We start from the raw sequence: 56,199 nt of genomic DNA, 5'->3' as shown, positions 1-56,199 counted from the left end.
GACCACGTGCGCGAGCACTGATCCGCGCCGCCTACAGGCACAGGTGCCAGCGGCCCGCGCGCCCGGTGACGGTGGTGGCCGACAGGGGGCGCACGTCGAGGTTCCAGTACGAGGCGGGCGGCGCGTTCAGCGCGTAGACGAGGGCGGCCCGGATCACCGAGGGCTCGGCGACCGCCACGAGCCGGTCGCCGTCGCCACCGGGCCGGGTGTCGAGCCAGCCGCCGACCCGGGTGATGAGGGCCAGCAGCGATTCACCGCCGTGCGGGGCGGCACGGGGATCGCTGAGCCAGGCGTCCACGGCGGCGGGTTCCCGGGCCATCGCCTCGCCGACGGTCAGCCCGTGCCAGCGCCCCATGTCGCATTCGCGCAGGGCGAGTTGGACGAGGGGTGCGTATCCGAGGGCGTCTCCGGTGGCGCGGCTGCGCGGGGTGGGCGAGCAGTAGCGCAACTCGGCCGCCGCCAGCGGCAGCAGGCCGGGCGCGGCACGCAGCACCTCGTCCCATCCGGACTGGTCCAGCGGCCGGTCGTCCCCGAAGCGCCCCCCGAGCAGCGGAGAGCCGCGTGCGGCCGCGACGAACGTGACCCGAAGCGCCATGCGGTGATGGTGGGCCGGGACGGGAGGCCGGTCAAGGGGTGCTCGCGCGGGATGACCGAGGGTGGCAGGGGCCTCACCGAGCGCAGGCGGCCCCGGGCCGGCCCGAGCCCCGGCGGCAGGTGTCCCGGGCGGCCGGTTGCGGCCCGCGCCGGCCGCTGCCCACACTGGTGTCGTCGGTGCTCCGCCGATGGGCACCCGACGGTGGCGGCCCGCCGACGGCCGGTGCGGAACCGGTCCGCGTCGCGGTGGCCCGGTGGGCCCGAGGCCGAACGGCGGACCGACAGATGAGGAGGCCGCGGACATGCACGCAGACAAGGGTGACCGCCTCGTCCAGCACGGCCGGGTGGTCGGACAGCAGGACAAGGTCGCGGAGATCGTCGAAGTCATGGGCGACAAGGGCAGCCCCCCGTACCGGGTCCGGTTCGAGGACGGCCACGAGGCCGTCTGCTCGCCCGGCCCGGACGCGGAGATCCGCCCCCGCGAGACACGGCGCTAGCACCGCTGCCGGCCGGAGGGGAAGGCCCTCCGGCCGGCGCCCACGGCCCGGCGGCTCCGGCCGCCGGGTCCCGTACGCCCGCTCCCGCCCGCCGGGTGGTCAGCGCGGGGGGCCGGCCGGGCGGCCGTAGTGGTCGGCCGTCACGCGGGCCATCGCGCCGATACGGTCCTCCGCCAGGTCCCTCGCCGCGAAGAAGACGTGGCCGCGCACCTCCGGGTGGAGCCGGGCGCGGGCCAGGTGCCCGGAGAGTTCGGCGGGGTCCTGCCACCGCGCGTCCTGGGCCGGGTCGCCGGCCTTGTAGAGCGCCTCGCCGATGTAGAGGCGGGTGCGGCTGCCCCGCACGGCCCCCGCCCACCAGGCCAGCAGCGTGGCGTAGTCGGCGGCGGGCAGGCCGACGTGCCAGTAGAGCTGCGGAACGACGTAGTCGAGCCAGCCCTCGCGCACCCAGGTGAGGGTGTCCGCGTGCAGGTCGTCGTAGGTCTGCACGCCCGCGGTCGTGGCCGAGCCGCGCGGGTCCGTGGCGGCGTTGCGCCACACCCCGAAGGGGCTGACGCCGAAACGGGCGGCGGGCCGCACCGCCCGGACCCGCTCGGCCGTCTCCCGCACCAGCCGGTCGATGTTGGCCCGCCGCCAGTCGGCCCGGGTGGCGAAGCCCGCGCCGTGGGCCGCGTGGCTCGCGGCGTCGTCGAAGTCCTCGCCGGCCACCGGGTAGGGGTAGAAGTAGTCGTCGAAGTGGACGCCGTCCACCGGGTACCTCTCCACCGCGTCCATGATCGCGTCCTGCACGAAGGCCCGTACCTCGGGGAGCCCCGGGTCGTAGTGGAGCCGGCCGGCGTACGGCACCACCCACTCGGGGTGGCGGCGGGCGGGGTGGGAGGGCAGCAGCCGCGCCGGGTCCGCGTGCGGGGCGACCCGGTACGGGTTGAACCAGGCGTGCAGCTCCAGGCCGCGGGCGTGGGCCTCGGCGACGGCCGTGCCCAGCGGGTCCCAGCCGGGGTCGCGCCCCTGGGAGCCCGACAGGTAAGCGCTCCACGGCTCGTGCGGCGAGGGCCACAGCGCGTCGGCCGTGGGCCGCACCTGGAGGAAGACCGTGTTGAGCCCGTGACGGACCGCGTTGTCGAGGTGCCGCAGCAGTTCGGCGCGCTGCTCGCCCGCGCGCAGCCCGGCCCGGCTGGGCCAGTCCCGGTTGGCGACGGTGGCCAGCCACAGACCCCGCATCTCGGTGGCGGGGGCCCCTCCCCGGCGTTCCTGTTCGGCGAGGGCGGAGGAGGCGGCCGGTGCCGTGGTGAGCGCCGACAGCGCGGCCACGGTGAAGGCCCGGCGGGAGACACGGCCCATGGACGACCTCCAGACGCTGCGGACCGATCCGCGCGGTCACGGATCGGGTACGGCCTCCCAGCATGCCCGACCCGGGCGAGGGTTCCGTGGCGCTCCGGGGGTAACGTGCACGATCGGAGCAGGCGCCGGTGACCCCGGGGGCCTGCCGCCAGAGCGTGGACGAGCGAAAGGGACGATGTGACCGGCATCTCGGGAGATATCGCACGCGTCGGTGTGGTGGGCTGCGGCCAGATGGGAGCGGGCATCGCCGAGGTGTGCGCCCGCGCGGGCCTGGACGTCAAGGTCGCCGAGACCACCGGCGAAGCCCTGGAGATCGGCCGGACCCGGCTGTTCACCTCCCTCGCCAAGGCCGCCGAGCGCGGGAAGATCACCGAGGAGGAGCGGGACGCGGCGCAGGAGCGGCTCGGCTTCACCACCGACCTCGGCGAGTTCGCCGACCGTGACCTGGTGATCGAGGCCGTGGTCGAGAGCGAGCAGGTGAAGACGGAGATCTTCCAGGTGCTCGACCAGGTGGTGGTCCGCCCGGACGCGATCCTGGCCTCCAACACCTCCTCGATCCCGCTGGTCAGGCTGGCGGTCGCCACCTCGCGGGCGGACCACGTGATCGGCATCCACTTCTTCAACCCGGCCCCCGTGCAGCAGCTCGTCGAGCTGATCCCGGCCCTCACCACCTCCGAGGGCACGATCAGCCGGGCGCAGCTCTTCACGGAGAAGGTGCTCGGCAAGCACGCCATCCGCGCCCAGGACCGCTCCGGGTTCGTGGTCAACGCGCTGCTGATCCCGTACCTGCTCTCCGCGATCCGGATGTTCGAGTCGGGGATCGCCAGCCGGGAGGACATCGACAACGGCATGGAGATGGGCTGCGCCCACCCGATGGGGCCGCTGAAGCTCTCCGACCTGATCGGCCTGGACACCGTGGCCTCGGTCGCGCACTCCATGTACGAGGAGTTCAAGGAGCCGCTGTACGCCGCTCCCCCGCTGCTCCAGCGCATGGTCGACGCGGGCCGGCTGGGCCGCAAGAGCGGCTCCGGCTTCTACACCTACGGCTGAGACGCCCGCGTCGGGCCGGGACGCACGACAGCGCGGACCGGCCCCGGGCGGCTCTCCCGGCCGCTCCGCTCCCGGCCCCAGGACTTCCGGCCTCAGGAGGCCCGGTTCCGGTCCCGGCCGAGGCGCAGGTGGTGCAGGAGGAGCAGGGCGGCGGCCATGCCGGCGGCGGGGACCTCGCCCCGGGCCACCAGGTCCGGCACCAGTTTGAGCGGGACCCATTCCCGGCGGTCCGACTCGAAGTCGTCCACCGGATGTCCGACGTACTCCCCGCTGTCCGACCAGTAGACGTGGTGGCGGGCGTCGCTGAGGCCGTTGGAGGGCTCCACGCTCAGCAGGTGCCGCAGCGGACCGGGCCGCCAGCCGGTCTCCTCCTCCAGTTCCCGGGCCGCGGCGGCCCGCACCTCCTCGCCGTCCTCGACGACCCCGGCGGCCAGTTCCCACCCCCAGCTGTCCGTGATGAACCGGTGCCGCCACAGCAGGAGCACCTCGTCGGCCGCGTTCACCACGGTGGCGGCGGCCACCGCCCGCAGCCGGATGAGGAAGTGGTCGAGACGGCGGCCGTCGGGCAGCCCGACATCCGCGAGGTTGACGCTGAACCAGCGATTCGCGTACACCGTCTGCTCGTCTCGCATCGTCCACTGCACGGCCGCGCCGCCTTCCGTCGGGTAGGGGGCAATATCGCAGCCGGGCCGGGGCCCGCAGCAGGCGCACGGCACCCGCTCACGGGGCACCGCGGGCGCGGGGACACGCGGTCCCCGGCCGGTCACAGCGGAACGCGCAGCGCCCCGTCGATCAGCTCGGCCGCCTCCGCCGTACCGGCGCGGCCGCTGCGCACCAGGTGCGCGCGGACCGTGCGCAGCCTCTCGCGCAGCCGCCGGGACTCCATGCCCCGGGCCTGTTCGGCCATCCGCACGGCCGTGGCCACCGCCCTGTCGGCGTCCCCCTGGCGCAGGGCGACGGTGCTGAGCATGGCGAGCCGGTGCACCCGGCCGCGGTCGTGCGCCGGGTTGTCGACGGCCGCCGCCGCGTGCTCCTGCGCCGCCGCGAGTTCGCCCAGGCTGAGCAGGGCCTCCGCCACCTGGACGTTGACCAGTCCGGGCTGGACGTAGCCGGTCTCCTCGGGCTCGTGCCCGCGCAGGATGCGCCCGGCGGCCCGCTCGGCCCGCCGGATGCAGGCCAGGGCCCCGGCCGCGTCGCCGAGGCGCGCGTACGCCTTGGCCTGCATCGCGTACAGGTCGGAGGCGAGCGCCTGGGTGGTCTGCCCGCCGGCGGCGCGCAGCGCGGCCTCGGCGAAGGCGACGGCCTGCCGGTACTCCCGCAGGTACAGCGCCTGGTTGACGAGGAGCGCGATGACGTAGGCGCCCAGGGCCCGGTCGCCACTGGCCTTGGCGAGGCGCAGGGCCTGGTGGAAGTAGCGCTGGGCGAGGCCGTGCGCGTCGGAGTCGTACGCGCAGATGCCGGCCACCGCGACCAGGCCGCCGGTGGCCCGGTGGAGCCGGCGTCCGACGGCGTCGGGGTAGCCGCCGCGCAGCAGCGGGGCGGCCTCGGCGGTGAGGAAGCCGACGACGCGGTCGCGGGTCGCCATGCCGCCGGCCTTGCGGTACATCTGCTCGTAGTGGGCGCGGGCCGCGCGCAGCATCTCCAGGTCGGCCGGGGTGACCCGGTGCGGGCCGCTCCGGGAGACGTCCCCGTCCTCGGGCGGGTTCTCCCACTCCCAGACCGGCATCACGGCGGGGGTGCCGGCGAGCGCGGGGGCGCCGAGCAGGTGCGGGCGCCGCTGCCGGTCGGAGCGCCACAGGGCGGTGGCCCGGTCGACGAATCCGCCGAGCGGGCCGGTGTGCGCGGCGGCGGGCTCGCCTGGCCGGCCGAGGCCGACGTCGTCGAGGTCGACCGGGCGGTCCAGCCGGGCGGCGAGGACCTCGCAGATCAGGTCGGGGACCTGGCCGCGGGGGCGCTGGCCCTTCAGCCACCGGGCCACGGCGGTGTGCTCGTAGCGCAGGGCGAGGCCGCGCGCCCGCCCGGCCTGGTTGACGTGTGCGGCCAGCCCCGCGTGCGAGACGCCCGCCTCGTCGAGGAGCGCGTCGAGGAGAGTGTTGGGATGCATTCAGGCCCCCCGGGTGGCTCGGTGCCGTCAGCGTAGTGTGCCGCCCTTCACACGGGGTGTGAACGCGGTACGCGGATCCGTACCGTGTGCGCGCTGTCGCGCGGGGTGCCGGGCCGCTTGACTGGGCTGACTCGCAAGAGGCCGGCCGGGCCGCCGGCTCCCCCTCGTACAGCGGTGGCCCGCCTTCGGCCGCCCGCCCCGCGACCCGCCCGACACTCCTGGCGGGGCGGGCGGCCCCGCCGGCATCTCCCCTCCCCTCCCCCGTGCGGACTCCTCCGCGGGTGCGTCGCCGCGCTCCGGCCGGTTCGCGGCCGAACGCACGGTTCCCCGCGCCCCGAGGGGAGGATCCCCCAGGGGCGCGGGGAACCGTGTACCCCGGTGCCGCTCTCTCGCTAGGCGCGCAGCACCGCGCCCACCCGCTCGCCCGCGAGGGCCACCGCCGCGTCGCGCGCCGCGGACGCCTCGTCGACCGTCAGCGTGCGGTCGTCCGCGCGGAAGCGCAGCGCGTACGCCAGCGACCTGCGGCCCTCGCCGAGCTGCTCGGCGTTGTCGTAGACGTCGAACAGGCGGATGGACTCCAGCAGTTCGCCGGCGCCCTCGCGCAGCGCCGCCTCCACGTCCGCCGCGGGGACGTACGCGTCGACGACCAGGGCGACGTCCTGCGTGGCGACCGGGAAGGTGGAGATGCCCGGCGCCCGCGGGGTGTCGTCGCCGACCCGCTCCAGGACGTCGAGGTCCAGCTCCATCGCGCAGGTGCGGGCGGGCAGGCCGAGGCTCTTCACGACCCTCGGGTGCAGTTCGCCCGCGTGGCCGACGACGCGCTCGGCGCCGTCCTCGGTGACGACCAGTTCGGCGCAGCGGCCGGGGTGCCACGGGCCGTACTGGCCCTTGCGGACGGTGAGTTCCGCACCGGCCTCGCCGGCCACCGTACGGGCGGCCTCGACGGCGTCGGCCCAGTCGGCGGGGCGGCCCTTGCCCCACCAGCCGGCCTGTTCGCGGGCGCCGGCCAGGACCACGGCGACGTGCCGGGGCTGCTCGGGCAGGGCGGCGTCCAGCGCGGCCAGTTCCCCGGCGCCGGGGCGCCGGTCGACGGCCGGGTGGACGGCGGTCCGCCCCTGCTCGCGCGGGTGGAAGACCAGCCCGGTCTCGAAGAGCGCCAGGTCGTGCGAGCCGCGCCCGTCGTTGCGGCGCAGGGCGCCGAGCAGACCGGGCAGCAGCGAGGTGCGCAGCGCGGGCTCCTCGTCGCTGAGCGGGTTGGTCAGCCGCACCACGCGCCGGGCCGGGTCGTCGGCCTCCAGGCCGAGCTGGTCGAAGACCTGCTCGGAGAGGAACGGGTAGTTCGGCGCCTCCACGTAGCCGGCGCCGGCCAGGGCGCGGCCCACGCGGCGGTGCAGCCGCTGGCGGTGGGTGAGGCCGCGGCCCGCCGGGGGCCGGGGCAGGGTGGTGGGCAGGTTCTCGTAGCCCTCCAGCCGGATGACCTCTTCGGCCAGGTCGTTGGGGTCGGTGAGGTCGGGCCGCCAGGACGGGACGGTGACGATCAGCTCGTCCTGCCCGTACACGTCGCAGCCGACCTCCTGGAGGCGTCGCACGACGGTCTCGCGGCCGTAGGAGACGCCCGCGACCTTGTCCGGGTGGTCCGCCGGGATGGTGAGCGTGGTGGGGGCGCCCGGCGCGACGACCTCGGTGACACCGGCGTCGGCGGTGCCGCCCGCGAGCAGCACCAGCAGGTCGACGGTGCGCTGGGCGGCGGCCGCGGCGGCCTGCGGGTCGACTCCCCGCTCGAAGCGCCGGGACGCCTCGGAGGAGAGCTTGTGGCGGCGGGCGGTGCGCGCGATGGACACGGCGTCGAAGTGGGCGGCCTCGATGACCACGTCGCCGGTGGCCTTGGCCGGCTCGTCGTGGTCGCCGATCTCGGTGTCGGCGCCGCCCATGACGCCGGCCAGGCCGATCGGGCCGCGCTCGTCGGTGATCACCAGGTCCTCGGCGTCGAGGGTGCGGGTGACGCCGTCGAGGGTGGTGAGCTTCTCGCCGGGCTCGGCGCGGCGCACGCCGATGGTGCCCTGGACGAGGGAGCGGTCGTAGGCGTGCAGCGGCTGGCCGATCTCCATCATCACGTAGTTGGTGATGTCGACGGCGAGGGAGATCGGGCGCATGCCGACCTTCTGCAGCCGGCGCCGGAGCCAGATCGGGGAGCGCGCGTCGGGGTTCAGCCCGGTGACGGTGCGGGCGGTGAACCGGTCGCAGCCGGCCGGGTCGGATACCTGGACGGGGTGGCCGAAGGCGTTCGGGCCGGGGACGTCGATCAGGGCCGGGTCGCGCAGCGGCAGCCCGTAGGCGGTGGCGGCCTCGCGCGCCACGCCGCGGATCGACAGGCAGTAGCCGCGGTCCGGGGTGACGGCGATGTCCAGGACCTCGTCGACCAGTTCCAGCAGCTCGATGGCGTCCTTGCCGGTCTCGGTCTCCGGCGGCAGGACGATGATGCCCTCGGTGCCGTCGTCGCCCATGCCCAGCTCGTCGCTGGAGCAGATCATGCCGTGCGAGACCTTGCCGTAGGTCTTGCGGGCGGAGATGGCGAAGCCGCCGGGCAGCACGGCGCCGGGCAGGACGACGACGACCTTGTCGCCGACGGCGAAGTTGCGGGCGCCGCAGACGATCTCCTGCGGCTCGCCGGTGCCGTTGGCCCCGCCGACGTCGACGGTGCAGAAGCGGATCGGCTTGCGGAAGCCCTCCAGCTCCTCGATGGTCAGGACCCGGCCGACGACCAGCGGCCCCTTGAGGTCGGCGCCGAGGTGCTCGACCGTCTCGACCTCCAGACCGGCCGAAATCAGCTTGGCCTGCACGTCGCGGCCGGTCTCGGTGGCCGGCAGGTCGACGTACTCCCGCAGCCAGGAAAGCGGGACCCGCATCAGATCTCCATCCCGAACGGCCGGGTGAACCGGACGTCACCCTCGACCATGTCTCGCATGTCCTCGACGTTGTGGCGGAACATCAGCATCCGCTCGATGCCGAACCCGAAGGCGAAGCCGCTGTACTTCTCGGGGTCGACGCCGCAGGCGGTGAGCACCCGCGGGTTGACCATGCCGCAGCCGCCCAGCTCGATCCAGCCTTCGCTGGAGCAGGTGCGGCAGGGCCGGTCGGGGTTGCCGACGGAGGCGCCCTTGCAGACGTAGCAGAGCATGTCCATCTCGGCGGACGGCTCGGTGAAGGGGAAGAAGTTCGGCCGCAGCCGGGTCCTCATGCCCTCGCCGAACAGCGACTGGACCATGTGGTCCAGGGTGCCCTTGAGGTCCGCCATGGTCAGGCCCTCGTCGACGGCGAGCAGCTCGACCTGGTGGAAGACGGGGGTGTGGGTGGCGTCCAGCTCGTCGGTGCGGTACACGCGGCCGGGGCAGATCACGTAGACCGGCGGCTCGCGGTCGAGCAGGGAGCGGATCTGCACCGGCGAGGTGTGGGTGCGCAGCACGACGCCGGACTCGGTGCCCCCCTTCGGGCCGCGCACGAAGAACGTGTCGGCCTCGCCGCGGGCCGGGTGGTCCGGGCCGATGTTGAGGGCGTCGAAGTTGAACCACTCGGCCTCGGCCTCGGGGCCCTCGGCGACCTCGTAGCCCATGGCGACGAAGACGTCCTCGATGCGCTCCGAGAGCGTGGTGAGCGGGTGGCGGGCGCCGGCCGGGACGCGGTCGTAGGGCAGTGTGACGTCCACCGCCTCCTCGACCAGCACCCGGGCGTCACGCTCGGCCTCCAGTTCGGCCTGGCGGGCGGCGAGCGCCTTGTTGACGGCGCCGCGGGCCTGGCCGACGCGCTTGCCCGCCTCGGCCTTGGCCTGTGGGGGCAGGGCGCCGATCTCACGGTTGGCCAGCGCCAGCGGGGAGGTGCCGCCGGTGTGGGCGACCTTGGCCTCCTGGAGCGCGTCGAGGGAGTCCGCGGCGGCGAAGGCGGCGAGCGCCTCGTCCCGCATGCGCTCGATCTCTTCCGGTTTCAACGCCTCGACCTCGACAGGGTCGTACGACTTATTCGGTGCCGACATCTCTTCCCGTGCTTCCGATTGGCTGGCTGATGGTCCCCGTCACCGGCTCGTGGACGAAGCGTCTCCGTCAGCGGGACACAAAGGTGCCAGAGGCCGAGTCTAACGGGGCGGGGGAACGCGGACGCGCCCGTGGGGGCCGGAGCTCTCTCAGCCGAGGTACGCCGGCGTCGCCACGGGCAACGTAAAGCGGAACTCGGCCCCGCCGCCGGAGGCCCTGCCGACGGTGATGGTGCCGCCGTGGGCCTCGACGATGCCCTGGACGATGTAGAGCCCGAGGCCGGTGCCGCCGCGCTTGCTGCCCCGCCAGAAGCGGGTGAAGACGCGGTTCATGGACTCCTCCGGGATACCGGGCCCCTCGTCGCTCACGGTGACCGACGTGCCGGCGTCCTCTCCCTCGCGGGGGGACGCGGTGGGCGTGATGTCGATGGTGACGGTTCCCTCGCCGTGGCGCACCGCGTTTTCCAGCAGGTTGCTGAGCACCTGGTCGATCTTGTCGGGGTCGGCCCACAGGGCGGGCAGCGGCTGGGAGAGGCGGAGCAGGAAACGGTCGGCGGGCTGTCCGGCGGCGACGTACGCCTGGATGTGGCGGCCGACGGCGGCGCCGATGTCGACGGGCTGGCGGCGCACCTCCAGCCGGCCGGAGTCGATGCGGGAGATGTCGAGGAGTTCGGCGATGAGCCGGGTGACGCGGTCGGCGTCCGCGTCCACGGTCTCCAGCATCAGCCGCTTCTGGTCGTCGGTGAACCGCTCCCACTTGGCCAGCAGGGTCGCGGTGAAGCCCTTGACGGACGTGAGCGGGGAACGCAGTTCGTGGGCGACGGTGGCGATCAGCTCGGCGTGGCTGCGCTCGGTGCGGCGGCGGGCCTCGGTGTCGCGCAGGGCGACGACGACGCGGCGGACCGGGCCGGTGGGCTCGGCGCGCACGTACCGGGCGCTGACCAGGACCTCCCGGCCGCCGGGCAGGAGCAGGTTCCGCTCGGGCTGGCGGACGCGGATGGCGAGGCCGCCGTAGGGGTCGGTGAGCTGCCACCAGCGGCGCCCGTCGAGGTCCTCTAAGGGGAGGGCCTTCTCCAGGGGCTGTCCGAGGGCGTCGGCGGCGGCGACGGCGGTGATGCGGGCGGCGGCGGCGTTGAAGCAGACGACGTGCCCGTGCTCGTCGGCGACGACGAGCCCGTCGGGCAGGTCGTCGGGGTCGAGTCCGAGGCCGGTGGGGTCCGCCGGCCGGCGCGGCGCGGGAGGGCGCCCCGTCCGGCCCACTCCCGGTGCGCTGCTCGTGCCGACGCTCATCCCCGTACCCCACCTCTCAGCCGCGCAGGGCCCCGCGCCGGTCAGCCTACTAGCTCCCGGTGACGGAGCGGCACCCTCCGTCGGCGCGCTGTGCCCGCGCCGACGCGTAGAGACATACGGCGGCGGCGGTCGCCAGGTTCAGGCTCTCGGCCATCCCGTGGATGGGGACGCGGACGACGGCGTCGGCGAGGGCCCGGGTCTCGGCGGGCAGGCCCCACGCCTCGTTGCCGAAGACCCAGGCGGTGGGGCCGCCCATGGTGCCCCCGTCCAGTTCGGCGTCGAGGTCGTCCTCGCCGGCGCCGTCGGCGGCGAGGACCCGTACGCCGGTGTCCCGCAGCCGTTCCACGGCCTCCTCGACGGGGACGCCGACGGCGACGGGCAGGTGGAACAGGGAGCCGACGGAGGCGCGGACGGCCTTCGGGTTGTACAGGTCGACGGAGGCGTCGGTGAGGACGACGGCCTCGGCGCCGGCCGCGTCGGCGCAGCGCAGCACGGTGCCGGCGTTGCCGGGGTCGCGGACGTGGGCGAGCACGGCGACGAGGCGGGGGCGGGCGGCGAGGATGTCCTCGAAGGGGGTGTCGAGGAAGCGGCAGACGCCCACCAGGCCCTGCGGGGTGACGGTGGTGGAGATGTCCTCGATGACCTGCTCGGCGGCGAGGTGGACTCGGGCGCCGGCGTCGCGGGCGGCGCCGACCACGTCGGCGTGGCGGTCGGCGGCCTCGGCGGTGGTGAACAGTTCGACGAGGGTGGGGGCGCCCTCGCCGCGGTGGGCCGCCGCCTCCCGCACGGCCTGGGGTCCTTCGGCGAGGAAGAGCCGTTCCTTGCTGCGGGCGTTCCGCTTGGCCAGCCGCCGGGCGGCGGTGACGCGGGCCGAGCGGGGCGAGATCAGCTCGGGGGTGGCGGGGCGCATGTGTTCACCTTCATCAGCGACTCTCCGCCGCGACGGGGTCGGGCCACGACGGCGGTTCCGGGGTGCCGGCGGCGGGTCGCCGCCGACGCAGCAGGACCCGCAGGCTTCACCAGCCTGCGGGTCCTGCTGTCACGTCGGCTCGGTGCGAGCGCAGCGTCACGCGGCCTTCGGCGCGTTGACGTCGCTCGGCAGCGCCTTCTGCGCGACCTCGACGAGCGCGGCGAACGCGCCGGCGTCGTTGACGGCCAGCTCGGCCAGGATCTTGCGGTCCACCTCGATGTTGGCGGCCTTCAGACCCTGGATGAAGCGGTTGTACGTGATGCCGTTGGCGCGGGCCGCGGCGTTGATGCGCTGGATCCAGAGCTGGCGGAAGTCACCCTTGCGCTTCTTGCGGTCGTTGTAGTTGTAGACCAGCGAGTGGGTGACCTGCTCCTTGGCCTTGCGGTACAGGCGCGAACGCTGACCGCGGTAGCCGGAGGCCTGCTCGAGGATCGCCCGGCGCTTCTTGTGGGCGTTGACTGCCCGCTTGACGCGTGCCACTTGTTAACTCCTTGTAGCGGGGCCGCGGTGGTCCTGACGCGGCCCGGAATCGAATGGGTCCCGGTCCTGACGGACGGCGCGCGCGGTCGGCAGACCGGGCGCCGTCACGTCACTTGCCGAGAAGCTTCTTGATCTTCTTGGCGTCGCCCGGGGCCATCTCGGCGTTGCCGGTGAGGCGACGCGTCACACGGGACGACTTGTGCTCGAGCAGGTGGCGCTTGCCGGCGCGCTCACGCAGCACCTTGCCGGAGCCGGTGATCTTGAAGCGCTTGCTGGCACCGCTGTGCGTCTTGTTCTTCGGCATAGCGCCGTTCTCTCCTCGTCGGTGGCACTCCGGTGCCCGGCCGTGAGACCGGGCACGGTGGAGTGTCGCTCTTGTATCGGATACGACCGGCGGACTCGCGTCCCCCGGATCACGCCTCGGCCGGAGCCTCGGTCTCCGCCGGAGCCTCGGCATCGGCCTCGGACTCCGCGGCGTTCTGCGAGCGGCCGGGGTGGGCCTTCGCCTCCGCCTTGCGGGCCTCCTGCGCCTGGCGAGCCTCGGCCATCGCCTCGGTCTTCTTCTTGTGCGGACCGAGGACCATGATCATGTTGCGCCCGTCCTGCTTCGGGTTCGACTCCACGAAACCGAGGTCCTGGACGTCTTCCGCGAGCCGCTGCAGCAGCCGGTAGCCGAGCTCCGGCCGGGACTGCTCACGACCGCGGAACATGATCGTGATCTTGACCTTGTCGCCCTGCTTGAGGAACCGGACGACATGACCCTTCTTGGTGTCATAGTCGTGCGGATCGATCTTCGGCCGGAGCTTCATCTCCTTGATGACCGTGTGCGCCTGGTTCTTGCGCGCCTCACGGGCCTTCATGGCCGACTCGTACTTGAACTTCCCGTAGTCCATGAGCTTGCACACGGGCGGACGGGCGTTCGCCGCGACCTCGACGAGGTCGAGATCGTACTCCTGCGCAAGCTCCAGGGCCTTGGCAAGCGGGACAATCCCGACCTGCTCGCCGCTGGGACCGACAAGTCGCACCTCGGGAACGCGAATCCGGTCGTTGATGCGGGGCTCGGCGCTGATGGATCCTCCTCGGTAGCACCACGCGGCGGTCTGGCGGACGGCCGCGTTACGTCTGGGTTCTTAGACCTAACCGCGCCGACGCACGAAAAATGCCCCGGACGATCACAGGCGGGGCTCCTCGGACTACTACCGGAGCACCGCCGCGATGACCGCGGGGCGCGATTTCGGGTCGGTCGCCGCCACGAGGACGGAACCGCCTGACCGGTGACCCGCCGTCCCCAAGGACGGCCAGGTGGGAGTTCGGAGCCTCCACTTGTGGGTCGGGCCCGCACTGCCATGGGCGCGCGTGTCCGACCGGTCGTTACACAAGGTTAGCAGTTCGGGAACGCCCGCGCGAACCCGGTGGCTCCCCCGCCTCCTGCCGTCAAGGGGGCGGACACGGGGCCCTATCGTGTGCGGCATGAGTGAGACCCCGCCTGAGACGCCCGACTTCGATGCCATGACCCGCGACATCGCCGAGGTCCCCGCGGTCGAGGTGATCGTGACGGTCGCCGTCAACCTGATGAGCGCCGCGGCCGTGAAGCTCGGTCTGTCCGACGAGGGCGAGGCCCACAAGGACCTGGACGAGGCCCGCAAGCTGGTGCACGCGCTGGCCGGACTGCTCGACGCGAGCGCGACGGAGATCAGTTCCTTCCACGCCGCGCCGCTGCGCGACGGCCTGAAGTCGCTCCAGCTCGCCTTCCGCGAGGCGTCCCTGATCCCGGACGAGCCGGGCCAGGGACCGGGCGAGAAGTACACGGGCGCGGTCTACGGCTGACCCGCCCCCGGCCCGGTCCCGCCCCGGTTCCGGTCCTGGGATCGGGCCGCTTCCCGTACGTACAAGGGCTCGCCCGGCGGCGTCGCTCCGGCCGGCAGCACCGCCAGGTCGAGGCCGCGCACCAGGCGGGCCCGCAGCGTCTCGTCGGCCGCCATCCGCCCGGCGACGGCGCGGGCGGCCTCGGCGGGGGCGGCTGCCGGGTCGAGGACGAGCGCCAGGGTGCCGTCGGCCTGACCGGGGCCGAGGTGGGCGCGGAGCACGCCGGGCTCGGCGGCCACGGCCCGGCGCACGGCCTCGACGACGGCCGGGTCGGCGAGCGGATCGGTGCTCGTGCGTCCCTCGGCGAGGGCGATCAGGGCCTGGCCGGTCAGCTCGAACGGCACCGGTCCGGCGAGGTCCAGCACGACCGTGTCCGCCTTCTCGTGCGCGGCGGCCTGGAGCGCCTGGTGCAGCGGGACGGCGACCGGCCGGGCGGCGGGGTCCCAGCGGGCGAGGGAGTCGGTGGAGGTGAAGGCGGGCAGCGCGGTGCGTCCGCCGGCCTTCAGGGTGGGGACCGCCATGTCGCTGGTCTTCTCGCGGCGCAGCCCGTTCTCGTCCTCCTCCACCTCGCCGAGGACGGCGACGACGGGCACCAGCAGCCGACTGCCCTTGAGCGCGGTGAGGACCGGTTCCAGCGCGGCGCGGTCCTCGGCCCACGCCGCGAGCGCGGCGCTCAGCCGGGGGTCGGCGGAGCCGTCGTCGTCGGCGTACGGGGAGTCCGGGATGTTCTTGTCGGCCACGGTCCCGACCCTACCGAGGGGCCGGCCGGCCCTCCCGTCCGGGCCCGCCCGGCCCCGGTGCCGGAGCCGGGCGGACGGGGCCCGGTGGCCCGGCGGGCCCTGGCGGGCGTGATCCGCGGGGCGGGGCGCGGGCCGGGGTGGCCGGGCGCGGGCCGAGGTGATCGGGGTGCGGGCCGGGGTGGCCGAGGTGCGGGCCCGACGGCAGAGGTACCGGTCCGGGGTGGCCGGTCCGGGGTGGCCGGCCCTCACGGAATTCTCAGGTGGCGCTGACCGGCTTCTCATCCGGCACCTGGGCCACGCACAGGTTCCGGCCGCAGCATCGCCGCCATGGAACCCACCCGAGCCGGCCGGCGCCGCGGCACGCGGACGCGTCGGCGCCCCCGTGTCCTGCCGTCCGCCGCCCTCATCCTCGCCCTCGTCCTCGCCCTCCTGGGCGCCGCCGGGGCGGGCACGGCCGGTGTGGCGGGGCGGGTGCTGCCCGCCGCCCGGGCCGTATCGTCGGCGCCGAACCGGGCGGGCGGGGAGGTCGCGGTGGACGGTACGGCGAAGGCGGCTGCGGACCGGGACGCGCGGCTGGCGCGGGCCATGGCGTCGGTGCCGGTGCCGAAGGGCGCCGAGATGTCGGTGGCGGTGCTGGACCCCGCGTCCGGCAGCGGTGCCACCTACGGGGCGGGCCGCTTCGAGACGGCCAGCATCGTCAAGGTCGACATCCTGGCGGCGCTGCTGCTGCGGGCCCGGGACGAGGGACGCGCGCTGACCGCCGAGGAGAGGACGCGGGCCGCCGCGATGATCCAGCGCAGCGACAACGACGCGGCCTCCGCGCTGTGGCGGACGATCGGCGGCGCCGAGGGCCTCGACGCGGCGAACGCCCGCTTCGGACTGACCGGCACCTCGGCCGGCGCGAACGGCCTGTGGGGGCTCACCCGCACCACCGCCCGCGACCAGATCACCCTGCTGCGGCAGGTGTTCGTGGCGGAGGGCTCGCTGCTGGACGCGGACGCGCGGGCGTACGCAGGGGGACTGATGGGGCGGATCGCCGAAGGTCAGCGGTGGGGCGTGTCGGCGGCGGCCGACGGTTCGGCGTGGGCACTCAAGAACGGCTGGCTGCGGCGGAGCACGACGGGACTGTGGGTGGTCGACAGCGTCGGACGGGTGACGTCGGGCGGCCGTGAGGTGCTGGTGGCCGTGCTGACCCGGGGCGGGGCGACCGAGGAGGCGGGCATCTCGCTGGCGGAGGCGGCGGCGCGGGCGGCGGTGTCGACGGTGGGGTGAGCCGTGGGCTGCCGTGGGCTGCCGGGGACGGCGGGGATGGCGGGGGCCCGAGGGTGCCGCGGGGACGGGTGCCGGGCTCTCGCGGTGGCGTGGGTCCTGCGTGCCGGGCTCGCCCCGGGCCGTGCGGCGCGGGCGGGCTCGCTCCGGGAGCGTGCTGCGCGGGCGGCTCGTTCCGGGACGGTGGGTCAGAAGGGCTCGGGGCGGGTGCGGCGACCGCGCCAGAGGACGACGGCGGTGACGATCAGGACGCCGCCCGCGCTGCCGGCCAGCGGGGCCGCCCAGGCAGCGGGCCCGTCGTCAGACTCCCGGGCGTCCGGTCCGGTGCCGAAGAACTTGTCGCCGTGGGCCGTGGGGTCGACGCCCTCGGGTTTCAGGCGGGCCGCCGCCTCGACGGCCGCCGCGGGGTCCACGAGGCCGAAGCCCCGGGAGTCGTCCCGGCCGCCCGTGGGGGCATTGCGGGCGGTGTCCTCCAGGAGCCTCTTGACCTGGGCCGGGGTGAGGTCCGGGTGGGCCGCCTTGACCAGTGCGGCGGCGCCGGACACGAAGGCGGCGGCGGCACTGGTGCCCCAGCCCTCGTAGTACCGGTGGTCGGGGTCGGCGATGATCACGTCCACGCCGGGGGCGCTGACGGTGGCGTACCAGCGGCGGGTGGAGAACGGGGCGCGGGTGCCGTAGCGGTCGACGGCGGTGACCGCGATCACGCCCGGATAGGCGGCCGGGTAGGAGACGTGGTCGCCCTTCTCGCCGCCGTTGCCCGCCGAGGCGACGACGACCACCCCCTGGCGCAGCGCGTACTGGATGGCCTCGTCCTCGGACGCCTCGGGGTGGGCGGAGTCGGAGTCGTCGCCGAGGGAGAGGTTGATGACGTCGGCCCCGTTGTCGGCGGCCCAGCGGATGCCCTCGGCGAGCGCGTTGCCCCGGCTCTCGCGGGCCTTGGCGCGGGCGGGGTCGCCGTCCTCCAGGATCACCCGGACGGGCAGGATGCCGGCCTCGGGGGCGATGCCGAGGACGCCGTCGCCGTTGCCGGGCCCGTGGCCGTGACCGGCGATGATCCCGGCCATGGCGGTGCCGTGGCGGGCCCACGCCCGGTCGCCCTCGCTCGCGCCGAAGCCGACCAGGTCCTTGCCGGGCAGCACATTGCCCACGAGGTCGGGGTGGTCGGCCTCGACCCCGGTGTCCAGCACGGCGACGGTGACGTCGGCGCCCTTGGTGGTCCGCCAGACCTCCTGGGTGCGCAGGGCGTCCAGGCCCCACTGCTGGGCGCGGATGCCGTCGGCGTGGGCGGCGGGCGCCGGGACGAGGGCGAGGGCGGCGGCGAGGAACAGGCTCGGCACGGCCGTCCGGCGGGCTTTGGTGGTGTTCACGAGGGCTGCTCCGTGGGCGGGCCGACGTTCTTGCGCAGGGCGCGTTCGACGCGGTCGGCGAGACCCCGCGCCTCGTGTCCCAGCCCGGCCTGCGCGGGAGCCGAGTCGGCGCCGGACTCCAGCGCCCGCGCGGCGGGTTCGGGTGTGCCGACGGTGCGGCCGTCCGCCCAGCCGGAGACCGCGTAGACGACGACGGGGGCGTCGGTGAGCACCGAGACGGTCCACGTGGCCCGCTGCCGCGCGCCGAACCCCTCGGCGACGGTGCCCTTCTCCGCGTACGGCAGCGGCACCAGGTCGGTGCGCTCGGCGAGGCGCTCCTTGTCGAAGCGGGCCTTGAGCGCGGTCATGGCGGCGGCGTCGCCCCCGGTGAAGAGCAGGCCGACGGTGGTGACGTGGCTGCGGGTCGCGTCGGTGTAGGTGGCGCGCAGCAGGCGGCGGCAGCCGACGGGGGCAAGGACCTTGTCGAGCAGCGGGTCGAGGGCCTTCGCGCAGTCGCCGTCGGGGGCGACGGCGACCCGGGTCCAGGTGCGGTCGGCGCTGCCCGGTCCGGCGCCCGGGCCCCGCACGGTGGGCGGGAACAGTTCGTCGACCGGGACGCTGTGCCACAGCTCCGCCGCCTCGGTGAAGGCGCCGCGTTCGCCGCCGTCGCCCGGGTCCCCGGCGAGCCAGCTTCCGGTGACGGCGCCGGTGACGAGGCCCGTCCCGAGCACGAGGCAGACGGCGGCGGCGACCGCCTGCGGGCCGAGCCGGCCGCCGAGCGGGCGGGGACGGGCGGACTCGCCGTACCCCTCGGGCCGGCCGAAGGTCACGAACGGCCGTCCCCCGGGTGCGGGGTGGGCCGGGTGGGCCGGCCAGGACCGCGCCGGGGCGGGCGGGGAGACGTCGGGCCGGACGCGCCGCAGCCGCGTGGTCGTCTCCGACGGGCTCTCGGCAGGGCGGTGGCCCTGCCGGGCCGCGCCGGTCACGCCGATGGGGTACGGGGAGACGGTGCGGGGTGCCTCGGCCCGCGGGGCCGGGCTCCGCTGGGGTGCGGGCGCCTCGGTCGCGGTGCCGGTGGGGGTGGCCCGGTCCGTGGCGCGGTGGGCGGTGTGCGGGCGGGTGCCGTCGCCGGGGTAACGGGTCGCCGGGCGGGGCGGGGGCTGGGGTGCGGGGTCGTTTCGCCACGGGCCCCCGGGGCTCGGGGCCGCCGGGGACGCCGAGGGGCCGGGTGGCGGCGGGGTCGCCGGGCACGAGGCGGCCGGAGGCGCGCCGACGGGGGTGCCGGACGGCTCGCGGGGGGCGCCCCGGGGCGGGGTGCCCGGCGTGCCGTCGCCGTCGGCGCCGGGGCGCCCGACGGTCGGCGGGGCGTCGGGGAAGCGGGTCGAGGCGAGCGGCGGCGCGGGCTCCGCGGCCCGGGGTTCGGCGAGCCGGAACCGTGGGGGACGGGCGGGCGCGTCGGGCGTGCCGGGTGCGCCGGCGCGTGGTGCGGCGGAGGGGCGGCCGAGGGCCCGCGGCGGCGTGTCGGCACTGGTGCGGGGCTGCGGCGTGTCGGCGCCGTCGCGGCGTGGCGCGTCGACGGGTGACGGCGTGTCGGCGCCCTCGGGGCGTGCGGACGGCGTGTCGGCGCGCGACGGGGTGGGAGGGGCCGGCGGGGTGCCACCGGGGTGCGATGCCCGGGTGCCGGCACCGGGTGGGGCGCCACGCCGCGACGGCGCGTCGTCGGCCGCCGTGCGCGACGACGGCGTGTCGGGTTCTGCGGGCGGCGCGGGTCGCCCGGGGTCCGCGGAACGTACGGGTCGCGCACCGGTGCCCGGCGGCGTACCGACAGGGCGCGGTGACGACGTGTCGGTTCCCGGGAGCCCGCCACGCCGCGACGGCGCGTCGCCCGCACCGGGGCGTGACGACGGCGTGTCGGCACCCGACGCGCCGTCGGACCGTGGCGGATGCGGGTCGGCCCCCGTGCCCGCGCCGCGCCGCGCCGGCGTGTCTCCCGTCCCGGTGCGCGGCGGCGGCGTGTCGGCGTCGGCACGGCGCGTCGGCGCCGGGGTGCCGGTGGTGTCGGCCGGGCGGGGCGGGCCCGGCGGTACGGCGGGCGGGGCACAGGGGCGTGGGGGGTGAGGGGCGCGGCGCGCGTCCGTGCTCATGCACCCCCCGTTTCCTCGGGCCCGAGCCGATCCGTCCGGCGCGGGCCGGTCCTCTCCTGCCCTGGACCCGGCGGACAGGCCGTCCCGGGCACGCATACCCGCACGGGGGGAGCGCCATCCGGCGCGGAGCACACGCCCTGGTCACCAGGGCGGTTCCGCCGTGCGTGCGCGTCACTCTACGGCGTGTCCAGGCATGCGGGGGAACCAGTCCGGCCCGGCCGTGGCATTGGCCCGGAACATCCCCCTACCCTCGGGTAATCCGGTCTGGCAGGCTGCGTCCATGACTGCGCGCGCCGCCGACCGGGCCCGTTACGACCGGGCCACCGCCCATCTGGACGCCCCCGTGGCGATCGTGGACCTGGACGCCTTCGACGCCAACGCGGACGATCTGGTCCGCCGGGCCGGCGGGAAGCCGGTCCGGGTGGCCGGGAAGTCCGTGCGCTGCCGGGCCCTGCTCGAACGGGTCCTGGCCCGGGACGGGTTCGCGGGCGTCATGTCGTTCACGCTGGCCGAGTCGCTGTGGCTGGCCGGCTCCGGTTTCGACGACGTCCTGCTCGCCTACCCGTCGGCGGACCGCGCCGGGTTCGCCCGGCTGGCCGCCGATCCCCGGCTGGCCGCCGCCGTGACCGTGATGGTCGACGACCCGGCCCAGTTGGACCTGGTGGACGCGGCACGCGGCGAGGGCCGTGAAGTGGTGCGGGTCTGCCTGGAGTTGGACACGTCACTGCGGATGCTGGGCGGGCGGGTGCGGATGGGGGCGCGGCGTTCGCCGCTGCACTCCCCCGCCGAGGTGGCCGACCTGGCGCGCGCGGTGGCCCGCCGGCCCGGTTTCCGGGTCGTCGGAATCATGGCGTACGAGGGGCATGTGGCCGGGGTCGGGGACGCGGTGGCGGGGCGTCCGCTGCGGTCGCGGGCGATCCGGCTGTTGCAGGCCGCGGCCCGTCGTGAACTGGCCGAGCGGCGCGCCGCCGTGGTGCGGGCGGTGCGGGAGGTCGTGCCGGACCTGGAGTTCGTCAACGGCGGCGGGACCGGCAGTGTGCAGCACACCGCGGCGGAGGACGCGGTGACGGAGGTGGCGGCCGGGTCGGGGCTGTACGTGCCGCGTCTGTTCGACAACTACACGTCGTTCCGGGGCCGTCCGGCCGCCCTGTTCGCGCAGCCCGTGGTGCGGCGGCCCGGTGTCGGGGCGGTGACGGTGCTGGGCGGCGGCTACCCGGCCTCCGGTGCGGCCGGGCCCGACCGGCTGCCGGTGCCGTACTTGCCCGAGGGGCTGCGCTACGACCCCCGGGAGGGCGCCGGCGAGGTGCAGACGCCGCTGCTCGGCTCCGCCGCCGACGATCTGCTCATCGGCGACAAGGTGTGGTTCCGGCACGCCAAGGCCGGGGAGCTGTGCGAGCGGTTCGACGTGCTGCACCTGGTGGAGGGGGACGTGGTGACGGCGACGGTGCCGACGTACCGGGGCGAGGGGCACACCTTCCTCTGACCCCGGCCCGCCGGGCCCGGAGGCCGCGGGCCCGCGCCACCGCCCGCGCCGCGCCTCCTCGCCGTCACGCCCCCTCGCCGTCACGCCGTCACGGCTTCACGGCTTCACGGCTTCACGGCTTCACGGCTTCACGGCTTCACCCGGAGCGTCCGATCCCGCTCCCCACGCCGCCGCCCGTTCCCGCGTCGCCCGCCGGGCGGATGCCCTTGGTGATCAGGTCCATGTCGGTCAGCGGCGGCCCCTCCTCCCCCGCGTCGAAGACGTACCGCACGAGGATCGGGGACTCGGTGCCGACGGTGGACGGGAAGACCATCGACTGCACGTAGCCGCCGGGGCCCTCGGCCGTCGTGACCCGCCAGCGCACGTAGTACCCGGCGCGTCCGGCGACCGCGACCGGGCCGGAGCCGACCGTCTCGTGGGCCGTCATGCCGCCGAAGGGCTTGCTGTCGAGGGCGTCGTGGTCGTAGGCCGACTCGGCGGCCTCCTCGATGTCCTCGCGGGCCAGGACCTCCGGGGAGGTCTCTGCGGTGGCGGTCACGGTGCGGGAGAGGACGAGGCCGTGCCGGCACACGCCGCCGTCCGCCGGGCAGCGGTAGGTGCCGTCGGTGGTCATGACGACGTCGGCGCCGGAGACGTTGCGGGGCCGTACCCAGCCGTCGGGCAGCGGGAAGGTGATGCCGTTGAGCTGGTCCTCCACGACGGCCGGGCCGTCGGCCGGGGGCGCGGAGGAGACGGGTGCCGGGGACGTCGGGGTGCCGCTCGCCGGGTCGGCGGCCGGGGCCGACGGGGCGGGCGGATGGCGGGCGTCCGTGTCGGCGCCGTCGTCGTCGCGGAGGAGGACGGCGGCGCCGACCACCGCGGCGACGAGCACGGCAGCGGCCGTGGTCAGGGCGACCGCCCTGGCCCGCGCGGGCGCCGGGTGCCCGGGGCCCGCGCCGGTGTGCGGCGGCACGGTCGGCGGCTCGGGCGGGTAGGCGGCCGGGCCAGGCGGGTACGCGGCGGCCTCGGGGGCACGGCGGTGCTCGGTCCAGGCCGTCCCGTCCCACCAGCGCTCCTGGTGCGGGGCCGACGGGTCGGGGTACCAGCCGGGCGGAGGCGTCATGCTCATCCCGGCACTGTAGGGCGGGGGCCCGTACGGCTGTCACCCCCACCGGGGATTCCGCCGCCCACCGCTCGCCGCGCGGCACCCGCTCGCCGCGGGACGGCGCCGCCCCGCCCCGCAGCCGCTCCGGCACCCTGGCCGCGCGTCACGGCACCCGTCCCGGCGGGAGCCGGGTGAGGGAGAGCAGGCTGCGGGCCGGGCCCGTCGGACGGTGGCCCGTCGGCCACACCGCGCGCAGGTCGCGGGCGAGCGTGACGTCGGCCATCGGGACGCTGACCAGGCGGCGGGTGGCCAGTTCCTCGCCGACGGCGAGTTCGCTGAGGACCGTCGGGCCGGCGCCGCCGACGGCCGCCGCCTTGACGGCGGTGGTGGAGGACAGCTCGATCAGGGGGCGTGCCAGGCCGCCCAGGGCCGCGTCCAGCACCTGCCGGGTGCCCGAGCCCTCCTCGCGCAGGATCAGCGGCGTGGCGGCCAGTTCCGCCGCGGCGAGCGGCCGGCGGCGCCGGGCCCAGGGGTGGCGCGGCGCGGTGACCACGATCAGCCGGTCGTGGGCGATGACGGTGGAGTCCAGGCCCGGCGGCACGCCCACCCCCTCCACGAAGCCGAGGTCGGCCTCGTCGGTCAGCAGGCGTTCGGCCACCGCCGCCGAGTTGCCCGCGAGCAGCGAGACGGCCGTGTCGGGCAACTGGGTGCGCAGCGCCACCAGCCAGCCCGGCAGCAGGTACTCGGCGATGGTCATGCTGGCGGCGACCCGCAGCCGCGAGTCCCGGCGGTCCCGCAGCGCCTGCGCGCCCGCGTCGAAGGCCTCCGCCGCCTCCACGACCTGCCGCGACCAGTCCGTGACGAGGACCCCGGCGTCGGTCAGCCGGGAGCCCCGGGGCGAGCGGTCCACGAGGGCGACGCCCAGTTGCCGTTCCATGGAGCGGATGCGGCTGCTCGCGGCGGGCTGGGTGATGCCCAGTTCCCGGGCGGCTCCGCCGAGGCTGCCGAGCCGCGCCACGGCGAGCAGCAGTTCCATCGCCCCCAGGTCCGGCACCCGGTGCGCCAGAGAACCGGCGGCGTGCGGCGCCGCCTCACCCCGTACCTCCCTCTTGCCCATAACCCCAGCTTATGCCCCCATAGGGACGGGGTCCCTGGTCGGGGCGGGCCCGCGCGGAGACCGTGGAACCATGGTCACCGCAGCACAGACGCTCCCGCCCGGCACCTCCCGCGCCCCGCGCGTACCGGCCGTCCGCCACCTCGGCCCGAACTGGTACGCCTCCGTCATGGGCACCGCCATCGTCGGCACCGCGGGCGCCGGGCTCCCCTGGGAGGTCCCCGGGCTGCGCACGGTCTGCGCGGCGGTGTGGGCGCTGTCCCTGGCGATGCTGGTGGTGCTGCTGGCGGCCCGGACACTGCACTGGCGCCACCACCGCGACCAGGCCCGCGCCCATCTGCTCGACCCGGCGGCGGCCCCGTTCTACGGCTGCCTGTCGATGGCGCTGCTGGCGGTCGGCGGCGGCGCGGTCACCGTCGGCCGGGACTGGACGGGCGAGCGGGCGGCCGTCGCCCTGGACGTGGTGCTCTTCACCGCCGGTACGGTGATCGGACTGGCGGCGGCCGTCGCCGTGCCGTACCTGATGGCGGTGCGGCACCGGATCGAGCCGGGCCAGGCCACCCCGGTGTGGCTGCTGCCGCTCGTCGCGCCGATGGTGTCGGGGGCGCTCGGACCGCTGCTCGTGCCGCACCTGCCCGCGGGGCAGCCGCGCGCGACGCTGCTGCTCGCCTGCGTCGGGATGTTCGGGCTGAGCCTGCTGGCGACGCTGGTGATGCTGCCGGTGGTCTTCGGCCGGCTGGTGACCGGCGGGCCGCTGCCGCTCGCGCTCACCCCGACGCTCTTCCTGGTGCTCGGCCCGCTCGGGCAGTCCACGACGGCCGTCGGCAAGTTCGCCGAGACCGCCCCCGGGACGGTCCCGGAGCCGTACGCGACGGGCTTCGGCGTCCTCGCCGTGCTCTACGGGGTGCCGGTGATGGGGTTCGCCCTGATGTGGCTGGCCCTGGCCGCGGCGCACGTCGTGCGGGCCCGCCGGCGGGGCATGGGTTTCTCGATGACCTGGTGGGCGTTCACCTTCCCGGTGGGCACCTGCGTGACCGGCGCCGAGGCACTGGCCCGGCACACCGGACTCGCCGCCTACGAGGGGCTTGCAGTCCTGCTCTACGCGCTGCTCGTCACCGCGTGGGCGCTCGCCGCCGCGCACACCGCGCGGGGCCTGCTGACGGGCGCCCTGCTCGCGGCGCCCCGCCCGGCCCCGGCGGCCTGAGCCCCGGCCACCGCGCCGCACGGGTCCCGCCGGGGCCCGCTCAGCGCCGCCCGGGGCGGTCGCGCACCGCCTCGATGTGCTCGGCCACCGCGACGACGAGCACCCGGGTGTCCGGCACCGTCGCCCGCCAGCGGTGGCGGACCCCTCCGGTGAGGTAGAGGGTGTCGCCGCGCCCGAGCCGGTAGGCCCGGCCCTCGGCCTCGATCTCCACCGCGCCCTCGGCGACGTACATCAACTGGTCGTTGCGGTACTGCAGCTCGCGGCCCGCGTCGTGGTCGCCGGTGAACTCGGAGGCGTGCATCTGGTGGTGTCCGCGCACCAGGGAGCGGACCCGCGGCGCGAACTCGGGGTCGGGGTCCTCGGCGCGGACCACGTCGACGCTGCACGCGGGGTCGGCGGCGGCGAGCAGTTCGACCGCGGTGGTGCGCAGGGCGTCGGCCAGCTTCTCCAGGGAGTTCTGGCTGGGCCGGGCGCGGTCGTTCTCGACCTGGCTCAGGAAGGGCACGGACAGTCCGCTGCGCGCGGACACGACGGCGAGGGTGAGGTCGAGCGCGCGGCGCCGCCGGCGCACGGCCGCGCCCACCCGAAGGGGCTGGTCCTTGTGGTCGCCCATCGCTCCGGCTCCCTCCTCCGCGTCTCCCGTGGACCCGGTTTCCCGGTCTCTTCCGCGCCGTTCGTCCGGCACGGCCCCCATGAGGGCTTCCGAGCACCCTACGCATGTTCGGCACACCGTTTCACGCGGCCGTCGCGACGGCGTCACGGTCCGGCGGCGACGACCTCACGGTTCCCGCCACGGCGCGGAGCCCGTGGCGGCCGTACGGGGCTCTCACCGGTTCAAGGCGCCACGGCCCCCGGGTGTTCCCGTCAGGGCGACGGACCAGGGCGCGGGGGCGCGCGGTGGGGCGCCGTAGCGCTCCGTGGTTGTCCGGATGACGCCGTGCGCCCCCGGCCGGCAACGGCCCGAGGGCGGGCCCCGCGGCGCGGGGCCCGCCCTCGGGGACGGACGGTGTCTTCCGGTCGTCGCGCGCTACTGCGACGTCATCCGGCCGACCATGTCCGGGTGGTCCTTCAGCCAGGCGGTGACCGCCTCGGCCTCGTGGCCCTGGCCGTGCTTCTTGATCACGCTCTCCAGGCTGCCCAGCTCGTCCTCGCTCATCCGGAAGTTCTTGATCCACTCGGTGAGCTGCGGGTACTGCTCGGGGAACTTCTTGTTGGCGACGGTGCGGATGGTGTTGCCCTCGCCGAAGAGCTTCTTGTCGTCCTTGAGCTTGGTCAGCTCGTACTCGCTGTACGCCCAGTGCGGCGACCACAGGACGACCGCGACCGGCTTCTTCTTGGCGTAGGAGCGCTTCAGCTCGGCCAGCATCGCCGGGGTCGAGCCGTCGACGACCTTGTACTCCTTGTCCAGTCCGTAGCCGGGCAGGACCTTGTTGTGGAGCAGGCTCATCTGGCCGGTGCCGGCCTCGATACCGATGATCTTGCCGCCGAAGAGGTCGGCCTTGCCCTTGAGGTCCTCCAGGGACTTGACGTCCTTCACGTAGGAGGGGACGGCCACCTCCAGCGACGTGGGCTCGTACCAGGTGCCCAGGTCGGTGATGTTGTCCTTGCTCTTCTCCCAGTAGTTCTTCTGGGCGTGCGGCAGCCAGGCGTCGAAGTTGAGGTCCAGGTCGCCGCCGGCCAGGCCGGTGTAGACCGGGCCGACTTCCATCTGCCTGAGGTTCAGCTTGTAGCCGCGCTGCTCCAGGACGTTCTTCCACAGGTGGGTGACGGCGATGCACTCGTCCCACGGGAACCAGGCGACGTTCAGGGGCCGCTTGGCCTCGGCCGGGGCGGCCGTGGCCTCCGAGTCGATCGGCGCGAGCTTCTCGACCAGACCCGGGTTGTCCTTCAGCCAGGTACGCACGGCGTCCTGCTGACCGCCCTTGCCGGCCTTGTTGATCTCGGCCTCCAGGCCGGTGAGCTGCTCCTCGGTCATCGAGAAGTTCTTCAGCCAGCCGGCGACGACCGGGTCGTCGTCCGCGAAGCCCTGGCGGGCGACCGTGTGGACGCCGTCGCCCTCGCCCCAGACACCCTTGGGGTCCTCGAGCTTCTTCAGGTCGTAGTCGCTGTACGCCCAGTGCGGCGACCAGAGGGTGACGAGGACGGGCTCCTGCTTGGCGTAGGCGCGCTTCAGCTCGGCCAGCATGGCGGGCGTGGAGCTGTCGACGACGCGGTACTCCTTGTCGATGCCGTACTCGCCCATGACCTGGTTCTTCAGCAGGCTCATGATGCCGGCGCTGGACTCGATGCCGGTGATCCGGCCGCCGAAGACGTCGGCCTTGCCCTTGAGGTCCTCCAGCGAGTCGAAGTCCTTCATGTACGCCGGGACGGCGAGTTCCAGGGTGGTCTCGTCGTACCAGGCGCCGAAGTCCTCCAGGCGGTCGCCGTACTTCTTCCAGTACTGCTCGTGGGTGGTCGGCAGCCACGCGTCGGTCTGGAAGTCGACGTTGCCCTGGGCGAGGGAGGTGTAGAGCGGGCCGGCCTCGAACTGCTTGGCCTCGACCTCGTAGCCGCGCTGCTCCAGGATCTCCTTCCACAGAAAGGTGGAGGCGACGCCCTCGTCCCACGGGATGTAGCCGATGGTGACCTTCTTGCCCTGGCCGACGTTCTTGTCGCCGGCCACGGCGGCGGAACCGCCGTTGTTGCCGAAGACGCCCATGCCGCCCGCCACCAGGGCGAGGATCACGACGCCGACGACGGCGACCGCGGGGCGCGGCCGGTAGGACCAGATCTTGAGGCCCTGGAGGCTGCGGGCCTTCGCGGCGGCGCGGCGGCCGAGCGGGGAGACCTGGGTGCCCAGGGCGCTGGTCATGCGGTCGAGGTAGATCGCCAGGATGACGATGGCGACGCCGGCCTCGGAGCCGAGGCCCACGTTGAGCTGGCCGATGGCCTCGTTGACGTCGCCGCCGAGACCGCCGGTGCCGACCATGCCCGCGATGGCGGCCATGGACAGGCCGAGCATGATGACCTGGTTGACGCCCGCCATCACCGTGGGCAGGGCCAGCGGGAGCTGGACGCGCAGCAGGGTGTTGCGGGGCGTGGTGCCGAACGCCTCGGCCGCCTCGACCAGGTCCTTGTCGACCTGCCGGATGCCCAGCTCGGTCATGCGCACACCGGGGGCGAGCGCGAAGATCAGGGTGGCGACGATGCCCGCGGAGGCGCCGGTCCCGAAGAACAGGATCGCCGGGATGAGGTAGATCATCGCGGGCAGCGTCTGCATGAAGTCCAGCACCGGCCGGACCATGCCGCTGACCCGGTCGGAGCGCGCGGCCCAGATGCCGACGGGCACGGAGACGACCAGCGCGATGATGGTGGCGACCAGCACCAGGGCCAGGGTCACCATCGCGTTCTCCCACAGGTCCATCGAGTGGATGAACGCGAACCCGAGGAAGGTGAGCACACCGGCGACGGTGCCCCGCAGCCAGAAGGCGATCACCGCGAAGATGCCGATGAGCAGCAGCGGCTCGGGCGCCTGGAGGACGGCGTTGATGCCCTCGTAGGTGCCCGTGAAGACGGCCTTGAAGAAGTCGAAGAGCCAGGCGACGTGGTGCAGGAGCCAGTCCACGGCGTCGTTGACCCAGTTGCCGAGCGGGATCCTAGGCACGGGTCATCACCTTCTCGGTGCCCGTGTCACCCGGGGCGTCGCAGGCGACGGCGTCACCGTCCTCCTCGCCGAGGAAGCCGATCAGGCGCCTCGCCGGGACCACGCCGACCACCCGGCCGGAGTCGTCGACCACGGACACGGGGTGCGGCACGCGGGCGCTGATCGCGCACAGCTCCGTGAACGGCGTGTTCGGCCGCGCGGTCTCGCAACCGCACCGGGTCTCGCGGCCGCCGTCGATGGTGTCCATGACGGCACCCGCGGTGAGCACGCGGGAGCGGTCGACGTCCTGGATGAAGGAGGCGACGTAGTCGTTGGCCGGGCGGATGAGGATGTCCTGCGCGGTGCCTATCTGCACGATGCGGCCGTCCCGCATCACCGCGATGCGGTCGCCCAGGCGCATGGCCTCGTTGAGGTCGTGGGTGATGAACACGATCGTCTTCTTCAGGGTCTTCTGCAGCTCGATGAGCTGGTCCTGCATGTCGCGGCGGATCAGCGGGTCGAGGGCGCTGAAGGACTCGTCCATCAGCAGCAGGTCGGCGTCGGTGGCGAGGGCGCGGGCCAGGCCGACGCGCTGCTGCATGCCGCCGGACAGCTCGTCCGGCCAGGACTTCTCCCAGCCGGCCAGGCCACACAGGGCGAGCGCCTCGTCGGCGCGGCGCTCGCGCTCGGCGCGGGGCACGCCCTGCACTTCCAGTCCGTAGCCGGCGTTGTCGCGGACACTGCGGTGCGGGAAGAGCGCGAAGTGCTGGAAGACCATGCTGATCTTCCGGGAGCGGACCTCGCGCAGTCCCTGGTCACCGAGTTCGGTGAGGTCCTGGCCACCGAAGCGGACGTGCCCGGCGGTCGGCTCCAGCAGACCGTTGAGCATGCGCAGCAGCGTGGACTTGCCGGACCCGGACAGCCCCATGACCACGAAGATCTCGCCGGGCTCCACGGTGAAGGACGCGTCGATGACGGCGGCCGTGGTGCCGTCCGCCCGCAGTTCCTCCCGGTCGGCGCCCTGGCGCAGTCGTTCGACTGCCTGGTCCGGTCGTCTGCCGAACACCTTGTACAGATGTTCGGCTTCTAGCCTTGCTGACACGCTTACCTCTTGACTCGGGGGCAGGGACACGGGTTCCGAAGCCTCGCTCACAGTTGAACGGCTGAACCGGCTCCGGTCCGGCTGCGCGCCTGCCCTGATCCCTTTCGGCCAAACTCGAGAGTGAGCCACTTCACACGTCGTCCACGCTTCGCCCACAGGGTCTGCGGCATGATGCGACCCGTGACCGCTCGACTGATGCTCCTCGACACCGCCTCCCTCTACTTCCGCGCCTACTTCGGCGTGCCGGACTCCGTGAAGGCCCCGGACGGCATGCCGGTCAACGCCGTGCGCGGACTGCTCGACTTCATCGACCGGCTGGTCCGGGACCACCGGCCCGACGCGCTGGTGGCCTGCATGGACGCCGACTGGCGACCGCACTGGCGGGTGGAGCTGATCCCCTCCTACAAGGCGCACCGGGTCGCCGCCGAGCACCCGGAGGGCCCGGACACCGAGGAGGTGCCCGACACCCTCTCGCCGCAGGTCCCGGTGATCGAGGCCGTCCTCGACGCGGTCGGCATCGCCCGGGTCGGCGTGGCCGGATACGAGGCGGACGACGTCATCGGCACGTACACCGCGCGCGCGACGGGCCCGGTCGACATCGTCACCGGCGACCGCGACCTCTACCAGCTCGTCGACGACGCCCGCGGGGTGCGCGTCCTCTACCCGGTCAGGGGCGTCGGCACGCTCCAGACGACGGACGAGGCGTTCCTGCGCGAGAAGTACGGCGTCGACGGCCCCGGCTACGCCGACCTGGCACTGCTGCGCGGCGACCCGAGCGACGGCCTGCCGGGCGTGCCGGGCATCGGCGAGAAGACGGCCGCCAAGCTGCTGGCCGAGTTCGGCGACCTGGCCGGGATCCTGGCCGCCGCCGACGACCCGGCGTCCCCGCTCACGCCGACGCAGCGGCGGCGGCTGACGGAGGCCGGTCCCTACCTCGCGGTGGCCCCGAAGGTGGTGCGGGTCGCCGGGGACGTCCCGCTGCCGGACGTCCCCACCGAGCTGCCGCGCGCCCCGCGCGACCCGGAGCTGCTGGACGCGCTGGCGGCCCGCTGGGGGCTCGGCGGCTCGCTGCGACGACTGCTGGCGACGCTCGCCGCCTGAGCGGTACGGGCGGGCGACGTGCGCGTGCACCGGACGCGTCCCGGGCTCCGTGGTCCGCGCGGAACGGCGGGGAGCCGTCCGGTTAGGGGTGCTCCAGGCGGCGGGATGCTAGCTTAGGTTTACCTAACCCAGGCAACAGGGAGGCCGTCATGGCAGACCGTCCGGGCCGCAGGCCCCGCACGCCGCACACCGCGCGGGTCGTCCGCACCGAGCGGCTGACCCCTCTCATGCAGCGCGTGGTCATCGCCGTCGAAGGACCGGCCGGACTGGCGGCGGACACCTGCACCGACCACTACGTCAAGCTGCTCTTCGCCCCCGGCGGCGTGACCTACCCCGAGCCCTTCGACCTGGAGCGGATCCGGGAGGAGTTCCCCCGCCACGAGTGGCCGGTGACGCGGACGTACACGGTCCGCCACTGGGACGCCGAGAGCCGCGAGATGACCCTCGACTTCGTGATCCACGGCGACGCCGGACTGGCCGGGCCCTGGGCGAAGCACGTGCGGCCGGGCGAGACCGTCCGCTTCCTGGGCCCCGGCGGCGCCTACGCGCCCGACGCCGGCGCCGACTGGCACCTGCTCGCCGGCGACGAGAGCGCGCTGCCCGCGATCGCCCGCTCCCTGGAGACACTGCCGGCCGGGGTCCGCGCCTTCGCGTTCGTCGAGGTCGAGGGGCCCGAGGAGGAGCAGAAGATCGACTCCGACGTGGAGGTCGTCTGGCTGCACCGGGCGGGCCGGCCGGTGGGCCGGGCCCTGGTCGAGGCCGTGCGCGCGCTGGAGTTCCCGCGGGGCCGGGTGCACGCCTTCGTGCACGGCGAGGCGGGCTGCGTGAGGGAACTGCGCCGGTACCTCCGGGTCGAGCGCGAGATCCCCCGCGAGGACCTGTCGATCTCCGGGTACTGGCGGCTCGGCCACAACGAGGACGGCTGGCAGGCGTCCAAGCAGGAGTGGAACGCCCGCGTGGAGGCCGAGCAGGAGAACGCCCCCGCCGCCTAGGGTCGCTCGTTTGGATCAGGCCGGATCAGGGAGGGGGGTCCGGTGCCGTGCATCGCAGGGCGGAGGAGGGCGGCAGGGCGGGGCCCTGACAGCCGATGCCGACGCGGCGAGGCGCGGTGCCGGGCCCCGCGAGCCCGGCACCGCTCCTTACCCGGCGGCCCCCGTCTCGTACGCTGGCCGGCCATGAGACGACGCACCCCGCCCCCGCCCTCGCCCCTGCCGCAGCGCGACGGGGTGGACGCGGTACGGGTCCGGCTGCCGGCGGCCGGGACGTGGCCCACGGTCGGCGCGTACCTCGTGGAGCGGCTCTCCGGGGCGGGCCCCGGCGTGGTGGCCGGCCTGCTCGCCGAGGGCCGGGTGGTCGGGGCGGACGGGCGGGCCGTCGCGGCGGACACCCCGTACCGGGCCGGCCTGTACGTGTGGTTCCACCGCGACGTGGCGCCGGAGGTGCCGGTGCCATTCGGGGTGCGGGTCGTCCACCGCGACGAGCACATCGTCGTCGCCGACAAGCCGCACTTCCTGGCCACCACCCCGCGCGGCGGCCACGTCACCGAGACCGCCCTCGCCCGGCTGCGCCGGGAACTGGGACTGCCGTCGCTCGGCGCGGCCCACCGCCTGGACCGGCTCACCGCCGGGCTGGTGCTGTTCACCGTCCGCCCCGAGGAGCGCGGCGCGTACCAGACGCTCTTCCGCGACCGCCTGGTCCACAAGGAGTACGAGGCGGTCGCCCCCTACGATCCCGCGCTCGCCCTGCCGCGCACGGTACGGAGCCGGATCCTCAAGGAACGGGGAGTGCCGGCCGCCCGGGAGGTGCCCGGCGAGCCGAACGCCGTCACCCGCGTCGACCTGCTGGCGCACCGCGAGGAGCCGGCCGCCGGGACGGCGCTGGGCAGGTACCGGCTCCGGCCCGGCACCGGCCAGACGCACCAGTTGCGCGTGCACCTGAGCGCGCTCGGCGTGCCGATCCTCGGCGACCCGCTCTATCCGGAGGTGACCGCCCCCGTGCCGGCCGGCGACTTCCGGCGCCCGCTGCAACTGCTCGCGCGGGAGCTGGGGTTCACCGATCCGGTCACGGGCCGCGAGCACCTCTTCCGCAGCGCCCGCTCCCTCGCGTCCTGGTCGGCTTACGGAGAGTGGGCGGGGCCCGGTCCGGCGGGCGGCGGTCAGTAGCCGCGCCACCAGAGCTGGAGCCGCTGCCAGGCGCCCGGCGGGCGTCGCCCCTGCCCCGGCTCCCCCGTCCCCGTCGCGGCCCCCGCGGGGACGGCGGCGAGCGCGGGCCCGGCCCCGCGGGCCGGTCCGGGCGCCGGGGCCTCCGCCTCGGGGCAGGCCGGCCGGGAGCCGGTCTGCCGGACGGTGCGCTGCTGCGGGAGCGGGGTGTGGCCCGGCTGCTGCGTCACGGCCTGCGGCGGCCGGGGCTCGAAGTACACCGGCAGCTCCACCAGGTGCCGGGAGGCGATCGACGACCGGCGGCGCAGCTCCTCCTCGGCGCAGTCGAGCTGGAGGTCCGGCAGCCGCATCAGCAGCGCGTCCACCCCGCAGTCGGCGATGGCCCGCCCGATGTCCTGCCCGGGGCACTCGTGCGGCCCGCCGCCGAAGGCCAGGTGGGAGCGGTTGCCCTGCATCCCGGCGGTGAGGTCGGGGCGGATGCGCGGGTCGACGTTGCCGGGGGCGATACCGAAGAGCAGTCCGTCGCCCTCGCGGATGCGCCGGCCGCCCAGCTCGGTGTCCTGTTTGGCGAAGTAGCCGAGGACCGTGCTGAACGGCGGCTCGTCCCACAGGGACTGCTCGACCGCCTCGGGCACGGTCATCTGGCCCCCGCTGAGCTGGGCCCGGAACCCGGGGTCGGTGAGGACGACGCGCAGGACGTTGCCGATGAGGTTGACGGTGGCCTCGTAGGCGGCGAGCAGCACCACGCGCAGGTGCTCGCGGACCTCCTCGTCGCCGAGCCCGGCCGGGTGGGTGACGAGTCGCCCGGCGATGTCGTCCTCGGGCCGCGCGCGGCGCCGGGCGGTGAGCCGGCCGAGCGCGCCCATGACGACGGCGTGGCTGTCGATGGCGGTCTCGGTGCCCTTGAGCGTGTCGCGGGCGGCCTCGACCAGGCGGTCGCCGTACTCGTCGGGCATGCCGAGGAGTTCGCACATGACGCCCATCGGGAGGTGTTCGGCGAACTCGGCGACGAGGTCGGCGCGGCCCTCCTCGCAGAACCGGTTGACCAGCCGCTGGGTGTGCCGGGTGATGTGCCGGCGCAGGGTGCGGTGGTCGACGGAGGCCATGGCGGAGGTGACGGCGCCGCGCAGCCGCCGGTGCTCGGCGCCCTCGGCGTGGGAGCAGACGGGCCGGCGGGCGATGTGCGGCATGAGCGGGTGGTCGGGCTTGACCAGGCCGTCCCGCAGCGGCGACCAGAGGCGGCTGTCGCGGGAGAACAGCGCGGGCGAGCTGATCATCTGCAGGTTCTCGGCGTGGCCGAGCACCACCCACATCGGCACGTCGTCGTGGAGGAGTACGGGGGCCACCGGGCCGTGCTCCCGCCGGAGCCGTTCGTACAGCGCCGCCAGGTCGTCCGCCTCGGCGAGCCGGGCGGGGCCGCCCGCGCCGGGGCGGTGCGCGGGGCAGCCGGGCGGGGGCCCGGCCGGGGTGTCCGGGCCGGTCGGGAAGGGGCGTTCAGGCGTCACGGTGTCGCTCCGGGCGGGAAGGGGCTGTCGGGGGTGCCGGTGGCGGCTCAGGCGAGCGCGCCCTCGGCGGCGAGGGAGTGCAGGAAGCGCGTGAGGGTCAGCAGGACGTCGCGGCTGGAGGCCCGGCGGCGCACGTCGCAGTCGACGATGGGGATCTCGTCGGGCAGGTCGAGCGCGGCGCGCAGTTCCGCCACCGGGTGCCGGGGGGCGTCGGGGAAGGCGTTGACGGCCACGACGAAGGGCACGCCGCGTTCCTCCAGCCGTCCCATGACGTCGAAGCTGATCTCCAGCCGGCGGGTGTCGACCAGCACCACGGCGCCGAGCGCGCCCTCGAAGAGGCCGTTCCACAGGAACCAGAACCGCTCCTGGCCGGGGGTGCCGAAGAGGTACAGGACCAGTTCGTCGGTGATGCTGATGCGGCCGAAGTCCATGGCGACCGTGGTGGCGGTCTTGGAGGCGGACCCGTAGTCGTCGTCGACGCCGACGCCGGCCTGGGTCATGGTCTCCTCGGTGGTCAGCGGCCGGATCTCGCTGACCGACCCGACCATGGTGGTCTTCCCGACGCCGAACCCGCCCACGACGACGATCTTCACGGCGGCCTCCGCGGTGTGCGGGAGCCGGTCCTCCGTCCGCGGTCCCGGGAGGGCGTCAGAGCTTTTGCAGTCCATGCATCACCGCTTCGAGGAGGTTTCGGTCGGCGACCGTCCGGCGGACGATCGGGGCGCGGGCCTGCGCCAGTCCGGCCGCGAGCAGGTCGGTGAGGAGCACGGTCACCACGCTGAACGGCAGGCGCAGGTAGGCCGACAGTTCGGCGACGGAGAGCGGCGCGGCGCACAGCCGCAGCAGCGCCGCCTGTTCGGGGGTGGCGGAGGCCGGCGGGTCGGCGCGGGCCACGATGAGGGTGACCAGGTCGAGGTCGGCGCGTTCGCCGTCCGCGTCGCCGCCGATGACGAAGAGCCGCTCGGGGTTCTGGGGCTCGCCCTCCTCGGGCGCCGCCCCGCCCGTGTCCGGCGGGTCGGGGGCCCGCCGCCTGCGCTGGGGATCCGTCATACGGGCTGCCCGTCGCGGCGGGCGGGGCTGGTCAGGTGGGGGCCGATGCGGGCGACGAGGTCGGCCATGCGGTTGCTCATCCGGCCGGGTTCGCAGCGGACGTCGGAGAGCACCGCCAGATAGGCGTTGGGCCCGGCGGCCATCAGGTAGAAGTAGCCCCCGCCGATCTCGATGACGACGAGCTTCATCCGGCCGTCGCTGCTGGGGATCTCGTGGGCGACGGCGGCGGCGAGGCTCTGCAGGCCCGCGCAGGCGGCGGCGACCCGGTCGGCGGCGTCCGGGTCCCCCGAGTAGCGGGCGATGCGCAGGCCGTCGGCGGAGAGCACCACGATCATCTCGATGCCCGGGACCCCGTCGTAGAGGTCCTTCAGCATCCAGTCGAACTTGCCTTGCTGCTCGATCACTTGAGGTTCCCCTCGTCGTCTGCCGGAGCGTGGGCCGGCTCGTTGGCGGTCTGCTGCGCGTACAGGTCCGGGTGGCCCTTGAGGCCCTCCCAGAAGGCTTCGACCCACTGGCCGGGCGGCGGCTCCTCGGCCGGGGGCGCCTGCGGCGCGGGCCCGAGGGGGGCACCGGAGCGGGGGCGGACGGCGGCCTCGTGGGTCTCGGGCGCGGCGTCCTCCCGTTCGTGGACGGTCTGTTCGGCGAGGCGCCGGCCGAGCGGTGTCCTGACCCGGCTGCGTCGCTGGGGCAGGCCGCCGGCGGTCCACTCGGTGACCTCGGGGGCGTCGCCCTCGAGGGCGGTGGCCGGGACCCGGGGGCTGGTGGGGCGGCGCTTCTTGGGCCGGCGCCGGGGGCCCTCCAGGGCGTCGGGGCCGGGCTGCGGGACCGAGGTGGCGCCGATGCCGTGGGCGAGTCCGACACCGGGCTCGGTGGTCGTCATGGCGCCGGGCACGATGAGGATGGCCCGCACCCCGCCGTACGCGGAGGCCCGCAGGGAGACCTCCATGCCGTACGCGGCGCACAGGCGGCCGACGACGGCGAGGCCGAGGCGGGGGTGGACGCTGAGGTCCTGGAGGTCGGTGCCGCGCTTGGCGCGTTCCAGCATGCCCTCGATCCGGGCGCGGGACTCCTCGCTGAGGCTGACGCCGGCGTCCTCGATCTCGATGCAGACGCCGCTGTGCACCTCGGTCGCGGTGACGTGCACCTTGGAGTGCGGCGGCGAGTAGCGGGTGGCGTTGTCGAGGAGTTCGGCGGCGGCGTGGATGACCGGCTCGACGGCGGTGCCCGTGATGTTGACCTTGGCGATGGAGGCCAGGTTGATGCGGCGGTATTCGAGGATGCGGGACATGGCGCCGCGCAGCACGCTGTAGAGGGCGACGGGCCGGGGCCACTGGCGGCCGGGGCGTCCGCCGCCGAGGACCGAGACGGAGTCGGCGAGGCGGCCGATCAGGGCGGTGCCGTGGTCGAGGCGGAGCAGGTCGTCGAAGACCTCGGGGTTGCGCCCGTGGTCCTCCTCCATCTCGCGCAGTTCCTTGTTCTGCTGGTGGACGAGGGCCTGGACGCGGCGGGCGATGTCCACGAAGGAGCGTTCGGCGGACTCGCGCAGGGAGTCCGTGTGGTCGACGATGTCGCAGACCATGCCGATCAGCCGGCGCTGGGGCTCGCCCAGGTCGGCGTAGGACGGGTCGAGTTCGGCGAGGTGGAGCAGGACCTCGCGCGGTGTGCGGCCCCGGCGCATGGAGGTCAGCGCCGCCGGGATGATCTCGCCGCCGAGGCGGTCCATCTCCTCGGTGTGGGCGGCGATCCGCCGTTGCAGGAGCGCCGTGCGGCGGGCGTGTTCGGCGCGCAGGGCGCGCAGGGCGTTGCCCCGGCGCACCGCCACCGCCGCCACCGCGAGGACCAGGACGGTGGCGACGGCCCCGCACCAGCCGACCGCGGCCCTGGCCGGCTGGGCCACCAGGGCGACGGCGGCGCCGGTCACCGCGGCCATCAGCAGCGCGGGCGGCAACAGGACGTACGCCTGGGGAAGTTCACGGCGACCTGGAGGGGAATCGACACTCACCATGTAGGCCCTCTGAAATGGGTTCGGCGGGGAAGGGGGAGCTTGCGGCGGAGCGGGACGGGGAGTTGACGGGCCTTCGGCGCATAAGGAACAAGCGCGCGAATCCCTCTCAACTCGGTGCGCTGCGGGCGAGCCTAGTCCCGGCGGAACAAGGCCGGGTCATGTTCGGCAAGGCCCTGAAAGAGCGACGGCACGCGAGTAGTGTCGGGGACATTTGCACGCCGGGGCACCAGGCGAGCACCATCCGTGACGGCGCGGGGGCGTACGAACGCGTCTCACCGGAAGGGGTGAGAGCGCCGGTCCGCGTCCGGACGGACCGGCACGGGCGGCGCGCGCTCCGCGGGCGGCGCGCCCCGATCCGCCGGGCCCCCCTCCGCACGCCCGTCGGCGTCCGGGCACGCCCGCGCACCGGACCGCGGTCACGCTCCGTCCGCCGGGCACCGGGCACCGGGCACCGGGCACCGGGGGACCGTGCGGGGCCCCGCCACCCGGACGGCACCGTCCCCCTGCCCGGACACACCGCGGCCCGGCGGGAGGCGGCCCGCCCGGATCGTCCGGACGACCGCGCCCCACCGGGCCGTCACGCGTCGCGGTGGCTAGGGTCTTTCGTTTGCATCAGGCCGGATCAGGGAGGGGGTCCGGTGCCGTGCGTCGCAAGGCGGACGAGGGCGGCAGGGCGGAGCCCTGACAACCGACGACAACGCGGCGAGGCGCGGTGCCGGACCCCGCGAGCCCAGCGTGATCCCAACGAAAGGCCCTAGCTGTTCTGTCCCGGGAGGTTGTGGACGGGTGAGTCAGGTCTCGGCTGTGGGATCTTGAACAGGTGAGGGCCTTCCGGTTCGGTGTGGATTGCGACGTCTACACCTGACCGAAAGGCCCTCGTGCCCCACCGTAATGCACCCCTGACCGAGACCGGACGGCTGCGCCTGGCTTGCTGCGTGGTCGAGGACGGCTGGCCCCTGCGCCGGGCCGCCGAGCGCTTCCAGGTCTCGCCGACCACCGCCCAGCGCTGGGCCGGGCGCTACCGGCAGTTCGGCGAGGCCGGCATGTCCGACCGCTCCTCCCGCCCGCACGCAAGCCCGCGCCGCACCCCGACCCGCACCGAACGCCGGATCATCAAGGTCCGTCTCCTGCGCCGGTGGGGACCGGCCCGCATCGCCCACCTGCTGCGTCTGGTGCCCTCGACCGTGCACCGGGTACTGACCCGCTTCGGCCTGGCCCGCCTCACCCACCTGGACCGGGCCACCGGCCGGGTCATCCGCCGCTACGAACGCGAGCGGCCCGGCGAGCTGGTGCACGTGGACATCAAGAAGCTGGGCAACATCCCCGACGGCGGTGGCCACAAGATGCTGGGCCGGCAAGCGGGCCGCAGGAACCGCAAGAACGTCGGCTACAGCTACCTGCACACCGCCGTCGACGACCGCTCCCGCCTCGCCTACAGCGAGATCCACACCGACGAGAAGAAGGAGACCGCCACCGGCTTCTGGACCCGCGCCCACGCCTTCTTCACCGAGTGCGGGATCACCGTCGAGCGCGTGCTGACCGACAACGGCTCCTGCTACCGCTCACGCGACTGACGCGACGTGCTCACCGCGGCCGGGATCACCCACAAACGCACCCGGCCCTACCGCCCGCAGACCAACGGCAAGGTCGAACGCTTCAACCGCACCCTGCTCGACCATGGGCCTACGCCCGCCCCTACCGGTCCGAAGCCGAGCGCCGCGAAGCGTTCCCGCAGTGGCTGCACACCTACAATCACCACCGCGGACACACCGCACTCAACGGCCAACCACCCGCCAGCCGCGTCCCCAACCTCACAGGGCAATACACCTAGCCCACCGAGGAGTAGGCGACCACCCCGCGCAGCAGTCCGTCGACCGCCTTGCGCGCCGCCTTCGGGACCGTCGAGCCCTCGCGGGGCGCGGCGGCGGCGATCTGGCCGAGGACGTCGATGACCTGCTTGCACCAGCGCACGAAATCGCCGGCCGGCATCTCCGCCTCCCGCAGCACCTCGTCGAGGCCCTTGCCGGAGCACCACATGTACGCGGCCCAGGCGAAGCCGAGGTCGGGCTCGCGCTGGCCCACGCCTTCGGTCTGGCTGATCCGGAACTCCTCCTCCAGCGCGTCGAGCCGGCCCCAGATGCGGACCGTCTCGCCGAGCGCGGCCTTGGCCCGGCCCGAGGGCAGCTTCGGCGCCATGGCGTCGTCGGCGGCACGGGACTCGTAGACCAGCGCCGAGACGCAGGCGGCCAGTTCGGCGGGGCCGAGGCCCTCCCAGACGCCCTCGCGCAGGCACTCGCTGGCCAGCAGGTCGAGTTCGCCGTAGAGCCGGGCGAGCCGCTTGCCGTGCTCGGTGACCTCGTCCTCGCGCAGGTAGTCCAGTTCCGTCAGGAGCGCCACGATCCGGTCGAAGGTGCGGGCGATGGTGTTCGTCCGCCCGTCGATCCGTCGCTCCAGCTGCGAGGTGTCGCGCATCAGCCGGTGGTAGCGCTCGGCCCAGCGGGCGTGGTCCTCGCGGTCGTCACAGCCGTGGCAGGGGTGCGCCCGGATCTCCTTGCGCAGCCGGGCGATCTGCCGGTCGTCGGCGGCCTGGGAGCGCTTCTTGCGGTGCCGCTCGACGTCGATGTGCCCGGCCTTGGTGCGCAGCGCCGAGGCGAGGTCACGGCGGGACTGCGGGGAGCGCGGATTGAAGGACTTCGGGATGCGCATCCGCTCCAGCGCCTCCACCGGCACCGGGAAGTCCATCGCCGCCAGCCGCTTGACCTGCCGTTCGGCGGTGAGCACCAGGGGGCGCGGACCGTCGTGGTGGTCGAAGCCCCGGTGGCCGTTGGACCGCCCGGCGGGCAGGCCGGGGTCCAGCACCAGGGCGAGGCCCGCGTACTTGCCGGTGGGGACGTGGATGACGTCGCCGGGCTTCAGCCGCTCCAGCGCCACCGCGGCCTCGGCACGCCGCTGGGCCGCCCCCTGGCGGACCAGTTCGGTCTCACGGTCCTTCAGCTCCCGGCGCAGCCGCGCGTACTCCTCGAAGTCGCCGAGGTGACAGGTCATGGAGGCCCGGTACCCCTCCAGTCCCTCCTCGTTGCGCTGCACCTGGCGGGAGATGCCGACGACCGACTTGTCCGCCTGGAACTGGGCGAAGGAGGTCTCCAGCAGTTCGCGCGAGCGGTGCCGGCCGAACTGCTCGACCAGGTTGACCGCCATGTTGTACGACGGCTTGAAGCTGGAGCGCAGCGGGTACGTGCGCGTGCCGGCCAGTCCGGCGAGGTGCTCGGGGCTCATGGCGCGCTGCCAGAGCACCACGGCGTGGCCCTCGACGTCGATGCCGCGCCGGCCGGCCCGGCCGGTGAGCTGGGTGTACTCGCCGGGGGTGATGTCGGCGTGCTGCTCGCCGTTCCACTTGACGAGCTTCTCCAGCACCACCGAACGGGCGGGCATGTTGATGCCGAGGGCGAGGGTCTCGGTGGCGAAGACGGCCTTGACCAGCCCGCGGACGAACAGCTCCTCCACGACCTCCTTGAAGGTCGGCAGCATGCCCGCGTGGTGCGCGGCGATGCCCCGCTCCAGGCCCTCCAGCCATTCGTAGTACCCGAGGACGTGCAGGTCCTCGGCGGGGATGGAGGCGGTGCGCTCCTCGACCAGGGCGCGCACCCGCTCACGTGCCTCCTCGTCGTTGAGCCGCAGCCCGGCGTACAGGCACTGCTGGACGGCGGCCTCGCAGCCGGCCCGGCTGAAGATGAAGGTGATCGCGGGCAGCAGGCCCTCGGAGTCGAGCCGTTCGATGACCTCGGGCCGGCTCGGCGTCCAGATCCGGGCGCGCTGGCGGCGCTCGCGCTCCCGGTCGGCCTCCCGCATCGACCGCCCGCGCCGGCGGTCCTGGTACGAGGGGCGGCTCGCCTCCATCCGCGCCATGCGGGTGAGGTCCGGGTTGACGGCCCGTTTGCGGCCCTCACCCTCCTCGAACAGGTCGTACATCCGCCGCCCGGCCAGGACGTGCTGGAACAGCGGCACGGGCCGGTGCTCGGAGACGATCACCTGGGTGTCGCCGCGCACGGTGTCGAGCCAGTCGCCGAACTCCTCGGCGTTCGACACGGTGGCCGACAGCGAGACCAGGGTCACCGACTCGGGGAGGTGGATGATCACCTCTTCCCAGACTGCGCCGCGGAAGCGGTCGGAGAGGTAGTGCACCTCGTCCATGACCACGTACCCGAGGCCGAGCAGGGTCTGCGAACCGGCGTAGAGCATGTTCCGCAGGACCTCGGTGGTCATCACGACCACCGGGGCGTCCGGGTTCACGCTGTTGTCGCCGGTGAGCAGGCCCACCCGGTCCGCTCCGTAGCGTCGGCACAGGTCGGCGTACTTCTGGTTGGACAGCGCCTTGATGGGCGTCGTGTAGAAGCACTTGCGGCCCTGTTGGAGGGCGAGGTGCACGGCGAACTCGCCGACGATCGTCTTGCCGGAGCCGGTGGGCGCGGCCACCAGGACGCCCTTGCCCGCCTCCAGGGCCTGGCATGCCTCGATCTGGAACGGGTCGAGGCCGAAGTCGTACATCTCGCGGAAGGAGGCGAGCGCGGTGGCCTGCTCGGCGGCGCGTCTGCGGGCTGCCGCGTACCGCTCGGCCGGGGAGAGATCCTCTGTCATCGTGCTTTCGAGCGTACCGGGCCGCACCGACAACAGGACGATCATTATCGGGATCGGCCGCCGGCCCGCCCCGGCCGGGCGGGCCCGGACCGGGCCGCGGGGCGGCCGGGGTCCGGGCGTGGCGTCAGGTCACGTCGTCGTAGCCGTTGACCCGGTCCGTGGTGGCCTGCTCGGGCAGGGCGCGGGAGGTGGTCACGGCCTCGGCCTCGCCGATCTTCTCGGGGGTGAGGTCCAGCTCGGACGCCTCGTCGTCGGAGGGGCCCAGGGCGTCCCGCCGCCGCTTGCGCCGGTCGTTCAGCAGGGCGATGCCGACGGCGGCGAAGTACAGCACCCAGATCGGCACGGCCAGGGAGAGCATGGTCAGCGGGTCGGTGCTGGGCGTGGCGAAGGCCGCGAAGAGCGTGATGCCCATGATCATGCCGCGCCACCAGCCGAGCATCCGCTTGCCGCTCAGCACGCCGGTCAGGTTGAGCATGACCAGCAGCAGCGGCAGTTCGAAGGAGAGGCCGAAAACGATCACCAGGCGGGTGACCAGGTCGAGCAGGTCGTCCAGCGGCAGCAGGTTGTCGACGTCGTACGGCGTGAAGTCGATCAGGACCTTGGCGGTGGTGGGCAGCACCCGGTACGCGAAGTACGCGCCGCCGAAGAAGAGCGGGACGCCGGAGGCGACGAAGGCGTAGGCGTACTTCTTCTCGTGCCGGTGCAGGCCCGGGGCGACGAAGGCCCAGAGCTGGTAGAGCCAGACCGGGGAGGCCAGGACGACGCCGGCCATGAGGGAGACCTTCAGCGCCAGGGTGAAGGGGGCGAGCAGGCCGTTGATGGTGATCTGCGCGCAGGGGGCGGCGTCCTTCGAGGCCGCCAGTTCCGCGAAGGACTTCGAGCAGCCGACCGAGCTGAGCACCGGGTCGGTGAAGAAGTTGATGATGTCGTAGTAGAAGAAGGCGGCGGCGATCGTGACGGCCACGATGGCCAGCAGCGCCTTCGCGAGCCGGTTGCGGAGCTCACGGAGGTGCTCCGCGAGGGGCATGCGTCCCTCGGGGTCCCTCTCCTTGTTGCGGGCAGGCTTCGGCAACCCACGTTCCCATCTCGTACGGCGGGCCGGAGGTCACCGGCCCCGCGTCAGCGCTTGGTGGTGTCCGTCGGCTCGGTGACCGGCCGCGAGCTGGTCACGTCGCCGGGGGCCGCCTGGATCGTGCGCTGCGCCGCCGACTGCTCGGTGTCCGGCTGCTCGGCCGGGGCGGTGGACTTGTTCTCGTCCTTCATCGCCTTGGCCTCGCTCTTGAGGATCCGGGCGGACTTGCCGAGAGAGCGCGCCATGTCGGGGAGCTTCTTCGCGCCGAACAGCAGGATGACGACGACGAGGATGAGAATGATCTCGGGGGCGCCGAGCCTTCCGGGCATAAGTCTCTACCTTCTCACCGAGGCGGCTGGGTGGGGTGCCGTCCGACCGTCCGAACGCGCGTCCGGTCGGAGGGTGCGGTGCGGCGATCGTAACGCCCGGGGGTGAACGTCAGGCAATCCCCGTGCGCACTTCCGTCGGCGGGCCGGGCCTCGTTCTCCGGCCACGACGAGCAGCGTACCTGCCGGGTGACGCCGGATGACAGGGCACGGCCCGCGTGCCCGGGGCCCGGCGGGTTCCCGCCGGTCGGGCGCCCGGCACCGTGGCGGGGTTCACAGGGCGTCGACGGAGCGGGCGGCGCTGCGCGCGGCACTGCCGGCGGCGTGTTCCAGGTCGGCGGCGGCGCGGTCGATGCGGCGGGCCGATTCCGCCACCTGCGAGCCCAGCCGCCTCGCCTCGACGAAAACCCGTGCCGCGCAGACGGCGAGGACGGTGAGACCCAGGAAACCCATGGCAACGGCGAACATCGGCCAGAACATGCGCCCGAGCCTAGACGGTGCCCGCCGCGGCCCCGGACACCCGGGTCGCACCGCGCGGTGTCCGCCCGGCGCGGCACCGGCCGGCCGGCGGTGGCCGGGGTCTTTCGTGGGATCACGCCGGGCTCGCAGGGACCGGCCTGGTCCAAACGAACCGCTCGTGATCAATACACCTAGACGGTGGGGTGGAGCCGGAGCGTGCGGACGCCGCCGTCGACGAGCAGTTCCACGATCCGCTCCCCGGCCGGTTTGCGGACGGTGGCCTCGCACTCGGGGCAGGTGAACGAGTAGAAGGTGGTGCTGCTGGTGGCGCCGATGGCCAGGCGCAGGGCGCTCGCGGCCAGTTCGAAGCGGCCCCGGCAGTCGGGACAGCCCGCCTTGAACACCACCGGGGAGACCCGCCGCATGCCGGCGAACGCGGTCTCCGCCGTCATGCCCGGTGCCCCGGACGCCACCGATTCGCTCACCGTGTCCGCTCCCGTCTGTCGTGCGCTCCGTCGCCGGCCGGAGCGTCCCGCTCCGGCCGCTGTGCCGTGGGCGTTCCGGCGCGGACCGGCCCGGCCGGACCGCCGGTGCCCGTACCGCCGTCGTCCCCGGGCCCACCGGACCCCTCGGCCGCTCCGGCCGCGGCGGACCCGCCGGTCCCGTCGTACGCCGCCAGCGCCTCGCGGGCGGCCCGGCGGGCGCTGTCGGCCAGTTCGGCCGGGGAGACGATCCGGCCGTCCCGCCCCAGCCGCAGCGCGAGCCGCTTCAGCGAGGCCGGGTCGGGGGTGCGCAGGGTGATCCGCAGCCCGCCGTCGTCGAGTTCCTCGGCGCTGTCGTGCGGATAGTACTCGGCGACCCAGCGTCCGCCGGGACCGACCTCCACCACGACCTCGGGGTCCTCGGCGGCCGGCTGCACCAGCGCCTCGGAGAGGTCCCGCAGCTCCACCTCGGGCGGGGCGGACGGCTCGTCCAGCACCTTGATCTCGGCGACCCGGTCGAGCCGGAAGGTGCGCCGGGCCTCCGAGCGGCGGCACCACGCCTCCACGTAGGTGTGTCCGACGCTGACCAGCCGGATGGGGTCGATCTCCCGCTCGGTGAGTTCGTCGCGGGCGGGCGAGTAGTAGCGGATCCACAGCCGCCGGCGCTCGGAGATGGCCCGGTCCACGTCGGCGAAGACGCCGCCCTCGGACTCGAAGGTGACGGACAGCCGCGAACTGGCGCCGGCCGTCTCGCCGGCCGCGGTCTCCACCTTGGCGGTGGCCCGCAGCAGCGCCTGCCGGTCCCCCTCGCGCAGCCCCGGCAGGGTCGCGACGGCACGGGCGGCCACCAGCAGCGCGGTGGCCTCGTCGGCGGCGAGCCGCAGCGGCTCGGCGGCGTCCGCGCCGAGGGCCGCGGGGTTGTGCCACCAGATGCGCTCGCCGTCGGTGTCGATGTCCAGGAGGTCGCCGCCGCGGAAACTGGTGCCGCACATGGGCAGCACGTCGAGGTCGGAGACCAGTTCGTCCTCGGTGATGCCGAAGGCGCGCGCCACGTCCTCGACACGGGCGCCGGGGCGCTCGCGCAGATACGTCACCAGGGACAGCATCCGCCGGGTCTGGTCGATGGCGTTCGCGGGCCTGACCGGTTTGCCTGCCACAGTGTTGTCCGCTCCCCCTCAGCCCTTGGCGACGGCGCGCAGCCGTTCCACCACGTCGGCCCGCAGTTCCGCCGGTTCCAGGACCACCACGTCCGGCCCGAACTCCACGAGCCAGGCGTCCAGTCCGTGTCCGTACGGGATCTCCAGTTCGTCCCAGCCCTCGCCGGCCTCCCGCACCTCCGTGGCGCGGGCCCGCAGCGGGTATCCCGCACCGGTGCGCAGCCGGATCAGGGCGGAGCGGTCGGCCCGCTCCCCGGCCCAGCCCGCGACCGTCTCGCGGACGGTGACGACGTCGGGCACGGGCGCGGTGAACCGGCCGCCGCGCGCGCGGACCCGGCCGGTGATCCGGGAGAGCCGGAAGACCCGCTCGGCACCGCGGTCGCGGTCGAAGCCGGCCAGGTACCAGTGGCCGCGCCAGCACTCCAGCGCCCAGGGCTCGACGTTGCGCGGCTCGGGCTGGGCGGCGCTGGCCTTGCGGTAGTCGAAGACGACCGGGCGGCGGTCGCGGCAGGCCAGCATCAGCGGCTCGAAGGCGGCCTCGTGCACCGGGATGCGCGGCTCCAGCGCGCCGTGCGCCTCGTACGGGTCGACGTCCTCGGGGAGTCCGGCCGCGCGCAGCTTCTGGAGCGCTCCGCTCGCCGCGCCGGCCAGCCGGGCCTGCTGCCACACCTTGGCGGCCAGGCCCAGGGCGGCGGCCTCCTCGGCATCGAGGGTGATGGGCGGCAGACGGTTGCTGTCGCGGCGGGCGAGGTAGCCGATCTCGCCGTCGACACTCTCGACGGTCTCGATCACGAGGCCGAGTTCCCGCAGGTCCTCCTTGTCCCGCTCGAACATGCGGTTGAAGGACTCGTCGGTGACGGCCTCAAGGTACGCCTCGAGGGACTCCCGCAGTTCGCGCTTGCTCAGCGGCCTGCGGGTACCGAGCAGGCACAGCGCCAGGTTCATCAGCCGCTCGGCCTTGGCAATGGCCATCGACGCCCTTCTCCCTGTGGTGCTTACGACGGATGACCGTACCGTCCCGCGCTGGCGGGACAAAAGCCGAGGCCCATGCCGGTCGGGCACGGGCCTCGGATGATCGGCTCCGGTCAGACTCCGAGCAGATCGACCACGAAGATCAGCGTCTCGCCGGGCTTGATCGCCGGGGTCGGGCTCTGGTCGCCGTAGGCGAGGTGGGCGGGGATGGTGAGCTGGCGGCGCCCGCCCACCTTCATGCCCTGCACGCCCTGGTCCCAGCCCTGGATGACGCGCCCGCCGCCGAGCGGGAAGCGGAACGGGGTCCCGCGGTTCCAGCTCGCGTCGAACTCCTCGCCGGTGCTGAAGGCGACGCCCACGTAGTGGACGGTGACCGTCTGGCCGGCCCGGGCGACCTCGCCGTCACCTTCCCAGATGTCCTTGATCTCCAGCTCCGCCGGGGGCTCGCCGCCGGGGAAGTCGATCTCGGGCTTGTCGATGCTCATGCTCGTTGCTCCTCGTTGCGTGATCTTGCGTCGGCAACAGTTTCACAGACGTCCGGGTCAGGCGGTGCCCAGGATGTCCACGACGAAGACCAGCGTGTTCTTGGCCAGCTCGCTGTCGGGGCTGGCGCCGTAGCCGAGGGAGGGCGGGATCACCAGCAGCACGCGGTCGCCGACGTTCTTGCCGACCAGGCCCTGGTCCCAGCCCGCCACGACGGAACCGGTGCCGATCTGGAAGGCGGTGGCGCCGCCGTGGTCCCAGGAGGAGTCGAACTTCTCGCCGTCCTCCCACTTCACGCCGGTGTACTGGGCGATGAGGCCCTGGCCGGCCTCGACCTTCGGGCCGCCGCCCTTGACGAGGACCTGCTCCTGGAGGTCCTTGGGCGCCTTGGCGCCCTTGGGGATGGTGATCTCCGCCGCCTTCTGCGACACCGCCTTCACCCCGGGCATGCCCTGGCCGGTGGCGGCCTGGTCGCCCTCGGCCTCGGCCTTGGCGTCCACGGAGCCGGCGCCGACCGGGTCGATCACCCAGACGAGCACGTCCTTCTCGCCGATGCCGGAGGCGGTGTTCAGGTTCTCGCCGATGAGGTCGCCGGCGGTGCCCTGCACGAGGAGGCGGCTGCCGGGCTTCTTGCCCTTCACCGCTTCGAGGACCTTGTCGGGGAGCTGCTGGCTCGGCTTGCCGACCTGCTCGACGGACTGCCGCCGGGGCGTCTTGGCGTCCTGCTGGGCCACGGCCCAGGTGCCGCCCAGCTCCTGGCCGTCGCCCCACTTCTCGACGGTCCAGTCCAGCCGGACGTAGTCGGAGTCCGCGATGGCGTCCCCGGTGCCCTCCGAGAGCGTCTTGACGACGGTCTCCTTGGACGGCTCGGTGTCCTTGGGCACGGAGATGCCGGGCTTCTCCCCCGTCTTCCCCTCGACCTGGGCGACGCCGTTCGCCGAGCCCGCGTCGTCGCCGGAGGAACCGCAGGCGGCGGCGAACAGCAGGGCGGGTGCGGCCAGCAGCGCGGCGGCGCGTCGTTTCATCGTGTGGTTCATCAGTCCAACTGGGGATCGGGGGTGGGGGTCGGTGTCCGCCACTCTACGACGTGGCCGGGCCCCGCACGGGCGCGGTGCGCGACAGGGCACCGCCCCCGCCGGCATCCTCCCGCGTCCCACCGCCGTGACCAGGACGGGAGACGCCCGGTGCCCGCGGAAGGACTCCGCGGGCACCGGGCGTCCGGTCGGCCGTGGGCCGGTTCACATACCGGCGATGAGCTTCTCCACCCGGTCGTCCACCGAGCGGAACGGGTCCTTGCACAGCACGGTGCGCTGCGCCTGGTCGTTCAGCTTGAGGTGGACCCAGTCGACGGTGAAGTCCCGGCGCTGCTCCTGGGCCCGGCGGATGAAGTCGCCGCGCAGCCTGGCCCGGGTGGTCTGCGGCGGGACGGACTTGCCCTCGAAGATCTTGACGTCGTTGGCGATCCGGGCCGCCTGGCCCTTCTTCTCCAGCAGGTAGTACAGGCCCCGCTGGCGGTGGATGTCGTGGTAGGCGAGGTCTATCTGCGCGACCCGCGGATGCGACATGGTCATGTTGTGCTTGGCCCGGTACCGCTCGATGAGCTTGTACTTCATGACCCAGTCGATCTCGGTGCCGATGCGGTCGAGGTCCTCGGACTCGATCGAGTCCAGCGTGCGGCCCCACAGCTCCAGCACCCGTTCGACGGTGCCGGTCCGGATGCCGCGCCGCTCGCAGAAGTCGACGGCCTTCTCGTAGTACTCCCGCTGCACCTCCAGTGCCGACGCCTCGCGTCCGCTGGCCAGCCGCACCTTGCGGCGGCCCGTGATGTCGTGGCTGACCTCGCGGATCGCCCGGATCGGGTTCTCCAGGGTGAGGTCACGCATCACCGTGCCCGCCTCGATCATGCGCAGCACCAGGTCGGCGGCGCCGACCTTGAGCAGCATGGTCGTCTCGGACATGTTGGAGTCACCCACGATGACGTGCAGCCGGCGGTAGCGCTCGGCGTCGGCGTGCGGCTCGTCGCGGGTGTTGATGATCGGCCGGGACCGGGTGGTCGCCGAGGAGACGCCCTCCCAGATGTGCTCGGCCCGCTGGCTGACGCAGTACACCGCACCGCGCGGCGTCTGCAGCACCTTTCCTGCACCGCAGAGGAGCTGCCTGGTCACCAGGAACGGAATGAGGATGTCCGCGAGCCGCGAGAACTCCCCGTGCCGGGCCACCAGATAGTTCTCGTGGCACCCGTAGGAGTTTCCCGCGGAATCGGTGTTGTTCTTGAAGAGGTAGACGTCGCCCGCGATTCCCTCCTCGTGCAGGCGTCGTTCGGCGTCCACCTGAAGTCCTTCGAGGATGCGCTCGCCCGCCTTGTCGTGCGTGATCAGTTCGATCACGTCGTCACATTCGGGTGTGGCGTATTCCGGATGTGACCCCACGTCGAGATAGAGGCGGGCGCCGTTGCGCAGAAAGACGTTGCTGCTGCGGCCCCATGACACAACACGGCGGAAAAGGTACCGCGCCACCTCGTCAGGCGACAGGCGGCGCTGTCCCCTGAACGTGCACGTGACGCCGTACTCGTTCTCCAGCCCGAAAATGCGGCGGTCCATGACTGAACATTACGCCCGATCACCCGAACTGAAACGGGGTTCGAGGGCACGGTTCGGATCATTTTCCGAGGAAGCGGCGACAAACCCTCTCCCGGCGGGAACTGCGAGGACCCGTCCGGTGCACACCAGGACGAGCAGCGACACGGCTCCGGCCGCGCCGGGCACGGCGAAGCCCCACAGCGCCCCGCCCGCCTCGACGACCGGTCCCGCGAGGCCCGTTCCGACCGACGCGCCGACGGTGAACGTCGTCACGAGCCAGGAGAACGCCTCCGTCACCGTGCCGCGCGGCGCGTGCAGGTCGACGAGGACGAACGCGCAGGCGATGCTCGGCGCGAGGAAGACGCCGGCGACCACGGTGAGCAGCACCATCGGCACGGCGCCGGGCATCAGGGTCAGCGGGAGGTAACACACCGCCAGCAGGGCGACCAGCAGCCGCAGTCGCCGGGACGGCTCACCGGCCCACTGCCGGGCCCCGTAGACGGCCCCGCCCACCAGCGCGCCCAGTCCGAGGCCGGCCATCATCCAGCCGTAGACCGCGTCGCCGCCGTGGTCGTCCGCGTACGGCACCGAGGCGACGGTGATCGAACCGAGCGCCATGCCGATGAACAGGAAGGCGCCGAGCAGCGCCAGCAGGCCCCGGGAGCGCAGGGCGCCCAGCCAGTGCGCCTCGCGCGGGGCCGAGCGCCACGCGCGCGAGGGCGGCGAGACGACCACGGACAGGGCACCGAGCACCCCCAGCCCGTTGAGGATCAGCAGGGCCGCCTGGGGCGACCAGAGCGACACGCAGACCGTCACGAGCAGCGGGCCGAGGGTGAACATGACCTCCTGGGCCACGGCGTCCATCGCGTACGCCGCGTGCACCTGGTCCTCCTTGGGCAGCACGCTGGGCCACAGCGCCCGCAGCCCGCCCTCCAGCGGCGGGGTGAAGAGGCCGGCGGCGGCCACGGCCGCGTAGGCGACCGGCGCCGGATCGGTCCCGGCGAAGGCGAAGACGGCCATGGCGAGCGCCGACAGCACGGCGGCGGGCAACTGCACCCGGGGCTGCCCGCGCAGGTCCACCAGGCGGCCCAGCAGCGGCTGGCCGACGGCGTTGGCGACGCCGTAGACGGCCGCGAGCGCGCCGGCGAGGCTGTAGGAGCCGCCCTCGGCCCGGACGAACAGCACGACGGCGATCGCCGCGGTGGCGTTGGGCAGCCGCCCCACCAGCGTGCCGACGAGCAGCCGGACGGCATGCCGCGCCCTGAGGATCTCCAGATACCCGGCGGCCACGCCCCACCCCCTTCTCGGGAACCATGAGAGGTTTTACGTATAACGACGAGCGCCATACGTACCATGTCGGCTGTTCACGAGTCCAGACGAAAGCGCAGGCGAGCGGTGGCACGCAGCAGCACCCGTCCCACGAGCCGGGACGTCGCCCGGGTCGCCGGCGTCTCCCAGGCCGCGGTCTCCCTGGTGCTCGGCGACAAGTGGCGCGGGCGGGTCTCGGAGCCGACCGCGCGGCGGGTCCGGGAGGCGGCGCGGGAGCTGGGCTACCGCCCCAACCTGGCCGCCCGCAATCTGCGCCTGGGCCGCACCCGTACGGTGCTCCTGGTCGTGCCGGCGCTGACCACGGAGTTCTTCGCGGGCGTCTACACGGGCGCCGCGCGGGTCGCCGCGGAGCACGGCTTCGGCGTGGTCCTCTACCCGTCCCCGGAGGGCGTCGGCCCGGCCAAGGACCCCTTCGCCTCGGCGCAGGCCGCCCTGGACGGCGTCATCGCCTCCTCGATGGCCGCCGACGCGCTCAGCGCGATCCGCGGCGACCAGTTGCCGCTGGTGATGCTGGACAGCGACCCCGAGGGCAGCCTCGGCGCGGCGACGGTCAACCTGGACATCGCGGACGGCATCCGCCAGGTCGCGGACCACCTGCTCGACCTCGGGCACCGGCGTTTCCTGCACCTGGCGGCGGACGTCCCGTCCTGGACCTTCGAGGTCCGCGCCGACGCCCTGGCCGCCCGCCTGGCGGCCGTGCCGGACGCGGTGCTGCGCACGGTCCGGGCCCCCATCTCCATCGAGGGCGCCCAGGCCGCCACCGAGGCGGCCCTGCGCGCGACGGGGTTCCGTGCCACGGCCCTGGTCTGCGACGACGACAAGCTGGCGGCCGGCGCCTACAAGGCGGCCCGGCGCGCGGGCCTGCGCATCCCGGACGACCTCTCGGTCACGGGCCTGGACGACCTGGGCCTGGCGACGGCCATCGACCCGGAGCTGACCACGGTCCGCCTGGACGCCGAGCTCTTCGGCGAGCGCGGCATGCGCGCCCTCCTGGCCGTGCTGGAGGGCGTCGCCCCGCAGGAGGGCGACATCCCCGTCACCCTCGTCCCCCGGGCCTCCACGGCCCCGCCTCCGTAGTCCCCGCCGGGGCGCCGGACGAGGATGCCGGCGGGGGCCGCGGACACCGCCAGGGGGCTACTCCTCGGCCGTGTCGCCCTCGGTCCCGGCAGCGGAGCCGGCGTCGCCTTCGGCTTCGGCGGAGGAGCCCGCCCCCGCCTCCAGCAGCCGCACGAGCTGCCCGCCCACGATCCGCTTGAACTTCCGCATCTGCGGCCGGGTCCGGTCCAGCACCGCCACCTCCAGCCGCTCCGCGGGGATCTCCCGCTCGCTGCCGTTGGTGTCCCGCGACAGCGCCTGCACGGCCAGCCGGAGGGCCTCCGCGAGGGTCATGCCGTCCCGGTGGCGCTGGTCCAGGTAGCTGCTGATCTGCTCCGCGTTGCCGCCGACGGCGACGGACCCGTGCTCGTCCACGATGGAGCCGTCGTGCGGCAGCCGGTAGATCTGGTCGCCCTCGGGCCGCTCGCCGACCTCGGCGACGACCAGTTCGACCTCGTACGGCTTCTCCGCGGAGCTGGAGAAGATCGTGCCGAGGGTCTGCGCGTAGACGTTGGCCAGTCCGCGGGCGGTGACGTCGTCCCGGTCGTAGGTGTAGCCGCGCAGGTCGGCGTAGCGGACGCCGCCGATGCGCAGGTTCTCGTACTCGTTGTACTTGCCGGCGGCGGCGAAGCCGATCCGGTCGTAGATCTCGCTGAACTTGTGCAGCGCGCGGGACGGGTTCTCGCCGACGAAGACGATGCCGTCGGCGTACTGCAGCACCACGAGGCTGCGTCCGCGGGCGATGCCCTTGCGGGCGTACTCCGCGCGGTCGGCCATGGCCTGCTGGGGTGAGACATAGAACGGCGTCGACACCGGTTATCCGTCCCTTTCTGTCGAAGTCACTGGACCACCTGTCACCATCGTGGGCCGCCGGTCACAGCAGCGCGGCCCGCGGCCCGTCGGGCTGCTCCAGGCGGCGCTCCAGGACCGACCGGGACAACGCGGAGGACTCGTCCTCGGTCAGCCGTCGGAAGCCGTCCTCGGTGATCACAGTGATGATCGGGTAGATCCGGCGGGCGACGTCGGGGCCACCGGTCGCGGAGTCGTCGTCGGCCGCGTCGTAGAGGGCCTGGACCACGAGGGTCGTGGCCTGCTCCTCGGTGAGTTCGCCGTGGAAGAGCTTCTTCATCGCGCCGCGGGCGAAGACGGAGCCCGAGCCCGTGGCCGCGAAGTGGTACTCCTCGGAGCGCCCGCCCGTCACGTCGTAGGAGAAGATGCGGCCCTTGCCGCGGTCCACGTCGTACCCGGCGAAGAGCGGCACCACCGCGAGGCCCTGCATGGCCATGCCGAGGTTGGAGCGGATCATGGTGGAGAGCCGGTTGGCCTTGCCCTCCAGGGAGAGCTGCGCGCCCTCGACCTTCTCGAAGTGCTCCAGTTCGAGCTGGAAGAGCTTGACCATCTCCACGGCGAGCCCGGCGGTGCCGGCGATGCCCACGGCCGAGTACTCGTCGGCCGGGAAGACCTTCTCGATGTCGCGCTGCGCGATGACGTTGCCCATGGTGGCGCGACGGTCGCCGGCGAGCACCACGCCGCCGGGGAACGTCACGGCCACGATCGTGGTGCCGTGCGGCGCCTCGACCACGCCCTGCACCGGCGGGAGCTGACGGTTGCCCGGGAGCAGCTCCGGCTGGTGCTCGCCGAGGAAGTCCATGAAGGAGGAGGACCCAGGCGTCAGGAAGGCAGCTGGTAGACGCCCGGTGCTACGAGTGTTGGCTTCCACGCGATTCCTTCCACATGTGCGGCAGCCCGCCGTCCCAGGTCGGGCCGATCCTTGAACTGCCCCAGCTCAGCGTCGTGACTGGAGCACGGTACGCCACGGACCCTACCCGCGTCGCGGCGGTGATCCACCTCCTGCGCGGGAACCCGGAAGGAACACCACGGCCCCCCGGCGAGTGCCGCGTGCGGCACGGGTCTCCCGCACCGCACGCGACGTCTCACACTCCGCTCATCCGTCACTCGTCCGGCTCATGAACCTTCGAAACGAAGGTGGCCGCGACTACTGTCCACCCTTTTGGACGAAGGACCGCACGAAGTCCTCCGCGTTCTCCTCCAGGACGTCGTCGATCTCGTCCAGGACGGAGTCCACGTCGTCGCTCAGCTTCTCCTGCCGCTCCTTGAGATCCTCGGCGGCCTGCGCGTCCTGCGCCTGCTCCTCGACCTCCTCGGTGGAACGCGTGGCCTTCTGCTGCCCGCCGCCGGTGTCCTTGGTCGCCATCACCCTCACCCCGCTCGGTTCGCCCGACACAGTTGCTCGGTTGTGATCAGACCCTACAAGCCGGGTCCGACATCGGCCCCGCGAAATCCTCGCGTGCGGGGCCCACCTCGTTGGTTCCCGGATCCGGGTGCCCGCACCCGGATCCGGCCGTCTTCCGCCGTGTGGTCGCCGGGCCCGGTCAGCCGCCGGAGAGGACCCTGACCAGGTCCTCCGCGGTGCGGCAGCGGTCCAGCAGTTCCTTGACGTGCTGACGCGTGCCGCGCAGCGGCTCCATCGTCGGCACCCGCTGGAGCGAGTCCCGGTCCGGCAGATCGAAGATCACCGAGTCCCAGGAGGCCGCGGCCACGTCGTCCGCGTACTGCTCCAGGCAGCGCCCGCGGAAGTAGGCGCGGGTGTCCTCGGGCGGCTTGGTGCGGGCCCGCTCGACATCCGCCTCGTCCAGCAGCCGCTTGATGCGCCCGCGCTCCACCAGCCGGTTGTAGAGGCCCTTGTCGGGGCGTACGTCCGCGTACTGGAGGTCGACCAGGTGGAGCCGGGCCGCGTCCCAGTCGACGTCGTCCCGGCGCCGGTAGCCCTCCATCAGCTCCCGCTTGGCGACCCAGTCCAGTTCGCCGGCGAGGCTCATGGGGTCGTTCTCCAGCCGGTTGAGGGTGTCCTCCCACCGGCCGAGGACGTCCTTGGTCTGGTCGTCGGCGTCGGCGCCGTACCGTTCCTCGACGTACTTGCGCGCCAGCTCGTAGTACTCCATCTGGAGCTGGACGGCGGTCAGCGTGCGACCGCTGCGCAGGGTGACGAGGTGTTTCAGTGAGGCGTCGTGCGAGACCTGGTGCAGGGCACGCACGGGCTGGTCGACGGCGAGGTCCACGGCGATGAAACCGTCCTCGATCATCGACAGCACCAGAGCGGTCGTACCCAGCTTCAGATAGGTCGAGATCTCCGACAGGTTCGCGTCGCCGATGATCACATGCAGTCGCCGGTACTTCTCCGCGTCCGCGTGCGGTTCGTCGCGCGTGTTGATGATGGGCCGTTTCAGGGTGGTCTCCAGCCCCACCTCGACCTCGAAGTAGTCCGCGCGCTGGCTGATCTGGAAGCCGTGTTCCTGCCCGTCCTGGCCGATGCCCACGCGGCCGGCCCCGGCGAAGACCTGGCGGGAGACGAAGAAGGGCGTCAGGTGGCGCACGATGTCGGAGAAGGCGGTCTCCCGCTTCATCAGGTAGTTCTCGTGCGTGCCGTACGAGGCGCCCTTGTTGTCGGTGTTGTTCTTGTACAGGTGGATCGGCTGGGCGCCGGGGAGCTGCGCGGCCCGCTCGGCGGCCTCGGCCATGATCCGTTCGCCGGCCTTGTCCCACAGCACGGCGTCCATCGGGTTGGTGACCTCCGGAGCGCTGTACTCCGGGTGGGCGTGGTCCACGTAGAGCCGCGCGCCGTTGGTGAGGATCACGTTGGCCAGGCCGATGTCCTCGTCCGTGAGCTGGCTGGAGTCGGCGGCCTCACGGGCGAGGTCGAAGCCCCGCGCGTCCCGCAGCGGATTCTCCTCCTCGAAGTCCCAGCGGGCCCGGCGGGCCCGGTGCATCGCCGCCGCGTAGGCGTTGACGATCTGGGAAGAGGTGAGCATGGCATTGGCATTCGGGTGACCGGGAACGGAGATGCCGTACTCCGTCTCGATGCCCATTACTCGCCGTACGGTCATGCGGCCCTCCTTGCCCGGCGGCGCCCTCGGTCGTGGACGCCGCTCACGTACCGCTGGCGCTCCGATGCGTGTGCGGTGCCCGTCCCCGCAGTGCGCGACTCGGCGGTACGAAAGAGCCTAGAACGCCTCTGCGCTGGTGGGGAGATCATTTGCGTCATTGCTTCGCTCCGGCCGTGTCCCCCGAAATCAGTCGGCTGCGGGTACCCGCCCAGGGCACCCGCAGCCGCCCTGACTTTTACAGGTACTGACCGGTGTTCGCCACCGTGTCGATGGACCGTCCGGTGTCCGCGCCCTGCTTTCCGGTGACGAGCGTACGGATGTAAACGATCCGTTCGCCCTTCTTTCCGGAGATGCGGGCCCAGTCGTCCGGGTTGGTGGTGTTGGGAAGGTCCTCGTTCTCCTTGAACTCGTCCACGCACGCCTGGAGCAGGTGGGAGACGCGAAGGCCCTTCTGGGTCTTTTCCAGGAAGTCCTTGATCGCCATCTTCTTGGCGCGGCCCACGATGTTCTCGATCATGGCACCGGAATTGAAGTCCTTGAAGTAGAGGACTTCCTTGTCGCCAT

At 73.8% G+C, this 56,199-nt stretch carries 51 protein-coding genes and 2 pseudogenes (2 of these 53 cut by a window edge); 12 read left to right on the top strand and 41 right to left on the bottom strand.

Translation table 11 applies throughout. The features are described 5' to 3' along the window. A protein-coding gene (locus VM636_RS24690; RefSeq protein ID WP_053913485.1) for a DUF6314 family protein crosses the window boundary here: on the top strand, positions 1 to 21 show its 3' portion. The gene continues 423 nt to the left of window position 1, outside the view; 21 of the gene's 444 nt are visible here — the last part of the coding sequence; the start codon falls outside the window, past its left edge; the stop codon is at positions 19 to 21. A gap of 10 nt (positions 22 to 31) precedes the next feature. Here VM636_RS24690 and VM636_RS24685 read toward each other — a convergent pair whose 3' ends face one another. Next, positions 32 to 595 (bottom strand): histidine phosphatase family protein, encoded by a 564-nt coding sequence (locus tag VM636_RS24685; RefSeq protein ID WP_030418124.1) that lies wholly within the window; start codon positions 593 to 595, stop codon positions 32 to 34. A 301-nt stretch (positions 596 to 896) separates the two neighbouring features. Here VM636_RS24685 and VM636_RS24680 point away from each other — a divergent pair, with 301 nt between their 5' ends. Continuing rightward, positions 897 to 1,091 (top strand): DUF1918 domain-containing protein, encoded by a 195-nt coding sequence (locus VM636_RS24680; protein ID WP_030418123.1) that lies wholly within the window; start codon positions 897 to 899, stop codon positions 1,089 to 1,091. A gap of 99 nt (positions 1,092 to 1,190) precedes the next feature. On the opposite strand, the gene VM636_RS24675 is transcribed toward VM636_RS24680, so the two are convergent. Then, positions 1,191 to 2,429, bottom strand: a complete 1,239-nt coding sequence (locus tag VM636_RS24675; RefSeq protein WP_030418122.1) for a family 10 glycosylhydrolase — start codon at positions 2,427 to 2,429, stop codon at positions 1,191 to 1,193. A gap of 177 nt (positions 2,430 to 2,606) precedes the next feature. On the opposite strand from VM636_RS24675, the gene VM636_RS24670 reads away from it, so the two are divergent. Further along, the gene (locus VM636_RS24670) at positions 2,607 to 3,479 is read left to right on the top strand and encodes a 3-hydroxybutyryl-CoA dehydrogenase (protein ID WP_030418121.1); all 873 of its coding nucleotides are present in this window, start codon (positions 2,607 to 2,609) and stop codon (positions 3,477 to 3,479) included. A 92-nt stretch (positions 3,480 to 3,571) separates the two neighbouring features. Here VM636_RS24670 and VM636_RS24665 read toward each other — a convergent pair whose 3' ends face one another. The 9 genes from VM636_RS24665 to infC form a co-directional block, all read right to left on the bottom strand. Next, positions 3,572 to 4,123, bottom strand: coding sequence for an NUDIX domain-containing protein (locus VM636_RS24665; RefSeq protein WP_338485755.1), 552 nt, complete (start codon positions 4,121 to 4,123; stop codon positions 3,572 to 3,574). A gap of 119 nt (positions 4,124 to 4,242) precedes the next feature. Then, entirely contained in the window at positions 4,243 to 5,583 is a 1,341-nt protein-coding gene (locus tag VM636_RS24660) for a transcriptional regulator (RefSeq protein WP_338485753.1), read from the bottom strand. 392 nt (positions 5,584 to 5,975) lie between these two features. Next, on the bottom strand, positions 5,976 to 8,489 hold the full coding sequence (pheT, locus tag VM636_RS24655) for a phenylalanine--tRNA ligase subunit beta (RefSeq protein WP_030418118.1): 2,514 nt from the start codon (positions 8,487 to 8,489) through the stop codon (positions 5,976 to 5,978). After that, the gene (pheS, locus tag VM636_RS24650; protein WP_078855664.1) at positions 8,489 to 9,610 is read right to left on the bottom strand and encodes a phenylalanine--tRNA ligase subunit alpha; all 1,122 of its coding nucleotides are present in this window, start codon (positions 9,608 to 9,610) and stop codon (positions 8,489 to 8,491) included. The genes pheT and pheS overlap by 1 nt, the downstream gene beginning before the upstream one ends. A gap of 147 nt (positions 9,611 to 9,757) precedes the next feature. Beyond that, the gene (locus VM636_RS24645; protein WP_030418116.1) at positions 9,758 to 10,897 is read right to left on the bottom strand and encodes an ATP-binding protein; all 1,140 of its coding nucleotides are present in this window, start codon (positions 10,895 to 10,897) and stop codon (positions 9,758 to 9,760) included. A gap of 49 nt (positions 10,898 to 10,946) precedes the next feature. Beyond that, positions 10,947 to 11,807: an RNA methyltransferase gene (locus tag VM636_RS24640; protein ID WP_030418115.1), complete on the bottom strand. Its 861-nt coding sequence runs from the start codon at positions 11,805 to 11,807 to the stop codon at positions 10,947 to 10,949. Positions 11,808 to 11,963: 156 nt separating this feature from the next. Continuing rightward, on the bottom strand, positions 11,964 to 12,347 hold the full coding sequence (gene rplT / locus VM636_RS24635; RefSeq protein ID WP_019325184.1) for a 50S ribosomal protein L20: 384 nt from the start codon (positions 12,345 to 12,347) through the stop codon (positions 11,964 to 11,966). Positions 12,348 to 12,456: 109 nt separating this feature from the next. Next, positions 12,457 to 12,651, bottom strand: coding sequence for a 50S ribosomal protein L35 (rpmI, locus tag VM636_RS24630; protein ID WP_030418114.1), 195 nt, complete (start codon positions 12,649 to 12,651; stop codon positions 12,457 to 12,459). 109 nt (positions 12,652 to 12,760) lie between these two features. Continuing rightward, positions 12,761 to 13,417, bottom strand: a complete 657-nt coding sequence (infC, locus tag VM636_RS24625) for a translation initiation factor IF-3 (protein ID WP_078855663.1) — start codon at positions 13,415 to 13,417, stop codon at positions 12,761 to 12,763. Between the two features lie 400 nt (positions 13,418 to 13,817). Here infC and VM636_RS24620 point away from each other — a divergent pair, with 400 nt between their 5' ends. Continuing rightward, positions 13,818 to 14,174: a DUF1844 domain-containing protein gene (locus tag VM636_RS24620; protein ID WP_030418112.1), complete on the top strand. Its 357-nt coding sequence runs from the start codon at positions 13,818 to 13,820 to the stop codon at positions 14,172 to 14,174. Here the strand turns inward: VM636_RS24620 and VM636_RS24615 are convergent. Next, positions 14,165 to 14,953, bottom strand: a complete 789-nt coding sequence (locus tag VM636_RS24615) for an SseB family protein (RefSeq protein ID WP_053913497.1) — start codon at positions 14,951 to 14,953, stop codon at positions 14,165 to 14,167. The two genes, VM636_RS24620 and VM636_RS24615, sit on opposite strands and share 10 nt — an antisense overlap. Positions 14,954 to 15,280: 327 nt before the next feature. On the opposite strand from VM636_RS24615, the gene VM636_RS24610 reads away from it, so the two are divergent. Then, complete coding sequence (locus tag VM636_RS24610; protein WP_338485745.1) at positions 15,281 to 16,225, top strand: serine hydrolase; 945 nt, start codon at positions 15,281 to 15,283, stop codon at positions 16,223 to 16,225. Positions 16,226 to 16,410: 185 nt separating this feature from the next. On the opposite strand, the gene mycP is transcribed toward VM636_RS24610, so the two are convergent. Together mycP and VM636_RS24600 are read right to left on the bottom strand one after the other, a co-directional pair. After that, positions 16,411 to 17,589 (bottom strand): type VII secretion-associated serine protease mycosin, encoded by a 1,179-nt coding sequence (mycP, locus tag VM636_RS24605; RefSeq protein ID WP_053913500.1) that lies wholly within the window; start codon positions 17,587 to 17,589, stop codon positions 16,411 to 16,413. Next, complete coding sequence (locus tag VM636_RS24600) at positions 17,586 to 18,554, bottom strand: hypothetical protein (RefSeq protein ID WP_234312497.1); 969 nt, start codon at positions 18,552 to 18,554, stop codon at positions 17,586 to 17,588. Before VM636_RS24600 ends, mycP begins: the two co-directional genes overlap by 4 nt. Before the next feature lie 1,438 nt (positions 18,555 to 19,992). Here VM636_RS24600 and VM636_RS24595 point away from each other — a divergent pair. Continuing rightward, on the top strand, positions 19,993 to 21,195 hold the full coding sequence (locus VM636_RS24595) for an amino acid deaminase/aldolase (RefSeq protein ID WP_030418107.1): 1,203 nt from the start codon (positions 19,993 to 19,995) through the stop codon (positions 21,193 to 21,195). Positions 21,196 to 21,331: 136 nt separating this feature from the next. Here the strand turns inward: VM636_RS24595 and VM636_RS24590 are convergent, their stop codons facing one another. Both VM636_RS24590 and VM636_RS24585 read right to left on the bottom strand, forming a co-directional pair. After that, positions 21,332 to 22,297 carry a DUF2510 domain-containing protein gene (locus tag VM636_RS24590; protein WP_053913502.1) on the bottom strand — a complete coding sequence of 322 codons (966 nt, stop codon included), beginning with the start codon at positions 22,295 to 22,297 and terminating at the stop codon, positions 21,332 to 21,334. A 145-nt stretch (positions 22,298 to 22,442) separates the two neighbouring features. Next, entirely contained in the window at positions 22,443 to 23,396 is a 954-nt protein-coding gene (locus tag VM636_RS24585; RefSeq protein WP_030418105.1) for a LysR family transcriptional regulator, read from the bottom strand. Between the two features lie 70 nt (positions 23,397 to 23,466). Between VM636_RS24585 and VM636_RS24580 the strand changes: the two genes are divergently transcribed. Then, positions 23,467 to 24,597 (top strand): TDT family transporter, encoded by a 1,131-nt coding sequence (locus VM636_RS24580; RefSeq protein ID WP_030418104.1) that lies wholly within the window; start codon positions 23,467 to 23,469, stop codon positions 24,595 to 24,597. A gap of 40 nt (positions 24,598 to 24,637) precedes the next feature. Here VM636_RS24580 and VM636_RS24575 read toward each other — a convergent pair whose 3' ends face one another. The 3 genes from VM636_RS24575 to VM636_RS24565 all read right to left on the bottom strand — a co-directional run bounded on the left by VM636_RS24575 (position 24,638) and on the right by VM636_RS24565 (position 29,321). Then, complete coding sequence (locus VM636_RS24575) at positions 24,638 to 25,210, bottom strand: XRE family transcriptional regulator (RefSeq protein WP_030418103.1); 573 nt, start codon at positions 25,208 to 25,210, stop codon at positions 24,638 to 24,640. Between the two features lie 414 nt (positions 25,211 to 25,624). Further along, complete coding sequence (locus VM636_RS24570; protein ID WP_030418102.1) at positions 25,625 to 28,240, bottom strand: ABC transporter permease/substrate binding protein; 2,616 nt, start codon at positions 28,238 to 28,240, stop codon at positions 25,625 to 25,627. After that, positions 28,233 to 29,321 carry a betaine/proline/choline family ABC transporter ATP-binding protein gene (locus VM636_RS24565; protein WP_030418101.1) on the bottom strand — a complete coding sequence of 363 codons (1,089 nt, stop codon included), beginning with the start codon at positions 29,319 to 29,321 and terminating at the stop codon, positions 28,233 to 28,235. The genes VM636_RS24570 and VM636_RS24565 overlap by 8 nt, the downstream gene beginning before the upstream one ends. Before the next feature lie 195 nt (positions 29,322 to 29,516). On the opposite strand from VM636_RS24565, the gene VM636_RS24560 reads away from it, so the two are divergent. From VM636_RS24560 to VM636_RS24550, 3 genes are all read left to right on the top strand, one after another. Next, positions 29,517 to 30,422, top strand: coding sequence for a 5'-3' exonuclease (locus tag VM636_RS24560; RefSeq protein WP_030418100.1), 906 nt, complete (start codon positions 29,517 to 29,519; stop codon positions 30,420 to 30,422). 149 nt (positions 30,423 to 30,571) lie between these two features. Then, entirely contained in the window at positions 30,572 to 31,414 is an 843-nt protein-coding gene (locus tag VM636_RS24555) for a siderophore-interacting protein (RefSeq protein WP_030418099.1), read from the top strand. 183 nt (positions 31,415 to 31,597) lie between these two features. Then, entirely contained in the window at positions 31,598 to 32,584 is a 987-nt protein-coding gene (locus tag VM636_RS24550; protein ID WP_053913504.1) for an RluA family pseudouridine synthase, read from the top strand. Here the strand turns inward: VM636_RS24550 and VM636_RS24545 are convergent. Genes VM636_RS24545 through VM636_RS24525 form a run of 5 tightly spaced genes read right to left on the bottom strand, consistent with a single transcriptional unit; the run spans position 32,578 to position 37,141 of the window. Continuing rightward, on the bottom strand, positions 32,578 to 34,086 hold the full coding sequence (locus VM636_RS24545; RefSeq protein WP_338485740.1) for a cytochrome P450: 1,509 nt from the start codon (positions 34,084 to 34,086) through the stop codon (positions 32,578 to 32,580). The genes VM636_RS24550 and VM636_RS24545 overlap by 7 nt on opposite strands. Before the next feature lie 47 nt (positions 34,087 to 34,133). After that, positions 34,134 to 34,754: an ATP/GTP-binding protein gene (locus VM636_RS24540; RefSeq protein WP_053913508.1), complete on the bottom strand. Its 621-nt coding sequence runs from the start codon at positions 34,752 to 34,754 to the stop codon at positions 34,134 to 34,136. Then, complete coding sequence (locus tag VM636_RS24535; RefSeq protein WP_030418095.1) at positions 34,735 to 35,136, bottom strand: DUF742 domain-containing protein; 402 nt, start codon at positions 35,134 to 35,136, stop codon at positions 34,735 to 34,737. Before VM636_RS24535 ends, VM636_RS24540 begins: the two co-directional genes overlap by 20 nt. Next, positions 35,133 to 35,540: a roadblock/LC7 domain-containing protein gene (locus VM636_RS24530; protein ID WP_030418094.1), complete on the bottom strand. Its 408-nt coding sequence runs from the start codon at positions 35,538 to 35,540 to the stop codon at positions 35,133 to 35,135. Before VM636_RS24530 ends, VM636_RS24535 begins: the two co-directional genes overlap by 4 nt. Further along, positions 35,537 to 37,141, bottom strand: coding sequence for an ATP-binding protein (locus VM636_RS24525; RefSeq protein WP_338485737.1), 1,605 nt, complete (start codon positions 37,139 to 37,141; stop codon positions 35,537 to 35,539). Before VM636_RS24525 ends, VM636_RS24530 begins: the two co-directional genes overlap by 4 nt. An 878-nt stretch (positions 37,142 to 38,019) precedes the next feature. Here VM636_RS24525 and VM636_RS24520 point away from each other — a divergent pair. Continuing rightward, a pseudogene (locus VM636_RS24520) lies at positions 38,020 to 38,972 on the top strand (IS481 family transposase). Here VM636_RS24520 and VM636_RS24515 read toward each other — a convergent pair. The 11 genes from VM636_RS24515 to VM636_RS24465 all read right to left on the bottom strand — a co-directional run bounded on the left by VM636_RS24515 (position 38,969) and on the right by VM636_RS24465 (position 50,596). Beyond that, positions 38,969 to 41,821, bottom strand: coding sequence for a DEAD/DEAH box helicase (locus VM636_RS24515; RefSeq protein ID WP_030418092.1), 2,853 nt, complete (start codon positions 41,819 to 41,821; stop codon positions 38,969 to 38,971). The pseudogene VM636_RS24520 and the gene VM636_RS24515 sit on opposite strands and share 4 nt — an antisense overlap. 79 nt (positions 41,822 to 41,900) lie before the next feature. Continuing rightward, positions 41,901 to 42,848 carry a twin-arginine translocase subunit TatC gene (gene tatC / locus VM636_RS24510; RefSeq protein WP_078962627.1) on the bottom strand — a complete coding sequence of 316 codons (948 nt, stop codon included), beginning with the start codon at positions 42,846 to 42,848 and terminating at the stop codon, positions 41,901 to 41,903. Between the two features lie 47 nt (positions 42,849 to 42,895). Continuing rightward, positions 42,896 to 43,177: a Sec-independent protein translocase subunit TatA gene (gene tatA / locus VM636_RS24505; RefSeq protein WP_030418090.1), complete on the bottom strand. Its 282-nt coding sequence runs from the start codon at positions 43,175 to 43,177 to the stop codon at positions 42,896 to 42,898. A 270-nt stretch (positions 43,178 to 43,447) separates the two neighbouring features. Next, the gene (locus VM636_RS24500; RefSeq protein ID WP_053913512.1) at positions 43,448 to 43,654 is read right to left on the bottom strand and encodes a hypothetical protein; all 207 of its coding nucleotides are present in this window, start codon (positions 43,652 to 43,654) and stop codon (positions 43,448 to 43,450) included. A 170-nt stretch (positions 43,655 to 43,824) separates the two neighbouring features. Continuing rightward, a complete protein-coding gene (locus tag VM636_RS24495) occupies positions 43,825 to 44,118 on the bottom strand; it encodes a hypothetical protein (RefSeq protein ID WP_030418088.1) in 294 nt (97 codons plus the stop codon). Then, on the bottom strand, positions 44,115 to 45,272 hold the full coding sequence (locus VM636_RS24490) for a WYL domain-containing protein (protein WP_030418087.1): 1,158 nt from the start codon (positions 45,270 to 45,272) through the stop codon (positions 44,115 to 44,117). Before VM636_RS24490 ends, VM636_RS24495 begins: the two co-directional genes overlap by 4 nt. 18 nt (positions 45,273 to 45,290) lie before the next feature. Beyond that, the gene (locus VM636_RS24485; protein ID WP_030418086.1) at positions 45,291 to 46,244 is read right to left on the bottom strand and encodes a WYL domain-containing protein; all 954 of its coding nucleotides are present in this window, start codon (positions 46,242 to 46,244) and stop codon (positions 45,291 to 45,293) included. A 113-nt stretch (positions 46,245 to 46,357) separates the two neighbouring features. Then, on the bottom strand, positions 46,358 to 46,729 hold the full coding sequence (locus VM636_RS24480) for an FKBP-type peptidyl-prolyl cis-trans isomerase (protein WP_030418085.1): 372 nt from the start codon (positions 46,727 to 46,729) through the stop codon (positions 46,358 to 46,360). A 57-nt stretch (positions 46,730 to 46,786) separates the two neighbouring features. Beyond that, positions 46,787 to 47,764: an FKBP-type peptidyl-prolyl cis-trans isomerase gene (locus VM636_RS24475; protein ID WP_030418084.1), complete on the bottom strand. Its 978-nt coding sequence runs from the start codon at positions 47,762 to 47,764 to the stop codon at positions 46,787 to 46,789. A gap of 201 nt (positions 47,765 to 47,965) precedes the next feature. Continuing rightward, entirely contained in the window at positions 47,966 to 49,327 is a 1,362-nt protein-coding gene (gene pafA / locus VM636_RS24470; RefSeq protein WP_030418083.1) for a Pup--protein ligase, read from the bottom strand. 9 nt (positions 49,328 to 49,336) lie between these two features. After that, positions 49,337 to 50,596, bottom strand: coding sequence for an MFS transporter (locus VM636_RS24465; RefSeq protein ID WP_030418082.1), 1,260 nt, complete (start codon positions 50,594 to 50,596; stop codon positions 49,337 to 49,339). Between the two features lie 105 nt (positions 50,597 to 50,701). Here VM636_RS24465 and VM636_RS24460 point away from each other — a divergent pair, with 105 nt between their 5' ends. Next, positions 50,702 to 51,712, top strand: coding sequence for a LacI family DNA-binding transcriptional regulator (locus tag VM636_RS24460; RefSeq protein ID WP_030418081.1), 1,011 nt, complete (start codon positions 50,702 to 50,704; stop codon positions 51,710 to 51,712). Between the two features lie 57 nt (positions 51,713 to 51,769). Here VM636_RS24460 and prcA read toward each other — a convergent pair whose 3' ends face one another. The 6 genes and pseudogenes from prcA to arc all read right to left on the bottom strand — a co-directional run. Then, positions 51,770 to 52,543 (bottom strand): proteasome subunit alpha, encoded by a 774-nt coding sequence (prcA, locus tag VM636_RS24455; RefSeq protein WP_053913519.1) that lies wholly within the window; start codon positions 52,541 to 52,543, stop codon positions 51,770 to 51,772. Positions 52,544 to 52,604: 61 nt separating this feature from the next. Beyond that, positions 52,605 to 53,450: a proteasome subunit beta gene (gene prcB / locus VM636_RS24450; RefSeq protein ID WP_030418079.1), complete on the bottom strand. Its 846-nt coding sequence runs from the start codon at positions 53,448 to 53,450 to the stop codon at positions 52,605 to 52,607. Beyond that, positions 53,402 to 53,590: pseudogene (locus tag VM636_RS24445) on the bottom strand (endonuclease domain-containing protein); the annotation flags it as partial. The pseudogene VM636_RS24445 and the gene prcB, both read right to left, overlap by 49 nt. A gap of 136 nt (positions 53,591 to 53,726) precedes the next feature. Then, positions 53,727 to 53,945, bottom strand: coding sequence for a ubiquitin-like protein Pup (locus VM636_RS24440; protein ID WP_018848997.1), 219 nt, complete (start codon positions 53,943 to 53,945; stop codon positions 53,727 to 53,729). Between the two features lie 178 nt (positions 53,946 to 54,123). Further along, on the bottom strand, positions 54,124 to 55,635 hold the full coding sequence (gene dop / locus VM636_RS24435; RefSeq protein ID WP_338485728.1) for a depupylase/deamidase Dop: 1,512 nt from the start codon (positions 55,633 to 55,635) through the stop codon (positions 54,124 to 54,126). A gap of 235 nt (positions 55,636 to 55,870) precedes the next feature. Further along, on the bottom strand, positions 55,871 to 56,199 hold the 3' end of the coding sequence (gene arc, locus VM636_RS24430; protein WP_030418077.1) for a proteasome ATPase. 1,438 nt of this gene lie beyond the right edge of the window; 329 of the gene's 1,767 nt are visible here — the last part of the coding sequence; its start codon lies beyond the right edge, outside the window — the gene reads right to left on this strand; its stop codon occupies positions 55,871 to 55,873.

This window comes from Streptomyces sp. SCSIO 75703, from assembly GCF_036607905.1.
Taxonomy (GTDB): Bacteria; Actinomycetota; Actinomycetes; order Streptomycetales; family Streptomycetaceae; genus Streptomyces.
Note: the sequence above shows the minus strand (reverse complement) of the source record. Positions and strands in the feature narration are given on the sequence as shown.

Coding starts and splice junctions, on each gene's coding strand:
- pheT (WP_030418118.1), bottom strand. CDS start 8,489: ATGCGGGTCCCGCTTTCCTGGCTGCGGGAGTACGTCGACCTGCCGGCC.
- VM636_RS24640 (WP_030418115.1), bottom strand. CDS start 11,807: ATGCGCCCCGCCACCCCCGAGCTGATCTCGCCCCGCTCGGCCCGCGTC.
- VM636_RS24575 (WP_030418103.1), bottom strand. CDS start 25,210: ATGGGCGACCACAAGGACCAGCCCCTTCGGGTGGGCGCGGCCGTGCGC.
- VM636_RS24620 (WP_030418112.1), top strand. CDS start 13,818: ATGAGTGAGACCCCGCCTGAGACGCCCGACTTCGATGCCATGACCCGC.
- pheS (WP_078855664.1), bottom strand. CDS start 9,610: ATGTCGGCACCGAATAAGTCGTACGACCCTGTCGAGGTCGAGGCGTTG.
- VM636_RS24660 (WP_338485753.1), bottom strand. CDS start 5,583: ATGCATCCCAACACTCTCCTCGACGCGCTCCTCGACGAGGCGGGCGTC.
- VM636_RS24485 (WP_030418086.1), bottom strand. CDS start 46,244: ATGGCCATTGCCAAGGCCGAGCGGCTGATGAACCTGGCGCTGTGCCTG.
- pafA (WP_030418083.1), bottom strand. CDS start 49,327: ATGGACCGCCGCATTTTCGGGCTGGAGAACGAGTACGGCGTCACGTGC.
- tatA (WP_030418090.1), bottom strand. CDS start 43,177: ATGCCCGGAAGGCTCGGCGCCCCCGAGATCATTCTCATCCTCGTCGTC.
- VM636_RS24515 (WP_030418092.1), bottom strand. CDS start 41,821: ATGATCGTCCTGTTGTCGGTGCGGCCCGGTACGCTCGAAAGCACGATG.
- VM636_RS24610 (WP_338485745.1), top strand. CDS start 15,281: ATGGAACCCACCCGAGCCGGCCGGCGCCGCGGCACGCGGACGCGTCGG.
- VM636_RS24680 (WP_030418123.1), top strand. CDS start 897: ATGCACGCAGACAAGGGTGACCGCCTCGTCCAGCACGGCCGGGTGGTC.
- VM636_RS24550 (WP_053913504.1), top strand. CDS start 31,598: ATGAGACGACGCACCCCGCCCCCGCCCTCGCCCCTGCCGCAGCGCGAC.
- rpmI (WP_030418114.1), bottom strand. CDS start 12,651: ATGCCGAAGAACAAGACGCACAGCGGTGCCAGCAAGCGCTTCAAGATC.
- VM636_RS24555 (WP_030418099.1), top strand. CDS start 30,572: ATGGCAGACCGTCCGGGCCGCAGGCCCCGCACGCCGCACACCGCGCGG.
- dop (WP_338485728.1), bottom strand. CDS start 55,635: ATGACCGTACGGCGAGTAATGGGCATCGAGACGGAGTACGGCATCTCC.
- VM636_RS24440 (WP_018848997.1), bottom strand. CDS start 53,945: ATGGCGACCAAGGACACCGGCGGCGGGCAGCAGAAGGCCACGCGTTCC.
- VM636_RS24535 (WP_030418095.1), bottom strand. CDS start 35,136: ATGACGGATCCCCAGCGCAGGCGGCGGGCCCCCGACCCGCCGGACACG.
- VM636_RS24480 (WP_030418085.1), bottom strand. CDS start 46,729: ATGAGCATCGACAAGCCCGAGATCGACTTCCCCGGCGGCGAGCCCCCG.
- VM636_RS24500 (WP_053913512.1), bottom strand. CDS start 43,654: ATGTTCTGGCCGATGTTCGCCGTTGCCATGGGTTTCCTGGGTCTCACC.
- VM636_RS24685 (WP_030418124.1), bottom strand. CDS start 595: ATGGCGCTTCGGGTCACGTTCGTCGCGGCCGCACGCGGCTCTCCGCTG.
- VM636_RS24645 (WP_030418116.1), bottom strand. CDS start 10,897: ATGAGCGTCGGCACGAGCAGCGCACCGGGAGTGGGCCGGACGGGGCGC.
- VM636_RS24560 (WP_030418100.1), top strand. CDS start 29,517: ATGCTCCTCGACACCGCCTCCCTCTACTTCCGCGCCTACTTCGGCGTG.
- VM636_RS24540 (WP_053913508.1), bottom strand. CDS start 34,754: ATGGACTGCAAAAGCTCTGACGCCCTCCCGGGACCGCGGACGGAGGAC.
- VM636_RS24525 (WP_338485737.1), bottom strand. CDS start 37,141: ATGGTGAGTGTCGATTCCCCTCCAGGTCGCCGTGAACTTCCCCAGGCG.
- VM636_RS24590 (WP_053913502.1), bottom strand. CDS start 22,297: ATGACGCCTCCGCCCGGCTGGTACCCCGACCCGTCGGCCCCGCACCAG.
- VM636_RS24585 (WP_030418105.1), bottom strand. CDS start 23,396: ATGGGCAAGAGGGAGGTACGGGGTGAGGCGGCGCCGCACGCCGCCGGT.
- VM636_RS24475 (WP_030418084.1), bottom strand. CDS start 47,764: ATGAACCACACGATGAAACGACGCGCCGCCGCGCTGCTGGCCGCACCC.
- VM636_RS24595 (WP_030418107.1), top strand. CDS start 19,993: ATGACTGCGCGCGCCGCCGACCGGGCCCGTTACGACCGGGCCACCGCC.
- VM636_RS24580 (WP_030418104.1), top strand. CDS start 23,467: ATGGTCACCGCAGCACAGACGCTCCCGCCCGGCACCTCCCGCGCCCCG.
- VM636_RS24675 (WP_030418122.1), bottom strand. CDS start 2,429: ATGGGCCGTGTCTCCCGCCGGGCCTTCACCGTGGCCGCGCTGTCGGCG.